The sequence below is a fragment of the Peribacillus aracenensis genome (genome assembly GCF_025175645.1).
GTDB lineage: Bacteria > Bacillota > Bacilli > Bacillales > DSM-1321 > Peribacillus > Peribacillus aracenensis.
In genome coordinates this window covers 1-57,671 of record NZ_JANZMJ010000024.1, presented here as the reverse complement: position 1 = coordinate 57,671, position 57,671 = coordinate 1, and the positions used below count along the sequence as shown (strand labels likewise).

Here is a 57,671-nt window from a genome sequence, read left to right as displayed (position 1 = left end):
TGATGTCATTCTTACCAGTAAATCAGAGCAACCACATGAACACAGCCACAGTCATGGACATAAGCACAGCCATAATGGTGATCACAGCCACAGTCATGAACATGAACACAGCCATAACGATGAACACAACCATAGCCATGCACTTCACAATCATCATGGTAGCCGCACCTACAAACAAATTGTAGAAGCTATCAATGAGGCGAACCTTAATGAATCGGTAACAAACATGTCAATCGCCATATTTAAGAAGATTGGTGAAGCGGAAGGGCACATACACGGGCTTCCGCTTGATAAAGTTCACTTTCATGAGGTAGGAGCTGTAGATTCGATAATAGATATAATCGGGGCTGCAATTTTAATCGAACAGCTAGGTATTGAATCAGTTCAGTCATCAGCCATTCCAACGGGATCTGGACATATACATATTGATCACGGAATATACCCGGTTCCAGCACCTGCCACACTTGAAATATTAAAGGGGGTACCGATTGCCTCAAACGCTATTCGTTCTGAATTAGCAACGCCAACCGGTGCTGCCATCGCTGCGGTTTTAGCTGAAAAATTTGGTTCGCTTCCAGCCATGACTGTCGAATCGATTGGCTATGGTGCGGGAACAAAAACATTTGAAAATCATCCGAACGTCCTTCGCATTATTATCGGGGAGATCCAATGAAGCACCCACCTGATCATGAGCATCTTGATGGACAAATGGTAAAAATGGAAGTGAATCTAGATGATATTTCCGGTGAATGGCTTGGTCATGTAATGGATTTGTTGTTTGAAGCAGGAGCAAATGATGTATTTTATACGCCTATCTTCATGAAAAAAAATCGACCGGGGGTGTTATTGCAACTTCTCTGTTCACAGCAGGTGATTTCGAAAATCAAGAAGATAATATTTGCTGAAACGACGACTCTCGGTATACGCTACTATCCTCTTACCGTGCACAGACTCGAACGATCTTTATTATATGTAGACACACAATGGGGGCAAGTGACGATAAAGAGAGGTTTCCATGAGGGCCAACCCATACAGCAGGCACCTGAATATGAAGATTGCCGTAAAATTGCCGTTCAGTACCATATACCCCTTAAAAGGGTTTATGAAGAAGTATGGAAGTGTCTCGGGGAAGTAATAGAGAAATGAGCTTGGTGTAGATTCTTACATTAGGGTTTCTATTGGGGATAAAGCATTCGTTAGAGCCTGATCATGTTATAGCCGTAGCAACCACGGCAGGAAAAACGAAAAATTATCGCGGTCCACTCTAACGGGGTGTATTGGGGGGAAAGGCCATACATGTACGCTGTTTTTACAGGTATGCTATTCATTTGGATGAAAGGGGAAATTCCAGAGTCGTTATGCATGACGCTGGAATTCGGCGTTGGTCATGCTTGTTATGCTAGGGGCGAAAAGTTTATTTAAAGCTTGCCCTAATATCACGAACGACCAAGATAGATTTCGCCCTTTTTTGGTGTCTGCTTTAATTGGGTTCGTCCATGGTCTCGCGGGCAGTGCCGCAATGGTCATTCTAACATGTCGACCGTAAGCGATATAGGCGAAGGATCCATCTATATCATTATATTTGGTGCAGGGACGATTATTGGCATGCTGTACTTTTCAACTTTACTAGGCTAACCGTTTGCTTTGAATGGTAAAGACATCGTTTTAAACCGAATCTTCATCAAAATGGCGGGAGCTTTAAGTTTTGCATTCGGACTTTATTATATATACAAATTGGGTGTAACCATGGCCCTTTTCTTTCTGAGATACCTCGTTGAAGACTTATTTTTTGTTGAATTAATACATATAAAAGAGGCTGTCTACGGATTACAGACAGCCTGAGATTCCAGTCATGCTTATAAAGTAAATCAATTAGCCTAGATTGCAAACAAGCCTTCTGTTAACAAAAAAGCTTGTCATAATGGGGATACTTCAATGGATATGTCCATGTGAATATAGGGGTATATTGTAACGGATATGAATCTCCAATTATTATACTGCAAGTATGTTTCAAGGGCTTATAATCATCTGTAGATGGAGAAGAGGATGGACAATATATAATAAGACCCTATGACACTGCTAAGCCATTGGGATGGTAGTGTCATAGGGTCTTTTATTCTGGTATGAAGAAAGGTACCTGAATCTAGGGGCTGCCGTTGCCGCTAGGCAGAAATACGTTTATTTTTCCTTTGAAGAATCCATATTTCAATTGCACCTGAGCCAAGCAATACCCCCGAAACAATGAAGATAAGTCCAATGAAATGTGCTGGTACAATGGCTTCATTAAGGAAAAATGCTGCCCCTAACAAAGAGAATAAGGTGTTTAAGTTAAGAAAAATGGATGATTCGGCTGCGCCTACCTTACCAATGGCATAATTATAGCTCATGTGCCCGAGGGCAGTGGCGAAAATGGCGGAGAAAATGAAAGCTCCCCAGATGGAGGACGGTGCAGTTGCCAGTGAAGATAAGCCCTCTGGTTCCTTCCATAAGCTGATGGCAAAAAGAATAAAAGATCCAATCAGCATCATGTAGCCGGTTAGTAATCGTGGGTCCATTGTTTTTGAGGCTTTATTGATAAGTATGAAACTTAATGCCTGTGAAAGTATGGAAAGTAAAATATCCACATCCCCCAGATTAATAGAATGAATTCCTCCACTTCCTGCCATAACGGTAAAACTCACACCCATGGCACCGCATATAAAGCCAAAAAGCCTGATTAAAGTGGGCTTTTTACGAAAGAATATCATGGTCAAGATGACTGTCAAAATTGGCCCCATGCCCAAAATCAGTCCAGCATTCGATGCAGAAGTCTTCGTCAATCCCTCAGCTAAAAAATAATGATGAAAAACGACACTCAAAAGTGCTCCTCCAAAAACGTAAAAAAATTCACTTTTTTTAGGAAGGCGTATCAGTCCAAAGAAGAAAAGGATAAGAATGACTATAAGAGAAGCAGTAAAAATTCTCAAAGAGGTTATTGTTACGGGCTGTGTATTCGCAACTAAAATTTTAATAACCGAGACATTTAACCCCCATGTAATCATTATTCCGGTAAGTAAGATGTATATTCTCAAAAGACTCATTCCAAACAACCTTTCAAACTTATTTAACAATTGATATATTATACAACTTTCTCCAAATTAATAGCAAAGAGTAAATTTGATGGAAAGCCCGAGGGTGAAAAACCAGAAACTCTTAATCATTAAAAAAGAGGGAAGGAATAATTCTTTCCACTTTACCGCAATAAGGCTTTTTATCATAAATTATACTGAAAAATAAAATGGAAAAACTACGAATAAAAATAAAATTAGAAATTATCAAACTTTTCTATTGTTTTTGATAGGGTTTTCATTTACAATTTCCTTATGATTTACCAAACCGGTTTAGTAATTTACTAAATCGATTTAGCTAAAGTGTTATGAAAGTGATATGATCAAATGTTTTTTGTTTTCATTTGTGATTGTTCGAAAGAAGGAGGTACTGTATTGTCATCAAAATATGGTGTTTTAACGCTTGGCGACGCCATGATTACGCTAAATCCGGAAGAGACAGGACCTTTAAGATTCGTAAACCGTTTTGAGCGAAAAGTAGGAGGCGCTGAACTGAATTTTGCGATTGGCTGTGCAAGGCTTGGAATGCGGGCAAAATGGATAAGCCGATTGGGCAAGGATGAGTTCGGTAAAGTTATCTATAATTTCGCTCGTGGGGAAGGCGTGGACATGAGTGATGTTGCCTATGTAAATGGATATCCAACATCTCTTAACTTTAAAGAAATCCGGGAAGATGGTTCCGGAAAGACATTTTATTACCGCTATCAATCTCCCATTTTAACTTTAAAGCCGGGAGATATAACAGAGAAGATGTTTGAAGAGATTGATATAGTCCACCTTACTGGCGTATTTTTGGCCATAGATCCCAAAAATGTGGATATTGCCATGAGGGTAATGGATATTGCAAAACAAAAAAATATACCTGTTTCTTTTGATCCGAATATCCGCTTAAAGCTATGGTCCATCGAGGAAGCAAGATCCGTATATAGTGATATTTTTCCATATGTTGATATTTTGCTTACAGGGTTGGATGAAATAAGATTGATCATCGGAACGGACTCTAAAGAATCTTTGGCTGAATTCGCAATGGTGAATGATATTGATCAGCTTGTCATTAAGGACGGGAAACATGGTTCAAAACTATATACCAAAAGTGAATGGCATGAAAAAGAAGCATTCCCGGTTATACCTGTTGATACTGTTGGTGCGGGAGATGGTTATGATGCAGGTTATATTTACGGATATCTTCATGGCTTACCAATTGATGAAAGGTTGACATTCGCAAATGGTGTAGGAGCTCTTGTCACCACTGTTGCAGGCGACAATGAAGGCTTACCATATTTGGATGAAGTAATGCCTTTCATACAGAATGAGGCTGTTATAGAAAGATAGCTGATTGAAAGAAATGAGGGGAGAAAATGGCAACAGTAACGATACAAGCGGAGGAAGCAAAACGATTGGTCATACAACAGCTGACCAAAGTGGGTTTAAATGAAGAAAATGCCGGGAAAATCGCGGAAGTATTGGTTCATGCCGATCTCAGAAACGTCAATTCCCATGGTGTTTTGCGAACAGAGCATTATGTGAACCGTTTACAGGCAGGAGGCATAAATCCGGATGCCCGGATTTCCTTCCAAAAGACAGGGCCAGTTACCGGTGTGGTTGATGGAGATGATGGTTTTGGGCATGTGATTAGCGACGTGGCCATGGACCATGCAATCGATATGGCTAGAGATAATGGGGTTGGCATGGTGACAGTTTTTAATAGCAGCCATTGCGGAGCACTAAGCTACTTCGTTCAAAAAGCCGCTGATGCAAAGTTGATTGGCATCGCGATGTCACATACCGATAAAATTGTGGTCCCATTCGGAGGAAAAACATCATTTCTTGGTACCAACCCAATCGCTTACGGAGTTCCTGCCAAAACGAAGAAACCCTTTATTCTTGATATGGCAACATCCAATGTTGCGCTGGGGAAAATCCTCCAGGCACGAGAAGAAGGAAAGGAAATCCCAGAAGGATGGGGAGTGGATGAAAATGGAGCTAATGTGACAGACCCGAATAAAGTCGTCTCCCTTTCCACTTTCGGAGGTCCGAAAGGCTATGGCCTATCCGTAATTGTCGATGTGTTTTCTGGATTATTGGCCGGTGCGGCATTTGGCCCGCACATTGGGAAAATGTATGACGACCTTGATAAGAAACGGAAGCTGGGACATTATTTTTGTGTAATTAATCCTTCGTTCTTTACGGATACTGATATATTTTTAGAGCAAATGGATCAAATGATCGAAGAGCTTCGACAGGTTGAACCTGCTCCAGGATTCGATCGCGTATATGTACCTGGTGAGATTGAACAAATCAATGAAGAAAAAAACCTGAAACAAGGTATTACGATAGCATCAAGTGTTTATGAATTTCTTACAAAGTAGGTGGGGAAATGAAAGCGGTTCAAGTACGGAAAGCTCATGAACTGATCATTCAAGAAGTGGAAAAACCTCGGATTTCAAACTCGACGGATGTCCTTGTGAAAGTAAAAAGAGTCGGGATTTGCGGATCGGATATGCATATTTATCATGGTACGAATCCACTTGCTACACTGCCGCGAGTCGTTGGACATGAAGTAGCGGGAGAAGTTGTGGAGATAGGTCAAGATGTCGCGGGCATAAAAGTGGGGGACCACGTTGTTATTGAGCCCATCAGTTATTGCGGGGAGTGTTATGCCTGCCGCAAAGGCCGCCAAAATGTTTGTGAAAAACTGTCCGTTTTTGGCGTGCATGAAGACGGTGGAATGAGGGAATGGTTCGTCCTTCCGGAGAAACAATTACATGTCGTGGATCCCGCTTTAGCTTGGGAAGAAATAGTATTGGCTGAGCCATACACTATCGGCGCACAGGCCGTATGGAGAGGCGAAGTGGAGGAAGGGGAAACAGTGCTTATCCAGGGGGCTGGGCCTATTGGCATTTGCATATTAAAGATGGCAAAGCTTCAAGGAGCATCAGTGATGATCACGGATTTAAGTGATGAGCGTTTGGAATTCGCTAAAGAAAGCGGCGCCGATATCACCGTCCATGCTGGTAAAGAAAATGTTCAAAAACGAGTGGAAGAATGGACGAATGGCGAAGGGGCCAACGTCGTCATTGATGCAGTATGCTTGCCGATGACATTTGAATTGTCCTTCGATGTCGTGTCAACGGCGGGACGGATTGTCGTACTCGGTTTTGATGAACGTCCTTCATCGGTTTCCCAGCTACCGATCACAAAAAAGGAAGTATCGGTGAAGGGGTCTAGGTTGCAAACCAATCAGTTCCCAAAAGTGGTAAAACTTTTGAATGAAGGAAAACTCAGACATGAAGGTTTAGTTACCCATACATTTTCGCTTGATGATATCCAGGAAGCATTTAATTTTGTTGAAAATCATCCCGAACAAGTTCGAAAAGCGATCATCGTTTTTAATTAAGGGGGTAGGAGCTATGGATAAACATTCAATCATACATCGAATAACGGAAACGAAAGTTGTAGCTGTTATCCGGGGACAGGATGCAAAGGAGGCGGCACAACTTTCTAAAGCAGCTGTGGAAGGCGGGATTCAGGCAATCGAATTGACTTATACAACACCGGGAATTGAAGAAGCTTTCAAAGAATTGCAAAATACGGATGCACTATTAGGAGCAGGCTCTGTACTTGATTCTGAAACGGCTCGGCATGCGATTTTAGCTGGCGCCAATTTTATCGTCAGCCCCTATTTTGTCAATGGCGTAGCCGAACTTTGTAATCGATACGGCATTCCCTATATGCCTGGATGCATGACAATTAGAGAAATGGCTACATCATTGGAAGCCGGTTGTGATGTTTTGAAGTTATTTCCGGCAAACCATTTTGAGCCTTCTTTCATCAAGTCGGTTAATGGTCCATTGCCCAATGTAAGGATCATGCCAACCGGCGGAATTAATTTGGATAACATGAAGGACTGGCTGAATGCAGGCGCGGTAGCAATCGGGATCGGCAGTGACTTGAACAAAGCCTATCAAAATGGCGGCTATGAAGCCGCAGTGGAATTAAGCCGAAAATACATGCAAAAAATTGCAGAATAATGGAGGTGCATGATGAACATTACATTTAGATGGTACGGGAAAGACAATGATACGGTTACGTTGGAGCACATTAAACAGATTCCTGGAGTGAAAGGGATTGTTTGGGCACTTCACCAAAAACCTGTTGGTGAGGTTTGGGAAAAGGAAGAAATTCAAGAAGAAATTGAGTATATCCAATCATTTGGTTTTCACACGGATGTCGTAGAAAGTGTAAATGTCCATGAATCGATTAAATTGGGTAACGAAGACCGCATGATTTATATAGAGAAATACAAAGAGACGATCCGGAATCTTTCGGAAGCTGGAGTGAAAGTCATTTGTTATAACTTCATGCCGATCTTTGATTGGACTCGGACGGAAATGTTCCATCCTTTGGAAGATGGCTCAACTGCCCTGTTTTATGAAAAGGCGAAAGTGGATACGTTAGCTCCGCAAGATTTAATTCGTACTGTAACGGAAGCTTCAGATTTAACTTTACCCGGTTGGGAACCAGAAAAGATGGATCGAATCTCTGAACTATTCGAAGCTTACAAAACTGTGGACGAAGAGCAGCTATGGGCGAATCTTGAAATATTCCTAAAAGAAATATTACCTGTTGCCGAGGCTTGCGGTATAAAAATGGCAATACACCCGGATGATCCGCCATGGTCCATTTTTGGCTTGCCAAGAATCATCACCGGAGAGTCGAGCTATGAAAAACTGATTTCGATTTCGGATTCACCATCGAATGCGTTTACCTTGTGTACAGGATCGATGGGGGCAAACCCTGAAAATGATATGGTCCAGGTGGCTAAAAAGTATGCAAACCGTTCGCCTTTCTCCCATATACGCAATGTGAAGATTCATGAAAACGGTGACTTTGTGGAAACATCCCATCATACCCAGGATGGATCGATCAATATACAGGGCGTCGTGGAAGAATTGAATAAGCAAAATTATACTGGTTATGTCAGACCGGATCATGGCCGCCATATATGGGGTGAAGTTTGCCGCCCAGGTTACGGATTATATGACCGAGCATTGGGAATCATGTATTTGCTCGGATTATGGGATGCATATGAAGCTACTAAATTAGGTGAAAAATCATGATTCCCATTCATGAAAACTTATCCAACAGGGTGGCAGTGATCACTGGAGGCAGCGGTGTTCTATGTTCCAAAATGGCGGTGGAATTGGCCCGCCATGGTGTCAAGATAGCTATATTGAACAGAACGGCGGAAAAAGGGCAAGAAGTGGTCGATCTCATTGAACGAACTGGGGGGACTGCGATATCCATCGCGGCAGACGTTTTGGATAGGGCCTCATTGGAAAATGCAAAAGGGAAAATAATAGAATTGTTCGGAAGAGTGGATCTATTAATAAATGGAGCGGGAGGCAATCATCCTGATGCCATTACCGCTCCAGAGAAATATGGGGAAGAAGCAGAAGGTAAATCCTTCTTTGATTTGGATGAAAATGGTTTCTCCCAGGTTTTTGCCAGTAATTTCACCGGTACATTTTTGGCGAGTCAGGTTTTTGGGAAAGAGTTATTGCAAGTGGAAGCACCTGTTATCGTAAATGTATCTTCCATGAGCTCCTACGCTCCAATGACTAAAGTACCAGCATATAGTGCTGCCAAAGCTTCGATAAATAATTTTACGATGTGGATGGCTGTTCATTTTGCCGAGGAAGGTTTACGGGTGAATGCCATTGCTCCAGGATTCTTTTTAACGAAGCAAAATCGGGATCTTCTGCTTAATGAAGATGGCAGCCTGACGGCAAGATCTAATAAAATCATTACATCAACACCCATGAAGCGCTTTGGGCAGCCCGAAGATTTACTTGGTACATTGCTTTGGCTCGTTGATGAATCCTATTCGGGCTTTGTCACAGGAATTACGGTACCAGTCGATGGCGGTTTCATGGCATACTCAGGTGTCTGAATCCAGGTCCAATAAAAAGGCAAACAAGTGACCGTGATTAAATTAGTTCCACTGTATGGGAAATTGACTTTTTTACTGCATCAGAAGGTGATTGTAAAGCGTTCCTTATTATAATAGAATGTTCCTTATATATCTAAGCCATTTTGGTATTAGAGATTTGAAACCATACGACAGGAATGAATGAAATGAAAACCATTACAATTACTGATGTCGCCAATCACGCTAAAGTATCAAAAAGCACAGTTTCCCAATACCTTAACAAACGTTACGAATATATGAGTGAAAAAACCAGGAAAAAGATTGAAGCAACAATAGAAGAGTTAAACTATCAGCCTAATATAATAGCACGCAGTTTAAAACAAAAATCCACTTTTACCGTCGGGGTAGTGGTTGCCAATATCCTTCATACGTTTTCAACGCAAGTTATTAGAGCTATTGAAAACTACTTTTACGAACAAGGGTTCCATATTATCGTATGCAATGCAGATGACAATCCTGAAAAGGAAAAAAATTATATTGAAATGCTAAGAGCTAAACAAGTGGATGGGATCATCATTTTCCCCACAGGGGACAATCTGGATTTATATCAACGTATGAAGAGTGATCATTTCCCGATTGTTTTCATGGATAGGACGATCGAAGAATTGGATATTGCAACTGTCATGCTCGATAATCACCTTGCTTCCAAGTTAGCGATCGACAGGTTTATTGAAAAGGGTTATGAAACCATTGCAATCATAACCACTTCAATCATACGCGATATCAGTCCTCGTATCGAACGGATCCAAGGGTACAAGGATTCCCTCGCGTCACATGGGATACCTTTCAATTCAGACTATATTAAAACAGTGAACGCAGATGAAATTCCGGTTGCACTTTCAGAATTTTTCGAATTGGAAAAGCCGCCTCAAGCCATATTGGCAGGAAATGATATCGTACTTAATGAAGTGTTGCGTTATATGAAACAGCACGAAATAAATATACCTGATGACATGGCGGTCATAGGGATTGATGATGTACCCTATGCCAGTTTCTATACACCGACCATCACTACGGTTAATCAGCCTGCCATTCAAATGGCCAACTTGGCAGCAGAGTTACTGCTTAGTCAAATCAATAAAACTGGAAAAGAGGATACAAGCGTACATCGCTTGAAACCGACTTTGCTTTCAAGGAATTCTTGCTAGAACCGGTTGTAAGAATTCCCGTGAAAAAGAAAACGCTTTTTTTACGGGGATTCTAAACCGATTTAGTTAAAAGTCATATAGGCTTTACTCTTGGTTATTAAATGGAAACGTTTCCAAAAATGCTGCTGCATTTATAGAAACGTATAGGGGGGTACTTTATGTTTTCAAATGGTAGAGGAATGGTTATTGTTTTCTTGTTCTTGGCAGGGGTGATAAATTATCTGGACCGATCTGCACTATCCATTGCAGCTCCGTTCATCCAAGATGATTTATCCTTAACAGCGACACAGATGGGGATTATTTTTAGTAGCTTTTCAGTTGGTTATGCCATATTTAATTTCCTTGGTGGAATGGCGTCCGATAAATGGGGTGCAAAGCTTACGCTTTTCGTGGCGATGATCGTTTGGTCTTTATTCAGTGGTGCTCTTGTACTGGCTGTAGGTTTTGCCAGTATGATCATCATCCGCATCTTGTTTGGAATGGGCGAAGGCCCTCTTTCGGCGACCATCAATAAGATGGTGAATAACTGGTTCCCAGCGAATCAACGGGCATCTGTCGTTGGTTTGACGAATAGCGGGACCCCGCTTGGTGGTGCCATAGCAGGTCCGATTGTTGGATTTATTGCCATCTCATATGGATGGAGAGTTTCTTTCATTGCCATAATGGTGATTGGTCTTATATGGGCGATTTGCTGGTGGAAATTCGTTAAAGAAAAACCAGAAGATTCAAAAGAACAGAAACATACGGGGAAATCTTATGTGGCGGCAACATCGGAAGGGAAGTTGAAATTCACCTTTTATTTAAAACAAAAAACGGTTTTATTTACTGCTCTCGCCTTTTTTTCTTACAACTATATTCTCTTCTTTTTCTTAACTTGGTTCCCAAGCTATTTGGTGGATGCACGCGGCCTAAGTGTAGAAAATATGAGCATCATCACTGTGATTCCTTGGATTTTTGGATTCATCGGACTTGCTTTGGGTGGTTTCGTGTCGGATTTCTTCTTTAAAAAATTCGCTAAAAAAGGTGTTTTATTCTCTCGTAAGCTCGTTCTTGTAACATGTTTGTTCTTATCGGCGGTATGTATCGGTTTTGCCGGACTGGTATCCACAACGGTAAGTGCGGTTACGCTTGTCGCACTTTCCGTCTTCTTCCTTTATTTGACTGGTGCCATTTACTGGGCAATCGTCAACGATGTTGTCGACCCTGGTAATGTTGGATCTGTTGGAGGTTTTATGCATTTCTTGGCAAATACAGCAGGTATCATCGGACCGACGTTAACAGGGTATATTGTCGATACCTCAGGCACCTACACAGTTGCATTCTTGCTTGCAGGTGGATTGGCCATCGTTGCATCGCTTGCAGTCATCCGTTTTGTAAGACCGATAGTAAAGCCTGTTTAATAGATTGTCAGAATGGAAGTGTCTCCCAAAGGAAATATCAAGGGATGACACTTCCATTTTTAAAGAATTAATATTTTTCATATTTACTAGGCATGCCTAGCGCATCCGATTTTCTTTTCGAAATGTTGCTGGCGTCTTTTCATTGTATTTTTTAAAGGTGCGAAAAAATTGGGGCATGCTTTCAAAACCACACATTTCAGCAATATGGGCAATGGTGTGATTCGTTTCTAGTAAAAGTTCCTTTGCCTTGATGATTCTTTTCGTATTTAAATATACTATTAAGCCAATTCCAGTCGTTTCCTTAAAAACTCTGCTGAAATGAGCGGGACTGACCAAAGCTTTTTGTGCAAGTGTCGTCAAGGTCAATGTTTCATCGATATGTTCATTAATATAGATTAAAATATCTTTGATCCATTCTGAACTATAGCTATTGCCCACTGGTAAATCTTCTTTGTCATTCATCCGGGTACGGTATAAATCAAGTATGATTTGATGAACGGTCAGCAAACAAGCATGCCTCGAGCCCATTGATTGGCTAGATGTTTCTTGCAGGATGAGTTGTAGCTGTTCCTCCATCTTTTCTTGTTTCTTTTGCGGCAATGATATTTTATAATTCTTACTCTTTTTTGTCAGGTCAAACAAATGTAAATATGAAAAAGAATCATCAACCATATCTTTATATATCAATGTGGGACTGAAAAAGATAATGGTGGAGGTAACGGGATCGTCCTTATTGGGTAAAGCCCTATGAATCGTATTATTAGGGATCAGGAATACATCCCCTTGCTGCATTTCATAAAACACATCACCGATAAAAAAAGTCCCCTTACCATTATAAACATAAACAATTTCATAATAATCATGCATATGATCGGACAATTCATTCTGGGGACTTTTCGTATCTTGATAGACAAAAGAAAATGGGAAGAGTAAATCATGATTTAATGCATTATGTATTTTTTTCATTTCGTTCATCTCCTGAAAGTATAATACAACAAAAATGAGTATATTTATAGCGAAATATGCAATTTATATTTCAAAAATTGATGTTAAAATTAAAAGGAATTTAAAAATTAAAAAAGTTCAAGCGGAAAATGAAAGGGCTTTCGGAATGGATTGACGTTTGGTTTTGAACGTCTTCACTCATGAAAAGGAGGGGACAAAATGAATAAATTTGTTCAATTGCATTCAAATGATGATGTTGTTATTTCCTTGGAGGGGATTCATAAAGGACATAGCCTCCAGATTCAATCGGAAGACAGGGGAATGATCAATATAAAGGCAAGTGATGACATTCCTAAAGGGCATAAAATGTTAGTGAAACCGGTAAAACGAGGGGAGGACGTAATCAAATTCGGTTACTCGATCGGAAAAGCAAAAGAAGATATTTCCATCGGCGATTGGGTTCACACCCATAATCTAGCATCCGGTTTGCAGGGTATATTGGATTATTCCTATCAACCTAGCAGTCAAAATACAAAAGAGCCTAGTCAAAGTCATACCTTCGAAGGATATATCCGTGAAAATGGGGAAGTGGGTATCCGGAATGAAATCTGGATCATCAACACGGTAGGTTGCATCAATAAAACATGTGAAGTTCTCGCTAAAATGGGAAATGAGCAGTTTAAAGATCGGCAAATCGATGGGATTCATCACTTTTCCCACCCATACGGCTGTTCTCAATTGGGTGATGATTTGACACATACACAGAAACTTTTAGCTGCCTTGGCTCAACATCCTAATGCAGCAGGGGTTTTAGTTGTAGGATTAGGATGTGAGAACAATCAAATCGAAGGATTTAAAGATGTCATAGGTGAAATTCCTCCCGATCGCATTAAATTTTTAAAAGCCCAGGAGGTTCAAGATGAATTGGAGAGCGGCTTGCGTTTAATAGGAGAATTAGTGGATTATGCCGAAGGGTTCGTACGCAAGCCAGTACCGGTTTCAAAGTTGAAAATAGGCTTGAAGTGCGGGGGTTCCGACGGTTTTTCAGGCATTACCGCTAATCCATTGGTTGGTGCTGTTTCCGACCTTATTGTAGCAAATGGAGGGACCACGATATTGACAGAGGTTCCTGAGATATTTGGAGCGGAAACGATATTGATGAACAGGGCAAGAGATGAAGAAACCTTTAATAAAATCGTTGGCCTTATTAATGATTTTAAACAGTATTTCATTCGCCATGATCAGGAAATTTATGAAAACCCTTCACCCGGAAACAAGGAAGGCGGCATAAGTACGCTGGAGGAAAAATCACTTGGGTGCACGCAAAAAGGCGGCCATGCCACTGTAGTGGATGTTAGTCCATATGGTGAACGGGTAGTGAAGCATGGTTTGAATTTAATCAATTCTCCTGGAAATGACCTGATTTCGGTGACGGCTTTGGCGGCAGCGGGTGCACATATCGTTCTGTTCACTACGGGAAGGGGAACACCATTTGGCGGACCGGTGCCAACTGTGAAAATAGCAACGAATTCAGATTTAGCCAATCGTAAAAAACACTGGATTGATTATAATGCAGGGCAGTTGATTGAAGGTAAAAAGATCGAGGAATTAGAGGACGATTTATTCCAATACATTCTTGAACTTTCATCAGGTAAAAAGAAAACGAATAATGAAAAATTTGGTTTTAGGGAGATAAGCATTTTTAAAGAAGGCGTCATTCTCTAACAGGTGTACATATCTATTAAGTTATTAAAAAGGAGTGTTATTCAGTGAAAAGCATGGTTTGTGAACGACCTTTTGAATTTAAGATGATCGAGTCGGAAAAACCGGTTCCAAACTCAGGAGAAGCTTTGATTCGTGTGCGCCGCATAGGAATATGCGGTACGGATATTCATGCCTATGGTGGTAATCAACCCTTTTTTAGCTATCCTCGAATACTTGGACATGAATTATCCGGTTATATTGAATCCATACCGGAGAATGAATCAGGGCTGAATGTCGGGGATCAAGTATCGATCATCCCCTATATGGAATGTGGAAAATGCCTGGCTTGCAGGAGTGGAAAAACGAACTGCTGTACGGATATGAAAGTTTTGGGTGTACATGCTGAAGGCGGCATGAGTGAGTGGATGACGGTGCCTTATAATCATTTGGTGAGAACTGAAGGTCTTACACTTGACCAATCCGCAATGATAGAGCCTTTAAGTATAGGGGCTCACGCAGTTAGGCGCGCCGCTATTCATAAAGGGGAATTTGCACTGGTAATTGGTGCTGGTCCAATTGGTTTGGGAGTCATGGCATTCGCTAAAGAACAGGGTGCGAAGGTGATCGCAATGGATGTAAATGATGAACGCCTTGCGTTTGCTGGCAAATGGGCAAATGTCGATTATACTTTGAACGTTTTGGAAAATCCAATGGAGAAATTAGCCCAATTGACGAATGGAGATATGCCAAGCGTGGTATTTGATGCGACAGGTAATGCTAAGTCAATGATGGATTCATTTAAATATCCTGCTCACGGCGGAAGGTTGGTTTATGTTGGGTTAGTTAAAGCGGATATTTCCTTTAATGATCCTGAATTCCACAGTAAAGAACTTACATTAATGGGAAGCCGCAATGCAACAAGGGATGACTTTAATTATGTCGTGAATACGCTGAAGAATGACAAGCTGGATATGGGCCAGTATATTACACACCGCACACATTTGGATGAATTGATCAATCAGTTTGAAGGGTGGTTAACTCCTGAAGCAAAAGTGATCAAGGCTATTGTCGAAATATAAGCATTAGGTATGCTTCGTAAGGGTGACCTCTTAAAACGCACTCTGAATTGGATATTTCAATGAGAAAAGGGGTTCTTTGATCATGGATATAAATAAAAGTCAACTAAACAGTCTGAGTAAAGAGACAAAAGCTGTCCAATATTCACATATGATGGATTTTCCCATAAAAGTATTGCAGATTGGGGAGGGGAATTTTCTTCGAGGCTTCTTTGATTGGATGATTCATGAATGTAATAAACAAGGGCATTTCATGGGAAGTATTGCAGTTACTCAGCCTCGCCTCGCCGGAAAAAGGAAAATAGAGGAGGTGAAGCGGCAAGATGGACTGTATACATTAATGTTACGTGGTTTTCACAAAGGGGTGAAAGTGGAGCGAACAGAGATCATTTCCGTTTTTTCGAAGGTAATCGATCCATATGAAGAATGGGAGGATTTTTTAGCATTATCAGAAAATCCTGAATTGGAATTTGTAGTTTCCAACACGACTGAAGCAGGGCTCAAATACCAGACGATTCCTTTGGAAGAAGGAAAGCCAATTGAATCTTTTCCAGGAAAACTGACTGCTTTTTTGCATCATCGTTATCTCCATTTCAACGGAGATGCGAAAAAAGGACTGATCATGCTGCCATGTGAGCTTTTAGAGAGAAATGGTGATTCATTGAAGCAATGCGTTCTTAAGCATAGCAGGGATTGGGATTTACCAAAGCCATTCATGGAGTGGGTGGACCGGGACAACCTATTCCTAAACTCGCTTGTAGACCGTATCGTTACAGGGTTCCCAGCCAATGAGTCGGAAAAACTATTTACGGAATGGGGATATAAGGATACGCTGCTAAATACGGCAGAACCATACCATTTATGGGCTATAGAAGGTGACCCTTGTATTGATCAACATCTTCCTTTACAACAAGCAGGCTTAAATGTGCGTTGGGTAAAAGATTTAACACCTTTTCAAATGAGGAAGGTACGGATTCTTAATGGTTCTCATACCTTGATGGCTCCTTTAGGCATTTTATCTGGAATGGAAGAAGTAAAACAGGCAATCGATCATCCGGAATTCAACCAATTTCTGAGCAATGCCATCGAAAAGGAAATAATTCCTTCATTACCTTTTGATCAAAATGAGATGTTGTTATATGGGGAAAGTGTTCTTGAGCGATTTAAGAATCCTTTTGTACATCACCTCCTGGCCGATATTTCGCTGAATAGCATTTCGAAGTTCAAGGTCCGTCTCCTGCCTACCTTAGAGGAATATCATAAGACGCAAGGCAGGCTGCCTCACTGTATCGTACGGGGTTTTTCAGGCTTGATCCGATTTTATAAGGTTCACGAAGTGAAGGGGCGTTATATTGGTAAAAGCTTTGCAGGTAAAGCCTATGTCGTTAAAGATGATATAAAGACCATTGAGTTTTTCAAGGAACAATGGCTTCGTTATGATAAGCAAGAAATCCCGCTTAGACAATTGATAGAGGCCACCTTAAGTAATAAATATCTATGGGGGAAGGATTTGAGCCATATCCCCAACCTAGGAAACGAAATATGCCAATATCTAGAAGGGATGATTGACTGAAATAATCCCTTGAAAGGATATGGGCAAGTTAAGTTTCAGGATTCTCCTGCCTATCTCTATTTTTTTCTTTATTTTATTTGTATTTTTGGTATACTGAATTAGTGATATTTTTTCTTGGTAGTTTCCTAATGGAAAGATAGTAAAAGAGTTACATATTCTTTATTCCCGTGAAGGGGAGTAGCGTCAGGGATAACCTGAAATAAAGTCGTCATTACGTGGGGAACCCACCGGCTTTATTGGCCTAATTCATTTAGTGCTTAGCGAGACCTTTGCCATTTATGGCAGAGGTCTCTTTATTTTTGTATAAAGGAGGAAATAGTGTTGGATTTTTTATCAGGTGAATTCATTTCAGGACTTTTAGCGATCATTATGATAGATTTGGTTCTAGCCGGTGATAATGCGATCCTTATTGGATTGGCTGCAAGAAAGCTTCCAAAAGATCAGCAAAAAAAGGTGATAATTTGGGGAGCGGTCGGGGCAATAGTGATAAGGATCATTGCAACGCTGCTGGTTGTCGTAATTTTAGAGGTGCCTGGTCTGCATTTAATAGGCGGATTACTTCTTGTATGGATCGCTTATAAGCTCCTTATTGATGAAGAAGAACATGATGTAAAGCCTGCAGACTCGATGTGGGCTGCCATAAAAACGATCATTATTGCAGATGCTTTGATGGGATTGGATAATGTCCTGGCAGTTGCAGGTGCATCACATGGTAACTTCACTTTAGTGGTGATCGGTCTACTTGTTTCCATCCCAGTAGTGATGTATGGAAGCACTTTAATCCTGAAGCTGATAGAACGTTTCCCATTCATCATTATAATTGGTGCGGGAATACTAGGCTGGACAGCTGCAAAAATGATTGTAGCTGAACCTTTCATGCTCGACTACTTTGCAAATCCCTTCATTAAATATGGATTTGAAGCGATAGTGGTGATTGGAATCCTGGTTGCCGGGACTTCAAGGCAGAAAACCATTGAAAAAGAAAAAGCAAACAGAGAAAAAATGCAAATCGAACGTAATGGATAATGGGTACAAAAAGACTTTTCGAAAATGAAAAGTCTCTTCTTTTTCTCTTTGCCTGAATGATATAAGTTAAATAACAAGATAAGGCTGTACCGAAGTCTACACTTTGGTACAGCCTTTTGCAAATATTAAAGGAAAAGATAACTGCATTTCAATCATGATATTTGAGCCGATTGATCATATGGAGCGTTCACTCTTTTATTTAGTTTAAGTTAATCCATACACTTTTGACTTCCGTATAATTTTCCAAAGCATAACTGCCCATTTCCCGACCAATTCCGCTTTGTTTATAACCGCCAAATGGAGAAGCGGCATCAAAGGCATTATAGCAGTTCACCCAAACTGTACCAGCTTTTAATTCATTGGCCACATAATGGGCTTTTTTTACGTCTTGTGTCCATAAACCTGCAGCCAATCCATATTCTGAGTTATTTGCACGGCTTATCACATCATCCAAATCATCAAAAGGCATTGCAGCTACAACAGGGCCGAAGATTTCTTCTTTAGCGATCGTCATTTCATCTTCAACGCCTGCAAATATCGTAGGTGTTACAAAATAGCCCTCTCCTTGCCCATAATTGCCCCCGGTAACCACTTCGGCTCCTTCAGACTTTCCTTTTTCAATATAACTTCCCACTCGTTCCAATTGTTCACTGGAAACCAATGGCCCTATCTGTGTAGAAGGATCAAGACCGGCCCCTTGTTTAATGTTTTTTGCATGAGACACTAAGTCGGCTACCACGTTGTCATAGGATTTCTTTTGAATGTACAGGCGGGAACCGGCACAGCAAACTTGTCCTTGATTAAACATGATGCCCATTAAAGCACCAGGAATGGCTTTACTCATATCTGCATCCGGAAGAATGATATTAGGTGATTTTCCGCCTAACTCCAACGAGATTTTTTTCACAGTTCCCGAAGCTTGGCGCATGATCATTTTCCCTACTGAGGTTGAACCGGTAAAGGCAATTTTATCGACATCTGGATGGTCTACAAGCGGTGACCCTGCTGTTTCCCCAAATCCAGGGATGACATTGAGGACGCCAGGAGGAAAACCTGCTTCAAGCGCTAATTGACCTAAATATAATGCTGAAAGCGGCGTTTGCTCCGCTGGTTTTAAAACGATCGTACATCCGGTTGCAAGGGCTGCGCCTAATTTCCATGCAGCCATAAGAAGAGGGAAATTCCAAGGGATGATTTGTCCTACCACTCCAACTGCTTCATGACGGGTATAATTGAAGTAATTCCCAGCAACAGGTATTGTTTGTCCTACTATCTTAGTTGCCCACCCAGCATAATAACGGAAGTGATCGATTGCAAGGGGGACATCGGCATTAGTGGTTTCACCAATTGGCTTGCCATTATCCAAGGTATCCAATTGTGCTAAAGCTTCTTTATGTTCTTCCATGAGGTCCGCTAATTTATAAATGAGGCGGCTGCGTTCCGATGCACTCATTTTTTTCCAAGGACCGTTGTCGAATGCCTTACGGGCTGCTTTGACTGCTTTATCTACATCTTCCGGACCTGCTTCACTCACAACCGCTAAAACCTTGCCGTTAGAAGGATCGAGAGTCTCAAAGGTTTTTCCTGAAGCAGCTTCCACCAATTCCCCATTAATCAAAAGCTTTTTAGTGCCCTTCAAGAATTCTTGCACTCGTGGATTAAGTTTAATAGTTTGTTCCATGTATAATACCCCTTTTCATTTGGATTTTAAGTTACATATTTGTTCGGACAATGGCTTTCCTCTAAGTAAAGGATCAAGCATGATCTTATGTGTTTGATACAATTCACTTTGGCTGCCATGCAGCAAGTCAGAATATTTTTAAAAACTGGATTACTGATTCTTTCCCCCCTTATCAATAGGAATCAATTTCTCGACATGTAATTATGCAAGACCTATGCCAAAACAAATAAACGATGAAACCAGTTAAAAGATGGTAGAGCGATATCGGAAGATGGCATCCTGTTCCATATTGGAACAGGAAGGTGTTCCAATATGGAACAAAAAAGTTTAGCAGTTCGCATAATGCCGTATTCATTTTGGTGAATATCTGAATTTTCTGTTATAATTAAACTGTATGAACGAATCCTGAATGCTCTGAAACAAAAAACAGTGGCCGATTTACTCGATTATACATACGGGAGGATTATTCAATGTCTGTTAATATAAGCGCGGATAAAGGAACCATACCGGCATTTATCCAAGAATCATGGCAGCGGTGCATTTCGAAGGGACTTCAGCCAAGCATGATGGATAAGGAAGATATGCTTGGTGCATTTGAGTTGGCCGAATACCACGATCGATATGCTGAGCTCCTGTACCATTCTTCCCCCATTTTAGAAGAAGTTTATCGCTCGATTAATGGTTTGGAGTCCATTTTATTACTTGCTGCTCCTGAAGGATATATCATCGAATCAGTTGGGGATCCAGCTTTCATTCGCCATGCAGATAATGTTTCCCTTAGGAAAGGGGCCAATTGGCTAGAAGAATCAAAAGGAACAAATGCAATAGGAACGGCCATAGTAGAGAAAAATCCTGTATTGATTCATGGCAGTCAACACTTTCATCAGGATAACCATTTCCTCACTTGTGCCGCATCGCCCATTTATCACCCTGATGGGCATCTGCTAGGTGTTTTGAACTTAAGCAGTCATCAACAGAATTATCATCCTTTTTCCGTTAGCTTAGTTCAAAGGGTGGCTGATAGCATCAAACAAGCACTCTTATTGTCCCATACACAAAAAAGGGAGAAAAACCTTTATTTTATATATGATTCATACCCTGATCCGTTAATTACCCTTGATAAAGAGGGGAAAGTTACAGATCTCAATTTAGCGGCGTCACAAGTTATCGGCACATTGAAAAAACCGGTATCGAATATAATATCAGGAACAGACCCACTTGTTTTGGAACAGAGGGTTTCAATTAAAGACCAGGAATTTATGGTGCAAACCCTTGGCAAAAATATGGAACATCAATCATCCGTGATCGTTCGGTTAAAAAAACAAAAATTGATTGATGGTTTAACAACTAATCGTTATCAATTTTCAGATATATTAAGTAACGATCCGCAAATGAATCAAACCATATCCATTGCTAAAAGAGCTGCAGTGCTTGATATCAGCTTGCTAATCACTGGAGAAAGCGGAACGGGAAAAGAACTATTCGCACAATCCATTCATGGGGTTAGTTTAAGAAGTGATAAACCATTCATCGCCATCAATTGCAGCGCAATTCCCGAAAATTTATTGGAAAGTGAGTTATTTGGATATGAAAAGGGTGCCTTTACTGGCGCAAAAAGCGGCGGGCATAAGGGGAAGTTCGAAGCTGCGGATGGCGGAACCCTTTTTTTGGATGAGATCGGGGACATGCCGCTTCAAGCTCAAGCTACCCTGCTTCGCGTGCTTCAGGAACGATGTGTGACGCGTGTCGGCGGACATGCTTCCATTCCAATCGATGTAAGGGTCATTGCCGCCACCAACAAAGACTTACAAAAAGAAATTGAAGCTGGAGAATTCCGTGCAGATCTATTTTTCCGCCTTTGTGGATTATCTTTGAAAATTCCAAATCTTAAAAGTCGGAAGGATTTATTGCTGTTAGCAGAATACATTTTAGCGGATTTACCTTATAAGAGTGAACATACCGAATTAACTGATGAAGCTAAAACATTCATATTGGAATATTCATGGCCAGGAAATTTCCGTGAATTGCAAAACGTACTGGGACAGTCTGCATTCCTAGCTGAAAATGGACCGATTACAAGGGACTCGCTTGTGGCGCTTTGTCCTGTTTCTTCCATTACACATGAGGAAGGGGCAAATGCCGATCAAGGACCAAGAAACTTTCAAGAACAAGAAACCCAGCTGATCAGAAATGCGTTGGAACGAACAAATGGAAATATCAGTAACGCCGCGAAGCAACTCGATATCGGCCGAAATACGCTTTATAGAAAAATGAAAAAATATGGAATCAAATTTCTAAAGTAAGAGTTTCTTAGTATATTTAAAAACATGAATGATGAGTTTCCATTTTAAAATCTCAGATTCCCGACCTGATTTGGTCGGTTCTTTGGTATCGCGAGTAAACATATGCGGACAAGCATACCTTTTCTCCATATAAGCTATATTTCACCTTAAAGACTATGAATATGAAGTGCAGGTAATCAAAATCTCATATAGAATGATGTTATTGATAGAGTATCTAAAATTCCGTAAGGGGATGTGTGGTCAATAGTATGGAGTTTTCATCTGAACATAAGAAGTATAAAAATGTATTGATTCAATATTTGGAAGAAAAAGAATCTGTGTTTTTAAATGAATGGAACGAGACTATTAAGATCAATGAAATTGACCCCTACAAAGATAAGATTAAAGAAAATGGTTATGGGATGTACTCATTGGTCATCCAAACGTTCAAGGATGTATTGTCTGAAGATATGCTGATAAAATTGGCTTACCAGGTTGCAAAAGAGCGACTTGAAGCAAATATCAACATTGGGGATTTTCTATATAATATCAACTTGGGGAGAAATATCATAATCAGAAATCTTTTTGGGGTCAATATCCCAATTAATTATATGCAGAAATTCATTAATGATATCAACTTGCACTTTGATACGTTCAGCTACCATGCAGTAACGAGATATACGAATCTTACAAATGAAGTGATAGAGGAGAAAAAGTCTTATATTAGTGAAAACCACAAAGATAAATTAGCGGTACTGGGTCAGATATCATCAAGCTTTGTACATGAATTCCGAAACCCTCTTACAGCTATCATGGGGTTCAATAAATTACTGAAAAGGGAGAACCCGGGCTTGAAATATTTAGATATCATTGATTATGAGTTAAATCAGTTGAATTTCAGGATAACCCAATTCCTCCATACCTCTAAATCAGATTTTAATGAGGAACAAAGAGAGGAAATTTCCGTGTTGAAGTTAATTGAAGAAATTCAAGAACTGACTTATGCAAATATTGTGGATGCCAGTGTTAATGTTGAAATAGATATTTATCCAAACTTCGTCATGACAGCGAGCAAGGATGGATTAAAACAAGTGTTCTTGAATCTTTTTATAAATTCCATTGACGCCTTAAAGGATAAGGAACATCCAAGAATTTTGAGGATAACCTCTTTAATTGAGGCGAATGAAAGGATAATTAGAATTTCAAATAATGGACCGGCCATTGACAATGAATTGATCGAATCTATTTTTGAGCCCTTTGTCACAACGAAAGAGTTAGGAACGGGAATTGGATTATACGTCTGTAAAAAGATCATTGAAAGCAATGATGGATACATGAATTGTGTCTCAAATGAAAGTTTAACTACATTCAGTATCCATTTCCCCGCAGTTAAGAACGAATTTATAAGGGTTTAATACATATCATATAGTGACATTACACAGAGCATTATATACTTAACGATATTTTTCGAGGCTGTACATAGATCTTTGATTAATAGCGGAAGGTCTGCCGGTATTAATCAAAATCATTCTGAGCGAAAATAAATCTATTTGGAAGATGCCAAGAAATAATAATTTGGATTTTGGCATCTTTTTTTCCTGTTATTTTTCAGGGGAAATGTGTGTCGAAATTTTAAAATAAAATAATAAAATTGTCATTTTGAATCGATTGTGGATCAAAAAGGATTAATAATTAATATATGAATCATAAATTAGGTTAACGATTCAATAATGAATCATTTTAAATTTATAATAGCGTTAAACCCCCATAAAATAACTATCCTTTTCTTGGCATGGATATTGCTATTATTTATATTATTACAAATTCTTAGTAAGAGAGGATGTTTTTATTTGGGAAAATAGTCAGATATAGATGAATTTGGTGGATTCAGATACATAACCAATTATTCCTTAATGTCAGCACTTTATAATACAGAAATGTCCATAAGTTCTTTACATATCAACCAAATGTTTTTTTATTATTATTTCTATCATTATTTCTTTGAAAAAGGTTCTCAAGTTTTTGTTTTGATCTACAGTCTTTCAAGAAAGGGATGGATTACCATTAAAGAAACTAAGAGTCTAAATAAAGTTCTTTCTAAGGTAGATATATTATTTTTGGCATTCGGGGCCATGATTGGTTGGGGTTGGGTAGTATTATCAGGTACATGGATTGATTCAGCAGGTACACTTGGTGCGATGATTGCATTTTTAATAGGTGGGGTATTGGTCACTTTTGTAGGTCTGACCTATGCAGAATTAGCTTCAGCTATGCCTGCTGCTGGAGGTGCTCTATCTTATGTATTAAGAGGCGTCGGGCCAAAAGCTGCATTTGTAGCATCATGGGCACTCGCATTAGGTTATATATCTGTGGTTGCTTTTGAAGCGGTTGCTTTGCCAACTGTCATTGAATATGTATTTCCTAATTATAAGGTAGGATTCATGTATTCTATTACTGGATATGATGTGTATTTAACATGGGTGCTTGTTGGGGTAATAGGTTCCATTTTAGTTACACTGATTAATTATTTTGGTGTGAAATCGGCAGCCATTCTCCAAATGGTTTTAACCATTGTAATAGGTCTCATTGGTTTGATGTTAATCTTTGGAGCCGGATTCACTAGTGATTTTGGAGATGCGAAACCACTATTTTTGGATGGCACAGTAGGAATCATAACTGTACTGATCATGACTCCGTTCATGTTTGTGGGCTTTGATGTAATACCTCAAACAGCTGAAGAAATGAATGTTGAGCCGAAATTAATTGGGAAAATTCTTATATTTTCAGTAAGCCTTGCCGTTATCTGGTATATTGCCATTATATACGCGGTAGGAGTATCTTTAGATGAAAATATAATAACAACTTCTGTATTACCAACGGCAGATGCAATGGCCAAAGTCTATGGATCGAGCATTTTTGCAACCATCTTGATAATAGGTGGTGTTGCAGGTATTTTGACGAGCTGGAATGCATTTATCATTGGCGGCAGCCGAGTTCTCTATTCAATGGCGGAAAAAAAGATGATTCCAGCTTGGTTTGGTAAATTACATCCGAAAACAAATACGCCTACAAATGCTGTATTGTTTATAGGTGCTTTATCCATGATTAGTCCATTATTAGGGAGACCTATGTTAGTTTGGCTGGTGGATGCTGGCGGACTGGCTATTGTATTGGCATATTTATTCGTTGCAATTGCATTTGTTCAATTGAGAAAAAATGCTCCTGAGATGGCAAGGCCTTTCCGTGCTGGAAAATCAAATATCGTGGGCTGGATCGCATTGGTTCTTAGCATAGGATTTATTGCCTTATACTTACCAGGTATGCCAGCGGCTTTAATTTGGCCTTATGAATGGCTGATTTTTGCAGGCTGGTGGGCTATTGGTTTTCTCCTCATGTTTAAAATGAGAAAAAATTATAGTTCTGGCGAAATGAAGTACAACGCAGACCAGTTGCCAATGGATGAGGTGAAAGAAGGGTAAAAGGAATGAATGAATCTGAGTCATTTTGCGAAACATATGCTACAAAGATTTATTATTATTGTTATTAAAGGGCTGCTCTTAGTGAGCAGCTTTTTTGCTAGGTCTAAAGGATGGTAATTATTTCGCAGAAAAACTCGTGGGAAATTTGTATATAAACGGTTTTCTATTACTCTCATGTCTGGCTGATTTTTAGTGCAGACTGTGATTATGATACTCATTCATTTGCAACTTTGAAATCCTTTGCTAGAATATAATCTATAGAAAAGATTAGGAGTGGTGACTGTGGCTGAAACTTCAGCTGAAGATTTGATTCATTATATTGCACCAAAAGGAGAGTATATCCCTTTTTTAGATGATACGGACTATATCGCAAAAGGATTGGAATGGAAATTATTCACTGCTCGTTCGGTAAAAAGAGAATTATTATATAAAAGCGGCAGTTTTCAAGCTAAAGTCAAATTGGCAGGTTATGAACAATATGGAAATGGCCTTGACACTGTAGTTGTTGAATTTGCAAATGGTAAGCTTAGTTGCATTCACCCTTCCTATTTAAAGGAAATGCAAAGCAACAGTTTCGGAAAAGAATTGTTGAGTGGGCCGGTTTCAGAAACATCCGCAGATTCAAGTGAAACTGAGCAGGTGATGGAAGCACCAATTACGGAAAACTCCGATCAGATAAGTGCAGAACCCAAAAAAGCAAAAACCAAAACTAAAAAGACGGCTGCAAAACCTAAATTGGACTTACCTGGGGAAAAAGTGCACTTCACCGCAACAGTCAAGGAGTTTACGGCGAAAATGAACCATTTCACTGGTGAAGAAGATGAAGTCATACTTTTGGAGAATGTCAAAGTGACAACGGAGCCTGCATTGACTATCGGCGATGCTTGGTGTGGATATAGCAAGACATTAAAAAAAGCTGAGCTAGAAGAAGGGGACGCAATCGAATTTGATGGAAAAGTGGTCGACAAAAAATACAATAAAGAAATACGATATAAAGTCAATAATCCATCTAAGTTAGTGAAACAAGAGATGTAAGCTTAACGCAGAAGTTCTTGCGAAAGGGAGTAAGCCGCCGCTTACTCCCTTTTTTGTTGCTTTAATCAGTTTTCAATAGAAATGAATGCATTCATGTGAACTTATTAGAATAGATGGGTCCGTTCCTGGAATATATTCGTTTTTGGGAGTTACAACTTATGGCCATTACCAATCGTATAGATAAGGGTTTGGCTTATGTGGTTTCATATTTTCCAGTGTTGGGGATAATACATTATGATAATGGATTTATAATAATATAAGGGGGGTTTTTATGTGAAAGAGTTATTTCGGTTATTAAAACAAGGTAATAAATCGGCATTCATTGCTGCCTGTGTGAATAGTATCATCGCTGTGCTAAAGGGGATCGCTTATTTCATGACAGGCAATGTAGCCATGTTTGCTGAAACTTTACATACTTTGGGCGATGCTGCGAATCAGTTTTTCGTATTTATTGGATCTGCACTAAGTAAAAAGTCACCAACTGATCGATTCCCTGATGGTTTTGGACGCTTGGTTAACCTCGTATTATTAGGGGCGGTGTTGGTTGTCGGGATCATGTCTTATGAAACGATTAAAGAAGGGTTCCATCACATTTTGCACCCTGTAGAATCAACGGGTATCCTTATTAACTTGTCTGTCCTTTCGTTAGCGGTTGTGTTGGAATCATATGTATTATTTAAAGCGATGAAAGAAGTGGTGCATGAGACTGGAATCGAAGCTAAAGGAGCAGCCGTCATATTTAAGAGCTTCGCTGGTTTAAAAAGAGCAAAACCGGCGACGAAATTAGTATTCATGGAAGATATGGTAGCAACCGGTGGTGGGGTACTAGCGATAATTGCCATTTTATTAGCAAACTTCACGCCCTTCATCCAAGCTGAAGGCGTTGCTTCCGTCATGATCGGTCTCGGGATGTTCTATGTGGTTGGTAGGGTATTTCTTGATAATGCTGCAGGTGCTCTTGGGGAAGCCGATATTGAGATGCGACAAAAAATTGGAACGATGGTCATGGATGACCCAGACGTAAGGGATATACAGAAACTTGCCGTAATAAAAGAAGGGGAAGACTTTCATGTTGAACTTGAAGTTGAACTTGATCCCCATATTTCAATCGCCCAAGCGGATGACATTAAAGATCGGTTGTTTAATGAGATATTCAAGGAAAGAGGAGTAACGGATGTCATTATAGAATTTGATGAAAATGATGGTATCCCAAAATGGGAAGGCCAGCTAAAAAAAGAATTGAATGAAATGAAAAAAGAAAGGGAGTAGAGGATGTTTAGAATGGCAGAATATAAAGTGGCCGGATAAAGATATTTGGATGATTATAAAAATCATGAAACGAATGGAATGCCTGTTCAAATATTCACGTACTTTCCTAACGAATGCATTATAAGCTATCATGGACTTAGTTACATAAAGAAGGATTTGGGAGGGTGAATAAGAATGAAGGAACAAGATATTAAACTGGTTGCACTTGATATGGATGGAACGCTTCTCAATAAGGATGGGGAGATATCAAAAGAAAATCGGAGAGCGATAAAAGAAGCAGAAAATCAAGGGATTTTTGTTGTATTGAGCACAGGGAGATCCTACGCGACATGCAGTGATTTTGCAAAGTCGATGGAACTCCAATCATACCTCATTACCGTAAACGGAAGCGAAATATACGATAATCAAGGAAAACTGGTGGAAAGGAATATCGTCGATAGTGAGTCCATACAATGGATGTGGGAATTAAGCCAAAAACACGGTACACATTTTTGGGCGATTAGTTGCGATAATATATACAGGGCTGAAATGCCTGAAAAAATCCATGATTCTCAATGGCTTAAATTCGGTTTTGATACAACTGATGATGACATCCGCCAAATCATCATGGATGAACTGGTATCAAAAGGAAACTTTGAAATAAGCAATTCCAGCCCAACGAATATCGAAGTGAATGCCATGGGCGTTAATAAAGCGAAAGCGATCAAGCTCGTATGTTCATTGCTCGATATTACGATGGATAATGTTATGGCTGTAGGTGACAGCCTTAACGACCTTGCAATGATTTCTGATGCAAAAGTGGGTGTGGCTATGGGAAACGCCCAAGAAATTGTGAAAGAAAAGGCAGATTGGGTTACAGCAACAAACGATGAAGATGGTGTGGCCAAGGCCATTCGTAAATGGGCGCTTTCAAATTGAATTGAAACTGTATATGGAAAGTATTCCATATACAGTTTTTTTATTGAGATGGCGTTTCATGACAAGTTAACTCAGCAGCTGAATTAATTTCTTGAAAATTGTGTATATTAGAAGTATGATAATCTTGTAGTGTTATATTTTGGTAATATACTAAAATGGGGGGTTTCATAGATGACAAGAAGTTTGCCTGAACAGTGGTGGAATCAATTATCTTTACCAGTTATCTCAGCACCTATGTTTTTAATATCCGGTCCTGAGTTAGTGAAAGAATGCTGCTTGAATGGGGTGATCGGCTCATTTCCAGCACCGAATGCGCGGCCGATTGAGGTGTTGGATCAATGGATGAGTGATATAAACGATACATTGATTGCAGCAAAGGATAAAGTACCTGGCTCAAAGATTGCTCCATGGGCAATGAATATGGTTGTCCACCGTACATATAGCCGTCTTGAAGAAGAGTTGGAATTGGTCAAAAAGCATCAGCCTCCCATCGTCATTACATCATTAGGTTCACCAAAACATGTGGTGGATGTCGTACATAGCTATGGCGGGTTGGTCTTTTCGGATGTCAGCTCCGTGGATTTTGCAAAAAAAGCTGCGGAGTCAGGTGTGGACGGATTGATCTTGGTTGCTGCGGGAGCCGGTGGTCATGCTGGTGAAATAAATAGCTTTGCTTTCGTGGACAGCGTAAGAACATTCTGGGACGGAATCATTTTACTTGCTGGATCCATCAGTACTGGCCACAGTATCTTGGCAGCTCAGGCTGCAGGAGCGGATCTTGCATATATGGGTACTCGTTTTATCGTGGCGAAAGAGAGCAGGGCCAATGATGATTATCGTGAAATGCTTGTAGATTCTGATCATGATGACATCATCTTGACTGATGCATTTTCAGGAGTTAATTGTAATATGCTGAAACCGAGCATCAGAAAGGAAGGATTGGACCCAGAACAATTAGCCAAAAAAGAAAAAGTCGATTTTGACAGCATGTCCAAATCATCTGAATCTAAAGCGTGGCGTGATATTTGGTCAGCGGGTCATGGTGTGGGGGCGATTAAAAAAATAGATACCGCCGCAGGCATCATAAAACAATTAGAAAAAGAATATCAGCAATCCTTAGAGAAACTGAACGGACAGGCGGAAAAATTAAAAGGCATTATTTCAAAATGATTTGTAAGCGTTTCATTTAATTATGTTTATATACCTTATTAAAAGGGTATCCAAAATGGATGCCCTTTTTTGCCATGAAAAATAGAGGGGATTTTATCAGCCGATGCTAAGGTCTTAATCAGTTAAGAGGCAATTTAAACAGGATATAAAGTTATAAATAGTAGATATAGGATGTAAGACTGTGAAAAAATATTGATAAAAGAATGGAAAAATGTTATATTATTTTCGTGATAATGACCGAATGAACAATATAGTCATTAGTTATTGTTTGCGTGAAGTAAATATATATTAAAGATTAAGATAGTGAATTTTAAATATATATTGCAGAAGCAAATGAGTTAAATATGTATTTTTCAATCCGTTTTTCACCGAGATAGATAAATAAACGGCATATTCGTCGTAGAGGAGGGCTTGGTAGGCGTGTTAAAATCTTTAAAGGGTGAATTTTTAGCCATAATAAAACATCCTATGATACTCATTTCCATAATAGGGATCATACTGATTCCCTTATTATACAGCGGCACTTTCCTGTGGGCATTTTGGGATCCATATGGGAAGGTGGACCAATTGCCTGTTGCCATTGTCAACATGGATGAGGGTGCGGAGTTCAATGAATCGGAACTTACAATAGGAAAAGATTTAGTCAAGGAGTTAAAGGAAAAGAAGGATTTCGATTGGCATTTTGTCAGTCAAAAAGAAGCAAATGAAGGCCTGAAAAAACAAGATTATTACATGAAAATAGAAATCCCGAAGAACTTCTCCAAAAATGCAACGACCTTACAGGAGGACAATCCGGAAAAACTTGATTTAATTTATACGTCCAATGAAGGGTTCAACTATATTTCCACAAAAATAGGTGACGCAGCTTCGGAGAGAATTAAAGGGGAGGTTTCGTCAGCCGTTACGAAAACCTATGCGGAGTCAATGTTCGATAATTTGAACGAAATGGCTGACGGACTCAAAAATGCCAGTGATGGAGCTGGAGAATTGAAAGATGGAACAGATACAGTGAAGAACGGATCAAATGAACTTGGTGAAGGAATTAACTCTGCTAAAGAAGGTTCCAAAAAAGTCGATGAAGGAATTGATTCCCTTCATTCTGGTTCTGTCGAAATCCATAAAAACCTGGAAAAATTAGCTGAAAAATCATTGACCTTTTCGAATGGGGTCGGTTCGGCAGCTGCAGGATCAAAAGAACTCAATCAAGGGTTACAACAGTTTAGCTCTGGTGTTGGACAAATGAAAGATGGGCAATCCGAGCTTTTGAAAGGAGCCAAGAAATCTGAAGCGGGTACTGGTGAATTGGCCTCTGGCCTGCAACAGTCTTTAGAGGGCTTCAATCAAATCGAAGAAAAGCTGCCCGCTTTGACAGAGGGAGCAAATGGTGTAGCTGCTGGAGCTTCCCAACTTTCAGGTTCATTATCTGAATGGAGTGCAGCATCGAACGAAGCAAAAGCTGGGGCATCTGAAGTTTCAGCAGGTTTGGATGAGGTTATTTCCGGATTGAAACAACAATCTGAAGCTACGGATGATCCTGCAGAGAAAGCGCGTTTGGAGGGAGTGATCACTTCTCTAACCCGGATCAGTGAAGGTAGTAAAGGAGTATCTGAAGGAGTAGGTAAACTATCGGCAAGTGCAACTGAAATTGCTAAGGGCTCAAATAGTCTTAGTGCTGGAGCTAATCAGTTAGGTGAAGGCACAAGTGCAATAAGCGGCGGTTTCACTCAATTGAAGCAAGCTCAGGATAAACTCGCCAATGGGGCGAATGAACTGAAAAATGGTCAAGGTCAATTGGTATCTGGCTTGACAACATTTGGTGATAGTATAGATTCTGCACAAAGTGGGCTTGGACAGTTAACCGAAGGCAGCAATAACTTGGTAAGCGGGCTTGATCAGCTTGAAGATGGCTCCAAGCAATTATCAACTGGAACCTCACAGCTTTCCGAAGGTTCGAAAGGTCTGGTTACAGGAACGGATAAGTTGAAGGAAGGTTCATCAAGCCTTACTAGCGGAATGGGAGAACTGGCGAATGGAGCCATTAAGTTACAAGATGGAATCGCCAAACTTTCAGATGGATCTGCAGAATTACATGACGAATTAAGTGATGGGGCAGACGAAGCAGGCAAGATAAAGTCCAATGATGAAGTATATGACATGTTTGCAAGCCCAGTTAAAGTGGATAAATTACCAATTAATGATGTCCCGAACTATGGCACTAGTTTTGCACCATATTTAATTTCATTAAGTTTATTTATCGGGGCTATCGTTCTGACGATCATTTTCCCGTTAAAAGATCCTGCTGTAAAACCCGCGAGTGGATTTAGCTGGTTTATTAGTAAATACAGTGTCATGGCTCTCATAGGAATCTGTCAAGCCATAATGGTGGACTCGATTTTAATTTTAGGTCTTGGAATCAATGTTACGAGCCTGCCGCTATTTTTTGCAGTAAGCATTCTTGCTAGCTGTACATTCATGGCAATCATTCAGTTCCTGGGTTCGGCCTTTGACAATCCTGGCCGGTTCATAGCATTATTGATCTTGATTCTTCAACTGACCAGCAGTGGCGGAACATTCCCGAATGAATTAGTTCCTGGCTTCCTGCAAGGATTCACACCGTTCTTACCGATGACATATTCTATTAATGCTTTCCGTGCAGTCATCTCAACAGGAGATTATAGCTTCATGTGGCATAATCTTGGCATATTGTCCATATTCCTCGTTGTGGCATTAATATTATCACTTCTTTACTTTATTTATCGGTATAAGAAATTGAACGGCGCATTAAATGAAAAACAGGAAGAAGCAACTGTATAATGATCAAAAAAACAGCGACCCGTCATGGGTCGCTGTTTTTTGATAAATATCAGGTAATAAGTGAAATGCAGGGAAATAAAAGTGCCCCTATAATAACACCCATCGTAAAGAAATGCATTCCTGTTCTCGTGGAATGGGCAATTTGCAATAAAAACATTTTTTTGTTTGGTGTAGCCTGTACAATGAAGTAATTATGCAATCAGCTATACCCTTGTCTTTTGAGAAGCAGGTGCATATTTCTTCATTGGATTTTTTGCAATAACTTCCTTTAAATAAGGATGGCCAGAAGGTCCTGGTTTTCTCATGAGTTCCATTAGGTAAGATATATCGTCCATAGCCCTGTGTGTTTGGAAATTTGTGATATTATGTGCCTGCAATAATGTTAAGAGTTTACCATTCTCAAATCCGTATTGCTTCCAAGGTACATTCCGCATCGTACAGAACCATTTCTGATCATTGATTTCCGGATACATTTGGTAAAGAAAACTTCTATCGAAAGAAGCATTATGTGCGAAAATCGAATCGGTACGGGAAATGAAGGATTTAACTTTTTCATCATGAAAACTTTTTCCTTCTACGGAACTGTACGGAATTCCATGAATTCTATACGCTTGATCATAATTCCTTCTTGCTCCATAGGAGAGGGGCTCCCTTAAAAATGATTCCTGATCAATAAGATTAATAATTTCCCCTGTTTCACTGCTGTATGTAAAGAGTATAAGAGCAAGCTCGATAATTTCATCTGAAGAGGGACGTAAACCAGTTGTTTCTACGTCAAGCACTAAACCTAATCTATTAGACATTTTTTTTCCTCCAGTTGGGTTACATTCTTTTATTATAGCTGAAATAGGATAGCTATTGAAAGTGTAATGAATGTTTTAAAGTAGCATTTTTAACTTGAAAAAGATCAATCATTCCTGCAAATTGGTAGAGTAAGTGAGGACGAATAATGCTAAAAAAAAAGATAGAGTATTGCTTTTTTCAAAGCAATCTCTATCTTTTTTTATCCATAGAAGTTCATAAGCATTGCAAAATGCTTTCCATTTCATGTTCGGCAATTCGTATGAATTCTTCGTTTTTTTGAAGACTGAAAAGGTTCTTGGATTGTTCTATATAGTGCAGTCCTTTTTCAGGTTGTTGAAGATGAACAAGATTCTTACCAGTTAAAAGATGGAGTTCCGCATATAAATATAATGATTCAATCGAATTACAAATGTTGATCCCTTTAAGGGTATAATTTAATGATTCCTGATAATAATGAAGTTCAGTCAATGTTTGTGCCAATCCATGAATGATCTTCAAGATAATGGTGCCTTCCTGATTCACATGGGGAATATTTTCGATAAACTCCAGTGCTTCATTGAAGATGTTGATGGCCTCTTCATAATTCTTCGTTTTAAAATGGATAATTCCGATACTATTTAAAACTTCTATCTCCTGTTGATGAAGAATGACCCGTTTACCCATGGTAATCTGAATGGCCTCATTCAATAATTCTATAGCCCTTTGTTTGTCATTGTACAGATAAAAAAAAGAGATACCTTCATGCCATTTCAAGAATTGATAAAACGATATCGATTTTTCCGGTGCAGTTGCCATTTCTTTTTGGACGATTTCATAAATTGCTTCATAATTACGTGTGCGTTTGTATTTGTTAATCAAAAGTTTAATGGTTTCTATGTAATTATAAATCGGTTCATTTTTGGTGGTGAAGAAATACGGCAGGTCAACTTTAAGTTTAACCGCAAAAAGTGCCAATTCATCAATGGTTGGAGAAGTGATGCTTCTTTCATAATCTGACAGGGCATTAGGTTCACATATATCCTTAGCCAGTTCTTCTCTTGTAAGATTTTGTTTTATTCGTAATTCGTTGATAACAGAGCCAACCTCTATTTTCATTACAATTGCCCCTTTGTACCTATGTCTGAATTCTATTTTAACATAATTTTATTTTTATAAGTACGATAATTGAAAGATAGTATGATATAACTACTTTACATATGTTCTGGAATGACATTTTTTTGAAGTGAAAACTGCAAGACTTCTTTTCTAAATAAAGTGAAAGGTTCCCGTATATTTTGCTAGTTTCTAATAAAGGATAATAGCAAGCTTTAGATTTGGAAAATAAGGATAAAAAAAGGAGGCGGCAATCTGCCGCCTCCAACGTTTTTAATTTCCAATGAATTGCTGGGTCCAATAGTGGGTGTATTTCCCTCCTGTCACATGCCCAATACCAATATGTGTATAGTTCTTGTTCAGAATATTGGCCTTATGTCCAGGGCTGTTCATCCATGATTTCATGACAGCATCCGCACTAGGTTGACCTGCTGCTATATTTTCCCCTGCGTACTTGTAGCTGATCCCAAAGGATTTCATCATTTCGAAAGGCGATCCATAACTGGGGCTTGTATGATTGAAATAATTACTATCTCGCATATCCTCGGATTTCAGAATTGCTACGTGAGAAATGGATGTATCCATTTTAAGGGAAGGGAGGCCCCGTTTTGACCGTTCTTCGTTCACTAAACTAAGGACCTGCTGTTCAACTGATTGACTTTCTTCGCGATTAACTGTGGTGTTGGTAGCGGGAAGATTTATGATTTGTCCGATTCGAATTTGGTTTGCATCGTTTATAGCAGAGTTCGTTTTAAGTAATTCGTCAATGCTGACATCATATTCAGTAGCGATTTTCGTTAAGGTATCTCCTTTTGCCACCTCGTAAGTATTGGCTCCCAGAGCAACTTTTGGAGCTAATAGGGATAGCGACAGTGCTGATAAAAGGATGATTTTCTTCATTTTGATTCCTCCTAGTAGAATATCTGGATTGGAAGTATAGTATGCTATAAAAATAGTTTTGTGTAAAATTAGCTCATTAACATTCCTTACTGGAATGGGAAAAAGGTATCGAATGGGAAGCTGATGTTAAGGGTCCATATAACCCGGAAGTGTGTTAAGAGTAACCAAAATCATAGGGCTTTTTGATAAATTGGAAGAATTATTTCATGTAGAAAAAGAATCATTTTACGTTTGCAGGCCATGTTTGTTAGGGTAAATAATAATAGCTAAAAACGATATAGTTATATGGAACTAATAAATTATCTTAAGGGTGGAGCTTGTATGGATTTAAAGGCAGGGAAAATGTTTTGGAAAGATACATTTGAAGCTAGAAAATATCCAATTTTGGAAGAGGATCTTTCATGTGATGTTTGTATAGTAGGGAGTGGTTCATCGGGGGCGCACTGTGCCTATTTTTTGGCAGAGACGGGTCTGAATGTCGTCCTTATCGATAAACGGGATATAAGTGAAGGAAGTACGCTTGCGAATACTGGACTTTTACAGTATTCAAATGATAAAACATTAACTTCCCTCATCCATAGTTTTGGAGAAGAAGCGGGGACACGACATGTTCAGCTTTGTTTGGACGCCATTCGGACCCTTGAGAAAGAGGTTGTTCCAAGTTTAAAGGAAAATCCGGATTTTAAAATTAGAAAAAGCTTGTACTATGCATCCAATCCAGAGGATGTTTCCAAGGTTAAAGAAGAATATAGTAATCTTAAATCCCGTAATTTTCCTGTTGAATATTATACTAAAAAAGAACTTGGCCGAAAATTTTCGTTTTCAAAAGAAGGAGCGCTGGTTACAGGTAATGATGCCGAAATCAATCCTTATAAACATGCACATTTATTGATTGAAAAGGCATTTTCGAAAGGCGTACGTGTCTATTCAAAAACGAAAATCAATGGGAAGATATTAAAAGAGAATCAAACCCAGTTATTTACCGAAACCGGACACACGATACATGCACAGGCGGTCATCTTCGCAACTGGGTATGAAGCCCAAGAAGAAGTGAAGGATAAAAATGCAGTGATCCTCAGTTCATATGCCATCACAACAAATCAAATAGCCGATCAAGCTAAATGGGATGATAATATGATGATCTGGGAAACGGCACGGCCTTATTTATATGCAAGAAAAACTCTTGACAACCGAATTATCATTGGTGGTCTTGACGAATCTATCGATTATCTGGAGAAGAGGGATTCAATGATTTTGAACAAAAGAGATAAATTATTGAAGCAGCTTATCAATTTGTTTCCAGAATTAGAGAATCGGGTCAGGGCTGATTATTATTGGGGAGCTTTTTTTGGTGAGACCCATGATGGTTTACCGACAATAGGAATATATCCTAACCATCCTAATTGTTATTTCTTATTAGGTTATGGCGGTAATGGGACGGTTTATAGTGTCATCCTCTCACAAATCATCAGGGATTTGATTACAAAGGGAGGGCATGAGGACTCGGCATTGTATGTTAAGGAAAGGAATTTTTCAAAAAGTATTGTCCACTAAGACAGGTATCTCTTCTTCAAGAATAGAATAAAGTAGACAGCTGAATATACCGGGGGGATACTTCGATGTGGTTAAAGGAATTGGAAACAGAAAGGCTGCGTTTAATCGAAATAGGTCACCATCATGCTGAAAGTCTGTTTGAAATTCTCTCTAAAGATGAAGTGACCAAATATGATGGAATAGAAAGTTTAATCCGAGTTGAAGATGCCCGCCGCTTAATCGACTCGTTTAAAAGTGCTTATATAAACAAACGTGGGCTGCGGTGGGGAGTCATTTTAAAGGATTCAGGCAAATTCATCGGAACTGTTGGCCTGAACCAATTGAGCCTTGCGAACAAACGGGCCGAAATAGGATATGAAATCCATCCCGAATATTGGAGGAATCAGTTTACGTCTGAAGCCGTCAACGAAGTATTGGGTTATTGCTTTGAAGAATTGGGCCTAAAAAGAATTGCGGCATTAACTTTCAAGGATAATATTGCATCCAGAAACCTATTGAAGAAATTTGGATTTAAAGAGGAAGGCACCCTTCGAAGTTATTTATTTCTTCGGGATCAATCCCATGATGCACTGGTATTTTCCTTGTTAAGCTCAGAGTTTTTCCAGTTAAGACAACAAATTATTCAGGAATCAAATAGATTATAGTTTAGTATTAGAACATTGCAGCTGGCCAATAAGGCCAGTTTTTATTTGTGGGATTTCTCTCCCATTAGGATCAATTTATATCACTAAAGGACAATATACATATTTTTCATGTTAAAATTAGAATAAGGATTCATTAATCAGTCCGGATGGACATAAAAAGGAGCAAAATCATTGTGAAGATATTATTTCCGTTGCTTGCGGTCCTAGGCGGAATCACCATTGCCATACAAGGTCAAATCAATGGTGGGCTAGGGAAAAAAGTGGGAGTCATTGAAGCCTCTTTCATATCTTTTGGAATCGGGACACTCGCTTTATTATTTATTGTTTTGTTCGCGGGAAATGGAAACATATCTGCCATCGCGTCTGTTCCAAAATGGCAATTGATAGGCGGACTCTTAGGGGCTATTTATGTCATTGTGATGGTATTGGTCGTCCCTCAGATTGGAGTGGCACCAGCATTGGCAGGGGTAATCGCAGGGCAGATACTGATTGGGGCAGTCATTGACCATTTCGGTTTATTTGGAGGCGTACGGATCCCATTGGATGTGAAAAAGGTGACAGGCATTTGTTTGCTTTTCGTGTCATTATATTTATTTAATCATAAATGAAGAAGGGGCATTATCATTGGATTTGACGCGTACTTATAGGTGAGGAACTGAAGGAATATCTCTATTCCCACATAGTTATTATCCATTATTTGGGGTATGGTTGAAAAGACCTGAATATTATATGGAGAAAAAATGTTATTCTGATAAAGTTTAATGTTTGTTAGTAAATGGTTTGCTAGGAACGTGGCCTTAGCAACCGACCCGGCTCAAATTATTAGAATATTTAGAAAAAAACTGACGGGCGAACTTATATGAATACTGGTATAAATGTGTTTGAAAAAACAACTGCAAGTCGGCAGTCTTTTTACTTATCATTCCTATTTACCTAGTATCTAGATCGAATTGATTAGCAAATAAATACTATCTTGTGAAAAAGTACTCATCGGTTTATTGATTTTTTGATTTATTCGTAATATACTTAAAATTCAACATCTTTAATTCGAGGTATAGTACCCTTAGCGAGGTTGAAAAGAGGCTGATTTTTTCACTAGTAAACTGCATTAATGCTTTTTTAGGGAGAAATATGCATTTATGCAAACGGTTCGCTAGTTGTTTTTGGTGGATTCCTGTCATGAATGGTTCTAACTTTCCTCGCTGACATTATTATGTACTATACGGAAGATTAATAGGTGCTAGAAGGATAATCTCTTAAATGGGAATATTCTAAGAAAGAATAAAGATAGGGGGAATATTTTTTGAAAAAGTCTAAATTTTCAGTGCTTGCTCTTCTTATGGCCATCATGCTAATGCTTGCGGCATGCAACGGCGGTTCGAAGGAAACTTCGAATGAAAAGGAAGGCGGCTCGGGTGACTCATCCGGATCAAAAGTATTAAACGTAAACAACTCAAGTGAACCTGGTTCGCTTCACCCTGCCAATGCGCAAGGTACTCATGAATCATGGATCCTTGAACATACGTTTGAGGGACTGACGAAGAAAACGGAAGAGGGCAAAATCGTACCTGGTTCTGCGGAATCATGGGAAATCAGTGAAGATGGATTAACTTGGACATTCAAATTGAAAGATGGTTTGAAATGGTCAAATGGAGATCCGCTTACAGCGACTGACTTCGAATATGCTTGGAAATACGCTTTGAAACCGGAAACAGCTGCTGATTATGCCTACCAACTTTATTATCTTAAAGGCGGGGAAGCATACAACAGTAAGAAAGGGAAGGAAGAGGACGTAGGAGTTAAAGCGACAGACGAACATACGTTAGTGGTCACTTTGGAACAGCCTACACCATACTTCCTTGACTTGACTTCTTTCTATACTTTCTATCCAATCAATAAAAAGGTGCAGGAAGAAAACCCAAAATGGGCTTTGGATGCAAAGACACACGTTTCGAACGGTCCGTTCAAATTAACGGAATGGAAACATAAAGAAAGCCTGAAAATCGAAAAGAATGAAAATTACTACGATAAAGATAAAATCAAATTGGATGCGGTTAACTTTGCTCTAATTGAAGATGAAAATACAGCATGGCAAATGTATCAGAGTGGTGAATTGGATATTGCTTATCCACTGCCAGTGGACGTGCAAGGTCAATTGGTTAACTCTGGCGACAAAGAATTCAAAAACGGCGCAGAACTTGCTGTTTACTATTACAACTTCAATACGAAAGTAAAACCTTTCAACAATGCGAAGGTCAGGAAAGCGCTTTCGATGGCTATCGAACGTAAAAAAATTACCGAAAATGTTGCTCAAGGCGGTCAAAAGCCTGCATTTGGTGTAATCCCTCCGGGAATTCCTGACGCAACTGGTGATTTCCAGGAAAATACAGGCGACCTATTTAAGGAAAACGTAGCTGAAGCAAAGAAATTGTTAAAAGAAGGTCTTGCTGAAGAAGGCATGAAAGAATTACCTGAGTTTTCAATTTTGTATAACACATTAGATTCCCATAAGAAAATTGCTGAAGCCGTTCAAGGGATGTGGCGTGATAACCTAGGTGTTGAAGTGACACTTGAAAATGCAGAATTCCAAGTTAAGCTAGATCGTGAAAAAGCCGGCGACTTTGAAATTTCCCGTGCAGGATGGGTTGGTGACTATGTTGACCCGATGACCTTCATGCTTTGGGAAACTGACGGAGCATATAATGATGCAGGTTGGTCCAACAAAGAATATGATAGTTTATTAAAAAAGGCAAAATCTACAATGGAACCAAAAGAGCGTATGGCTGCTTTACATAAAGCAGAGGAAGTTCTGATTGAAGAAATGCCGATCCTTCCGGTTTACTTCTATACAAAACCATATATGGTTAAATCGAATGTTACTGGAGTCTATGCTCCGATTAACGCTTATCCGAACTTTATTTACGCGGATAAAAAGTAAGAGAGTGATAAAAGTGAAATGGGAGGTATGTCCGATTAAGGACATACCCCATTTTTCAATTGCGAATTTGAATATTTCATGAATTCATTTCCGTTTTCAACTCCTTAGAAAATCGATGATTGGGGTGATTACCATGTTGAGATATACATTAAATCGTTTTAAATGGGCGATTATTACTTTGTGGGCAGTTATTACATTAACGTTCATCATAATGCATACGATTCCGGGAAATCCATTTGCGAAAGAAGGAGCTATGCCTCCTGCTGTTTATGAAAACCTTCAAGTCCACTATGGATTGGACAAGCCGTTGTTGACCCAATATGGGAATTATTTATTGGAAGTCGTTCAATTTGATTTTGGTCCTTCATTGAAATCCTCATCCATTTCTGTGAATGATTACATTTTGAAGGGATTTCCAGTGTCCTTGCACTTAGGGGCACAGGCATTGGTGATTGCCATCTTCTTTGGGCTAATTTTGGGTGTAGTGGCTTCACTGAAAAGAAATAAATGGCCCGACTATTTATCAATGGTCATTGCCATCGTAGGAATCTCAGTTCCTAACTTTATCCTGGCGACTATTTTAATCAATTATTTCGCGATAAAGTGGAATATATTCCCTGTAGCTACATGGGCGACATGGCAGCATACCATTTTACCTTCCATTGCCCTTTCGATGATGCCGCTTGCTTTCATCGCGAGATTGATGCGGACAAGCATGCTTGAAGTAATGGGGCAGGATTACATTTTGACAGCTAAGGCCAAAGGATTGAAACGGAGCGGCGTCATAATCAAACATGCGATTCGGAATGCATTATTGCCGATTATAACGATTCTGGGCATCCTTACGGCTAATATCGTGACAGGAAGCTTCATCATTGAACGTATTTTTGGTATTCCGGGCATGGGAGATATGTTCGTAAAGGGAATATCCAACAGAGACTACCCGGTCATTCTTGGTTCCACAATTGTGTATAGTGCGGTGCTTATCCTATTGATATTCATTGTTGATATAGCCTATACGTTGATTGATCCTAGAATTAAAGTGACGGGGGAGAAGAAATAATGGCAGATAAAGTGCATTTAACCGAAGATATGTTCCAACCCGCAGAAGACAACTTTAAGGAAGCTGAAAAAATAGCCAGACCTACAGTTTCATATTGGTCTGACGTCTGGCGTCGGTTTAAAGAAAATAAGCTGGCGATGACGGGACTTGTTCTTATAGTCCTCTTAGTCTTGATGGCGATTTTTGGTCCGTATATTAACGGATATACCTATTATGGTCAAGATTTCGAGAAAAAGAATCTTAGCCCAAATAGCGAGCATTGGTTTGGAACGGATTCATCAGGTAGGGATCTATTTACGCGAGCTTGGTATGGTGCGAGGATATCCTTGTTCATTGGATTGATGGCAGCGCTGATCGACTTTTTAATTGGTGTCCTATATGGCGGGATTTCAGCCATTCGCGGTGGGCGCACAGATAATATCATGATGCGGTTTGCCGAGGTGATCTATGCGATCCCATACTTATTGATGGTTATCTTAATGATGGTCGTATTAAAACCTGGTATTCTGCCGATCATCATTGCGATGTCGATTACGGGGTGGATTCCGATGGCTCGACTTGTACGCGGACAGGTATTACAACTTAAAGAGAATGAATATATCCATGCTGCAACAATCTCTGGAGCCAACACGAGCTGGACTTTAAGAAAACATATGATTCCAAATACAATGGGACCGATCCTTGTCAATTTAACGTTGACTGTACCTACTGCTATTTTTGCCGAAGCTACACTTAGCTTTTTGGGATTGGGAGTGCCAGCACCTCAGGCAAGCTGGGGAACATTGACAAGTGATGCCCTGGGAAGCATTCTGGTAGGAAATTTCTATCAACTTTTAATTCCTGCAATATTGATTTCCTTAACCATGTTCGCGTTCAATGTGGCTGGTGACGGATTGCAGGATGCCCTGGATCCAAAACTTCGGAAATAAATGAGTCCTAACATAAAGATTTGATATTACTAGAATAGGAGGGACGATGATGGAGAACCTATTAGAAGTCAATGATTTACACATCACCTTCCATACTTATGCAGGAAAAGTGCAAGCGGTTCGCGGCGTGAACTTTGATATAAAAAAAGGGGAAGCCGTTGCCATTGTTGGGGAGTCCGGATGCGGCAAAAGTGTTACAGCGAAATCTATCATGAGATTATTGGAAACACCTCCAACAGAGTATGGAAAAGGGTCGATTAACTTTGGCGGTAAGGACCTGCTGAAAATAAGTGAAAAGGACATGCAGAAGATTCGCGGAAATGAAATCAGCATGATTTTCCAGGATCCGATGACTTCACTCAATCCAACGACAAAAATCGGCAGCCAGATCATGGAAGGTATTTTAAAGCATAATAAAAACATGCCCCGAAATGATGCATATGAACGGGCGTTGGAAACGCTCAAACTGGTAGGTATACCTCAGCCGGAAAAAAGGATGCAGCAATATCCGCATGAGTTTTCAGGTGGTATGCGCCAAAGGGCGATGATCGCAATGGCCCTTGCTTGTGAACCGAAATTGCTGATTGCCGATGAACCTACAACAGCATTGGATGTAACGATACAAGCACAAATTTTGGAACTGATGAAAGATATCCAACGAAGAATGGATACTTCCATCATTTTAATCACTCATGATTTAGGTGTGGTTGCGGAAACATGTGAACGGGTAGTCGTCATGTATGCAGGCAAGGTCGTGGAGACGGGGGCGGTAGAAGCTATATTTTCAAGCCCGCAGCATCCATATACAAGAGGGCTGCTTAAAACGGTGCCAAGGCTAGATATGGAAAAAACGGCTCCGTTGGTTCCGATTATCGGATCACCACCGGATTTATTGGATCCGCCAAAAGGGTGCCCGTTTTATCCAAGATGTGAATCAGCAATGAAAGTGTGCAAAGACCATGATCCGGAGCTTGAAGTAGTGAAAGAAGGTCAGACAGCCGCATGCTGGCTGCACCACCCAATGGCAAAGGCGGCACAGGTACAAGCACGGACTAATGTATAAAGGAGGAGAACCAATGGTTTCACTGAAAAATAAGGTCGTAAAAGAAATGACGGACAACGAAAATTCTCCTCTTGTTGAAATAAAGAATCTGAAAAAGTACTTTCCTATTGGTTCTCAATCGCTGAAAGCGGTGGATGGTTTGGATCTCAAAATCTATCCAGGGGAAACTGTCGGTCTTGTCGGGGAAAGCGGCTGCGGAAAATCGACAGCAGGCCGTACAATCACTCGTCTTTATGAACCGACAGATGGAGAAGTTCTTTTTCAGGGGAAAAATGTTTTCGATTACAAACCTGGGGAAATGTCACATATCCGCCGTGAAATACAAATGATTTTCCAAGATCCCTATGCATCCTTGAACCCAAGGATGAAGGTGGAGGAATTGATTGGGGAGCCACTTGCCATTCATGGGATATCAAAAGGTAAAGAGCGAAGAAAACGGGTGGAAGACTTGTTAAAGCTGGTTGGATTAAGTCCGGAACATATCACTCGTTTTCCCCATGAATTCAGTGGGGGACAACGCCAGCGTATTGGAATTGCAAGGGCTTTGGCTTTAAATCCTAAATTCATCGTTTGTGATGAACCAATTTCTGCCTTGGATGTTTCAATACAGGCTCAAGTGGTCAACTTATTAAAAGAGCTTCAAAAAGAAATGGGATTGACTTATTTATTCATCGCGCATGATTTATCAATGGTCAAGTATATTTCAGATCGAATTTTAGTCATGTACCTTGGAAGAATGATGGAACTTTCGGATAGTGATTCTTTAACGAAAGATCCGCTTCACCCATACACACAGGCTTTGCTTTCTGCGGTGCCGATACCAGACCCGACTATTAAACGGGAAAGAATCGTACTTAAAGGTGATGTACCAAGTCCCATCAATCCGCCGAGCGGCTGTGTATTTCGAACTCGCTGCCCTAAAGCGATGGAGATATGCTCCAGTGCTGTACCTGAATGGAAAGAACAAAAACCAGGGCATTTCGTTGCTTGTCATTTATATTGGTAAACAAAAAAACCAGTTGCATTTGCAACTGGTCTTTTTTACACACTTATGTAAAATGTTATTTGAATAGGAGCGATTATCCTGAAGATTTGAATTATTTATCAGGATGTCAAAATAAATTACTAGGAATCTGAAAATAAAACATATAATATGTAATTATATGTAAAAATTAACTTCTATAGAATTTTTTCGATTTGTGAGAGAAGGAGGGATTGTTAGTGTATTCCACGATAACTAGTGAAATCGTCGATCGTGTCATGATTGTTACTCTTAATCGTCCTGAGAAAATGAATGCTTTCAATGAAAAAATGTGTGAAGAGATGATTCACGCTTTTAATGAAGCGGACGAAAATGATGACGTACGAGCCGTCATTTTAACTGGCGCTGGAGATGCTTTTTGTGCGGGGATGGATTTGGAAAAAGGTGCAGAAACCTTTATGGATCACACTCCTTTGGTTGAATATCGCGATGCAGGGGGAATGCTGTCATTACGGATTTTTGAGATGAAAAAACCTATGATAGCCGCCATTAATGGAGCGGCAGTCGGGATAGGGATAACAATGACTTTGCCCATGGACATTAGAATTGCTTCATCAAATGCAAAAATGGGCTTTGTATTTGCGAGGCGGGGGATAACCATGGAGGCATGCAGCGGCTGGTTCTTACCTAGGCTCGTCGGAATGGGTAAAGCTTCCGAATGGATTTTTACCGGCAGGATGATTTCGGCCAGTGAAGCAATTGAGGGAAGGTTGGTAAATAAGATCGTTGAGCCAGACGAATTGATGTCGGCTGCAATGGAAATTGCAACCGACATTGCGGAAAATACATCTTCCGTCTCTGTGACGCTATCCCGGCAGTTAATGTGGACGATGCTCGGTGCGAACCATCCTGTTGAATCACACAAAATAGAATCGAAAATGATTCATTGGACCGGAAAACAAGCGGATGCACTCGAAGGGATTGAAGCTTTCCTTAAAAAAAGGAAAGCCGAATTCAAAATGAAAAGCAGCACTGATATGCCACCGTTTTATCCATGGGGAACGGACCGAACCTATGAAGTGGAGAAGAAATGAATGGGGTAATATCAGGGAATCCAGGGCTTCGGAAGTGCGTGATAATTTTTACTTTTCGGATAAATTAGGGTTTCTATTCCTAGTGTGTTATACTGAGTTTACCATTTACTAAACTTGTTTCATGTTCCCTATTCCATGTGAATAGGGTTTTTTTATGATTGCTTTTTCAATAAAAAAACAGACCCTACAAGTAGGGTCCGTTATATTGTATTTAAAATTACGCTTTTTGAACGTTAGTAGCTTGGGGTCCACGTTGACCTTGCTCAACTTCAAAAGTAACTTCTTGACCTTCGTCTAATGATTTGAATCCTTCGCTTTGGATAGCTGAGAAATGTACGAATACATCGTCTCCGTTTTCGCGTTCGATGAAGCCAAATCCTTTTTCTGCGTTAAACCATTTTACTTTACCTTGTTCCATTGTTGTTGCCTCCTAGTGTGAATCCACACATTGTGTTACTACCCTTGCTCAATCATTAGACGAAAAGTTTTTCACTTATCAATCTTCCCGAACAAAAATAATTCTTTTTAAATATAACAGATAATGTCGGAGTCTGCAAGCTAACAAAGGAAGATTATTTATGTGCACAGGCAATGAATAATTCTTGATACCCATGATTTTCCTCCTGGGTGTGCTTGCCGTGACATTAAATTGACCCCAGAAACACGGAATATGTTCGAAAAAAAGAATTCAAGTTAATCAATCGCAAATTGTTGTTGTGGACATCTCATCTACAAATTTTTCCGGTTTATGACGCATTCCTAATACGGTCATCCCAAAAGACTTGGCAATTTTTGAAGTTTCCTGTCCAATTTTTCCAGAAAAGAACTCATTCAAATTTTGGCTTATTATGAGTTTTTACCCCCTGCATCATTCTTTTCCGAATCATTCGTAAGTTTCGATAATATTTTAAATGGGACAGCGAGTGCTTAACAATCTTGCTATAATACTAGTAATCAATGGAATGGGGTGTATTCATGAACGTGAAAGACATATAGGGACAGCTGCCTACTATGGAATCAAAACGCTTGGTAATGAGGAAAGTCACCATGAATGATGCCGAAGACATGTTCGCTTATGCATCCAACAGTGAAGTTTCCCGTTATGTCACATGGGAAGCTCATCGTTCCCTAAGTGATACAAAAGATTTTATCCGATTTATCCTACAAAATTATGAGGATAAGAAAATTGCTCCATGGGGCATAGAACACAAGCAAAGTGGTAAGTTGATTGGTACGATTGATTTTGTTACATGGCAGGTTGATCATCATAGTGCAGAAATCGGATATGTGCTTGCACCCGAATATTGGGGGAGTGGCTTGATGACGGAGGCAGCTCAAAAGATAATCGCTTTTGGCTTTGAAAATATGAACCTAGTTCGAATACAAGCACGGTGCTTCGTTGAAAATTTGGGTTCAGAGCGAGTCATGCAAAAGTCTGGCATGTCTTTCGAGGGAATCATCAGAAAAGGAATGTTTGTTAAGGGAAAACATCAAGACCTAAAGCTATATTCCATCATAAAATGATGGCTGTGAAGTCAGCTGATCAAAGAGATAATAATAAGGAAATATACATCGGCTTTGAAAGCCTGAATTTCTGTTCATGATTATTATGAATATGGAAAAATGAAAAACAAACAATATGTGCAAATATTGAATAAAAAACTATACAAAACGTCTAATGAAAAAAGTCGATTTGAAAAATATAATGAAACTATGAAATCGTGTTGAAATGGAGGGTATAATAATGGCAGTTATCAATGATGTAGAAACGTTGAAAAATTATATCGGTGGCAAATGGGTGGAATCCACAACTTCGAAACATGAACAAGTGCCTAATCCGGCAACAGGGGAAGCATTGGCAATCGTTCCCCTTTCGACAAAGGAAGATGTAAACCAAGCTGTGCACGTTGCTAAAAAGGCTTTTAAAGAATGGAAAAAGGTGGCCGTTCCAAAAAGAGCCCGCTTCTTATTCCGTTACCAGCAATTATTGATAGAACATTGGGATGAGCTTGCAAAGCTGGTCACTATCGAAAACGGAAAAAGCTATACAGAAGCATATGGTGAGGTTCAGCGTGGGATTGAATGCGTAGAGTTCGCAGCAGGTGCGCCTACATTGATGATGGGCAGTCAGCTACCTGATATTTCCCCAGGCATTGAATCTGGCATGTATCGGTATCCAATGGGTGTCGTTGCCGGGATTACACCGTTTAATTTCCCGATGATGGTGCCATGTTGGATGTTCCCGCTGGCAATAGCTTGTGGAAATACGTTTATCTTAAAACCTTCAGAACGGACACCGCTTTTAGCCAACCGTCTTGTGGAATTATTGACAGAAGCCGGAGTTCCGGATGGGGTTGTCAATATTGTCCATGGAGCCCACGATGTCGTGAATGGGATTTTGGAACATGAAGACATTAAAGCGGTATCATTTGTGGGATCCCAGCCTGTCGCAGAGTATGTATACAAAACGGCAGCTGCCAATAAAAAACGTGTCCAGGCTTTATCAGGAGCGAAAAATCATTCAATCGTCATGCCTGATGCGAATTTGGATAATGCGGTAACGAACATAACGAATGCCGCTTTCGGTTCTGCAGGCGAGCGCTGCATGGCTGCATCAGTGGTTGTTGCGGTGGGGGAAGTGGGAGATTCGCTCGTTGAAAGATTAAAGGCTGCAGCGGATGATATCAAGATTGGAAATGGAATGGATAAGGACGTTTTCCTGGGACCAGTGATCCGTGATACTCATAAAAAGAGAACTGAACAATATATTGAAATCGGGGAAAAAGAAGGTGCCGTCCTCCTTCGTGATGGCAGGCATGAAGGCGATCAGGAAAATGGCTATTACGTTGGACCGACCTTATTTGATCATGTGAAAACAAATATGAAAATTTGGAAGGATGAAATTTTTGCCCCTGTCTTATCCATAGTACGGGTTAATACCCTTGAAGAAGCAATCGAATTGACCAATCAATCCGAATTTGCCAATGGTGCCTGCCTCTATACGGATAGTGCAAAAGCCATCCGGGAATTTCGCGAAGAAATTGATGCAGGTATGCTTGGTATTAACCTTGGGGTACCCGCGCCAATGGCATTCTTTCCATTTTCCGGATATAAAAGTTCATTTTATGGGGATCTTCATGCCAATGGGAAAGACGGCGTTGAATTTTACACTAGAAAGAAAATGTTAACGGCAAGATACTGATAGGAAATTGGGGGTCGACACAAATTGTGGTCGGCCTTCATTTATAAATTATTTTAGGAGGAGTGTACCTTATGCAAGTTGAAAAACAGGGTCAGGATCTTAAAGCGATGGATGGTAAATATGTATGGCATCATATGAAAGGGGCTGAATCCAGCCCTGGAGCAATGGTGATCAAAAACGGGCAAGGAGCATGGATAACGGATGTTGATGGGAATCGTTTCCTGGATGGGATGTCAGGTTTATGGTGTGTCAACGTTGGGTATGGCCGCACGGAATTGGCTGATGCGGCTTACGAGCAGCTGAAGGAACTTCCTTATGCCCCTTTAACGAATAGCCACATCCCTGCCATTAAGCTAGCAGAGAAATTAAATGAATGGCTTGGTGGGGATTATGTGATTTTCTTCTCTAACAGCGGTTCGGAAGCGAATGAGACTGCTTTTAAAATTGCGCGGCAGTATCATCAGCAAAAAGGTGAACATGGACGTTATAAATTCATTTCCCGTTATCGCGGCTATCATGGAAATTCAATGGGCGCCCTGTCAGCCACCGGGCAGGCACAGCGAAAATATAAATATGAACCACTCGCCCCAGGATTTCTTCATGTATCACCGCCAGATTCTTACCGAAATCCAGAGGATGAAAGCGGAGAAAAAAGTGCAGCGGAAATTGAACGGACCATTACATGGGAGTTGAGCGAAACGGTGGCTGCGGTCATCATGGAACCAATCATCACTGGGGGCGGAATTTTGATGCCGCCTGATGGTTATATGAAACGTGTCAAGGAAATTTGTGAGAAAAATGGTGTCCTTCTCATTTCGGATGAGGTCATTTGCGGGTTTGGCCGTACCGGTAAGAAGTTCGGATTTATGAACTATGATGTAAAACCAGACATCGTAACAATGGCTAAAGGAATCACGAGCGCTTACCTGCCATTATCCGCTACAGCAGTCAAACGTGAAATTTATGAAGCGTATATTGGCTCAGACGTTTATGACCGCTTTCGACATGTAAATACATTTGGCGGCAATCCGGCTGCCTGTGCCCTTGCTTTGAAGAATATTGAAATATATGAAAATGAAAAACTTATAGAACGGTCTAAGGAGCTAGGTCTACGCTTTCTGCAAGAGTTTGAAGAAATCAAATCTCACCCGAATGTTGGGGATGTACGTGGCAAAGGTTTGTTGGTAGGCATTGAACTAGTGGAAGATAAACTGACAAAACAACCGATCGAACTTACCAAAATCAATAAAGTGATTGCTTCATGCAAAGAAAAGGGTCTGATCATAGGTAAAAATGGTGATACAGTAGCAGGTTTCAATAATGTCCTGACCCTTGCTCCCCCACTTAGTATAACTGAAGAGGATTTTTCATTCATCATAACGACTGTAAAGCGAACGCTAGCTGAACTATAAAAATAAAGTGGTGGAAAAAACTGAAAATTCAGCATTTGAACGAATTTCTGTATGTATTAGTTGATATTCATTATTTATTTAAGAAGATTGCATCCATACTTTGCTTATTAAATGAGACTGCTGTTTAATTTTAGCACCGTTCAGAACTTGGACGGTGCTTTTGGCAATGATCTAGGAAAAAGGAGCGGGAAAGGATTCTATTGCGACCTTAGGGGACATTTTGGAATCGTTTTCCTTGCTAAGTTAAAGCGGATGTTCGAAAATGGAATGATAAGGAGTTGCAGAAGATCAATACTATCCGGCAGAAGAGGTGAGGGAAATGAATAATGAAGATATAACAAAAAAACTGACATTACATATCCCTGAAATTTTAGGGAGTGGGAATTTTTCAAAGTATGCTGTATTGGTACCGCTTATAGAGAAAGAAGATGGAATTCATGTTCTTTTCGAAGAGCGTTCACACAAACTGAGAAGGCAGCCGGGGGATATATGTTTTCCGGGCGGGAAAATAGACAAGCTGGACCGTGATGAACAGGATGCTGCCTTAAGGGAAACATATGAGGAACTTAATTTGAGAAAAGAAGATATCGAAAATGTCTTTCCAATCGATTATTTGGTATCTCCATTTGGGATGATTGTCTATCCATATGCAGGATTTGTTCGTAACCATCAACGGATCATACCTAATCCAGCTGAGGTAGAAACCGTTTTTACGGTCCCCCTATCCTTTTTCATGGAAAAACCTCCAGAGATTTATCATGTCAAATATAAGGTGGAACCGCATGACAACTTTCCTCATGATTTAGTAGTTGGCGGGGAGAATTATAAATGGCAGCCAAAACAGATGGAAGAATATTTTTACATATATAATGAACGTGTAATCTGGGGGATGACGGCGAAAATCCTTACCCATTTTATTGAAATTCTTCGTTAGACCCTTCTAAAGCACCTTTTTTTCTAGATGGATTTCTATTAAACTTAAATTATGGTAAAAGTTAGGTTTTAATAGAAGCGGGGGGATGAGTGGATGAAGTATAGTTTTGAAGTACTTGAAAAAGAACGGGAAATGGCAATGGCTGCACTTGTGAACTTCAATGAAAACCGCGAATACTATGATGAAACCAAGGATCAGGAACTTAAGCTGGCATACTATAAAGATGGTTCTTTGGACCGGGAAGGATTGAAGGACCTACTTGTGGCAACCCATAAAAACCAGCTGAACTACTCACCACATCGTCATGTTTACCCTTGGGTGGACTTACAGGAAAATGGCCAGTTGAAAAGCCTGTATTCCGGTAAAGGGATGGACCCTGTACGAGTCATTGAGGAAGATATCCGTATACTGGAAGTGGTATCAAGAGGCATAGAATCAACAAATACGGAGAACATTCTCGTTAATTGTGAACATGTCGTACCTCAATCATGGTTCGATAAAAAAGAACCGATGAGGGGGGATTTGCATCATCTGTTCGCCTGCGAACCAACATGTAACAGTAGCCGGAGTAACTATCCATACCATGATTTTAAGGATTATATCCCTGAAAAATCGGCGGCCGGTATAAAAGCGGGCTGCGGGAAATCAGAGGAGGGTAAATTCGAGCCTGAATACGGAAAAGGCATCGTGGCGAGGGCTACTTTATACTTTTTACTCAGATATGAGGGCATCATCGATAGCGGCAATATTGACTTGGAGCTGCTTATGGAATGGCATCGGCTTTTTCCGGTCAGCACTTATGAAAAACATAGAAACCAGGCTATACATGAAATGCAGGGTAATCGTAATCCATATATAGATTTTCCCGAAATGGCGGAGAAATGGAATTAAAGAAGGATAACAAAAAAAGGATTGAAGCTGCTGTGATACAAGCTTCAATCCTTTTTATTATCGATTATAAGAATTTTACGCAAACAGGGAAGGGAACTTGAACATCTTTTTGCAGTAATGTTAACTTTCCATCATGTTCATTTCGGGCATATAGTGTCAGGTTTCCTGATTGTTCATTAGAAGCAATCAGGAATTTTCCGCTAGGATCCAATGAAAAATCACGTGGCCAATTTCCTTCGGTAGAAACCAGTTCCACGAATGCCAGTTTGCCTGTTTCTTGATTGATTTGGTAAACGGCAATACTATCATGTCCGCGGTTTGCAGCATATATGAATTGCCCGTCATCTGAAATGTGAATGGCGCTTCCTTGGTTATTTTCCTTGAAATCTTCCGGGACGGATCGAACCGTTTGTAATTCAGAAAAGCTTCCGGTTTGACTATCGAAGCTCAAAGCAATGATTTCTGGTACAAGTTCTGCCATAACATACGCAAATTTGCCGTTTGGGTGGAAAGTCAAGTGCCGTGGTCCGCTGCCGGAAGAAACAGATAAGCTGCTTACTTCTTCCAAAACCCCATTATCTATTTTATAGGTTATTACTTTATCTATTCCGAGGTCTACAACAGCAATGAACCTTTCATCCGGTGTGAACCCGGCGAAGTGAGTGTGCGCTTTTTCCTGACGTTCTTCGTTCGGTCCTTTACCCTCATGATGAACAGTGGATGATACGGGCAAAGGGGTCGCATCGTCATGAAGAGGATATGATTCAATCACACCTTCTCCATAACTGGAAGTGATCAAGACCTGTTTCTTGCTGTCTACACTTATATGGCAGGAAGAACCATTTGGTGTCAGTTGTTTGCCCAAGAAGGTAAGCTCACCTGATTCTTCATTGATCGAATAGGCTGAAACTCCACCGCTGCCCGCTTCTTTTAAAATGGCGTAGAGATTCTTCTTGTCCTGGCTGATGACGACATAAGTCGGATCGGTTAATTCTGCTGCAAGAACCGGTGTACTGAGTTTTCCTTCTGCTGTATCTAAAGTAAAGCGGTAAATACCTTTACTGTTTTCTTTTGTGTAAGTGCCTATGTATCCAATTATGGTTCGTTTATCATGTTTTGCCATATTTATCTCCTCCAAGAAAGATTTGTGTTTAATTTTATTTTAACATAGATGATACCCATTATATCCTTTTCCCGGTTTAAGTCGAGTTGGAACCTGATTCATTTAGAAATTACTGGGGTAAGAAGAAAAAAACCCCGACTAGGGGGTCAAATTTTATCGACTGGTTTTGATGCTTCAATAGGAATATGCCTAAACTCGGAAACTGAAAATAAACCCTGATCCGTCAGTTTAATTTCAGGGATGACAGGCAACGCCAAGAATGCAAGTGTAAGGAAAGGGTTGAAATGCCTGTTGGCACCCAGTTTCAATAGGGCTCCATCGATTTTTTTCAACGAAAGGACTACATCCATATAATTCCATTCACTCATCAATCCGGCTATCGGAAGGGGAAGTGAAGCGAGTATTTCCCCATTTTGGATTACGGCCAATCCGCCCTGCATTTTTTTTATTTCATTTGCTGCCAAAAGCATATCTTGATCATTCGTCCCCGCAATGATCAAATTATGTGAATCATGGGCTACTGTCGTGGCAATTGCGCCTGAATTCAAACCGAGCCCTTTGACGATTCCTAGACCTACTTGTTTGGTCAAATGATGCCGTTCAATTACAGCAAGTTTTATATGATCAACATGTTCGGAGAACCGGAATAGTCCATCCTGATTAAGTGTAACCGGTTCAATCGAATGCTTTGTAATCAAGCTGTTTGGAGTTATCTCAATAATATTAGCGAACTTATTTTTAAAAGGTATCGCCAAATCAACTTCCGTTATTTCATGAAATTGAACGGAGTGCTTCAACCCGTCGTCAATGGCAAGTTCCTTATCAGGTGGAAAGTTAAGTAAACGATTATTTTGAACGATAAGCTTTCCCTCTTTAAAGACCGAGTGAATGATGAGTGAATCAAGGTCATCCAATATAAGGAAGTCCGCCTTGTATCCAGGTGCTATCGCACCAGTTTCCTTTAAGCCAAAACATTCTGCTGCATTAATGGTCCCCATTTGAATGGCGGTAATTGGCGGGACACCTGTTTTTATGGAAAGTCGAACGTTGTGATCAATACTCCCTTCAGATACAATATCGTCAAGGTGCCGGTCATCGGTGACGAATAAACAACGTCGGGAGTTCCTCTCATTTATAACTGGAATCAGGTTTTTTAAGTCTTTGGCAACGGTGCCTTCCCTGATCATAAGATACATTCCTTTGCGCAGTCTTTCTTTTGCCTCTTCCGCTGTAGTGCATTCATGATCCGTTTTAATGCCTGCACACATATAAACATCGAGCTGTTGTTCGGATAATCCTGCTGCATGGCCATCGATGCTTTTGCCTAGTTTATTAGCATCGTATATTTTTTGCAGCATATCCTCCTCAGTAAGTGAAACGGCCGGGAAATTCATGACTTCAGCTAAACCGAGCACTCTCGGGTTTTGATAAAACGGAATTAAATCTTCACTTTTTAGGGCAGCACCAGAGTGTTCAAACTCCGTAGCAGGTACACAAGAAGGCATCATGAAGTAAAAGTCAAAAGGGAGTTGAGCGGATTGATCAATCATATATTCCATGCCCATTTTGCCAGAAACATTGGCAATTTCATGAGGGTCTGCAATGATGCTCGTCACACCATGTAAAAGGAGGATTTTTGCGAGTTCCGATGGCCTTACCATCGAAGATTCAATATGGACATGGCCATCGATGAATGTAGGGCATACGAATTTTCCTGCTGCATCGATTTCTGAAATACCCTCATAACGCCCAATTCCAGCAAAAAAACCATCGACGACAGCAATGTCACCTTTATAGATATCACCATTGAAAACATCTATGATTTGCCCGTTCTTTATGACGCAATCCGCAGGCGTTCTCCCAGCAGCAACGTCTATTCTCCTTTTAAGCAAGTTTTTTTTCATATGCGTAACCCCTTTGACAAAAATATAACCGGTTAATATTTCACTTTTTCAGTATTGGTTTCCCATGTTCGAAATGGTAATTCGTGGTCATTAAAAGTAAGTTGTTCCATTTTTATCGTCCGTTTTTCCATTGGCAGGGCAAGTTCCTTATATATAAAGTGATCATCAAAACCAATAAGTGCAGCGTCTTCTTTAGTACATGCGTAATAAATGGCTTTAGGACGTGCCCAATAAATAGCACCGATGCACATGGGGCAAGGTTCGCAGCTAGTGTAAATTTCACAATCTGTAAGCTGGAAGGTGTCGAGATTCCTGCATGCATCACGAATCGCCTGTACTTCGGCGTGAGCTGTAGGATCGTTGGTCGTTGTCACATTATTACATCCTCTGCCTACGACTTTGCCATCTTTAACGATTATTGCACCAAAAGGTCCCCCGTTCTTTGCCATAACATTTTCATATGCAAGCCGAACTGCCATCTCCATGTATTTTACATCCACTAAAAAAACACCCCTTCATATATTAATAACCAAAAAGTGTTGATGTTACGTTTATGAACGTAAATATAATAAACAATATACCATACGCATTGGGAAATGGATTATTTTTTTCTGAAAATAAAGAAAATTCATTTTGCGGTAATATATAAGAGGTGCAATCAAAAGTGGTTTAAAAGAATTTTTACAAATAATTATAAAACTGATATGGTTAGAAGAAAATCATTAGAATTATGAAGGTGATATGCATGGGGTTTTTGGGAGTTCTTTTACCGATATTCGGTATATTTGTTTTAGGTTTCATCGGTCAGAAAAAGTTTAAACTTGATACAAAATCGATTTCAACGATGGCATTATATTTAATGTCACCTTTTCTTGTATTCCGAACTTTTTATTCCGCAGAATTTACGATTAATTATGTTTACTTGTTCTTATTCACGATAGTACTTTGTCTTTCTCTCATTCTGGTAGTCTACATCATATCTTTTTTTCGCAATTATACAGTCACTGAAACAAGCGGCATGATATTGGCATCAGCCTTCATGAATAACGGGAATTACGGAACACCTGTCATTTTCCTGTTATTCGGAGCCGCAGGACTCGATTATGCAATCATCCTTATGGTGGGACAGCAGTTAGTGATGTGCACGATAGGCATTTATTTCGCAGCAAAGGGCAGCCCGGAAGGTAACGGAGTTCAAACAGCGATTAAAGCAGTATGTCGGATGCCAATTGTTTATGGAGCCATTGCGGGTACAGTATTTCAGTTCGGGAACATACCTTTAAGCAATTCGGTTATGGAAGCTATTAACCTTGTAGCAAATGCAGCAATCCCAACAATCATGATTACACTGGGAATGCAGCTGGCCAACATTTCCTTGAAAAAGATTGCCTATCGAAAACTATCAGTTTCGCTGTTACTTAAACTTGCCGTTTCACCAGCCATTGCCTTCCTGCTATCACTTGCCTTACCAGTGGGTGAAATGGTCAGGCATATTATGATCATCGTAGCTGCCATGCCAACGGCGGCCAACACTACGATGTATGCGCTCCAATTCAACACAGAGCCTGAATTCGTATCAAGTGCTACTTTCATAAGTACTTCATTAAGCCTGATTACGCTTCCAATCATCTTTTTCTTTGTATTATAGAAGATTATGATTCTAATTATGTGGGCAAACTTATTATATGCACGAAGTGGAGGATTCCTATCTAATTCAAAAACGGTATCTTAGAGATTGCATGTATTGCCCTTGATGACCAAGTCTTGGGATAGGTTCCCATGGCTGTTAATAAACGAACTTAGGGACTTTGATTTATGTGATGATTGAGAATGATCTTCAACAATTTCCTATTTAAAGGTGAGCTTGATTAACTGGCGTTTACTTTTTTAAATGCTTTATTTGATTGGAGGGGTTTTGTGTTCCAGACTAAAATTAAACTTATTAATACTGGAAAGATTGATGCCATTTTAAAGGAAATCGTCCTGAAAACCTATGAAGAAGCACTAGAAGAAAAACTCTTGCTATGCATGGAGTGCGGAGATGTCGATTTTTATATCGCGTATTCAAATAATGAGGAACTTCAAGATGCGATTAATGAAAACTTTGAAATTGATGAATGTGGCGAAATCATCAAAATAGATGAACATCAAGAACTTATGGATGATTTATTCGATTATTTCTTGATCATACATAAGGAAAGTGAAATGTTTGATTATTTTCCAGCAGGTCCATATACCCTCGGTGGGGAAATCCGTGAATCGGATACCGATATGCTGGCGCCAAGAGGATTATATTCAGCGCCATTTGAAGATGCGTTAAAGGAATGATGAAAAAGACAGCAATTGCTGTCTTTTTTTCGTGCTGATTTATAAAAGCTCGTTGTGCTGACGGGAAATAAATGATTTTTTTTACAAGGAGAGGGAATGATTCGGGGGGTTAACAGTTTATATTTATCCGTTTTATGAAATATAGCAATAATATCATGAAATATGGTATCTTTTTTAACAAATTAAAGTTTATAT

Annotated in this window: 48 protein-coding genes and 1 pseudogene (1 of these 49 running past the window's edge); 39 read left to right on the top strand and 10 right to left on the bottom strand. The window is 39.9% G+C overall.

The features are described from left to right. The 3 genes and pseudogenes from N0M92_RS20485 to N0M92_RS29605 form a co-directional block, all read left to right on the top strand. Nucleotides 1-673, top strand: partial view of a LarC family nickel insertion protein gene (locus tag N0M92_RS20485; protein ID WP_260287562.1) — the 3' portion only. 182 nt of this gene lie to the left of the window's left edge; 673 of the gene's 855 nt are visible here — the last part of the coding sequence; its start codon lies beyond the left edge, outside the window; it ends in the stop codon at nucleotides 671-673. Further along, complete coding sequence (locus N0M92_RS20480; protein WP_260287561.1) at nucleotides 670-1,146, top strand: LarC family nickel insertion protein; 477 nt, start codon at nucleotides 670-672, stop codon at nucleotides 1,144-1,146. The genes N0M92_RS20485 and N0M92_RS20480 overlap by 4 nt, the downstream gene beginning before the upstream one ends. Before the next feature lie 11 nt (nucleotides 1,147-1,157). Next, nucleotides 1,158-1,842, top strand: a pseudogene (locus N0M92_RS29605) (urease accessory protein UreH). Between the two features lie 320 nt (nucleotides 1,843-2,162). On the opposite strand, the gene N0M92_RS20470 reads toward N0M92_RS29605, so the two are convergent. Beyond that, a complete protein-coding gene (locus tag N0M92_RS20470) occupies nucleotides 2,163-3,080 on the bottom strand; it encodes a DMT family transporter (protein WP_260287560.1) in 918 nt (305 codons plus the stop codon). A gap of 402 nt (nucleotides 3,081-3,482) precedes the next feature. Between N0M92_RS20470 and N0M92_RS20465 the strand changes: the two genes are divergently transcribed. The 8 genes from N0M92_RS20465 (at nucleotide 3,483) to N0M92_RS20430 (ending at nucleotide 11,647) form a co-directional block, all read left to right on the top strand. Further along, nucleotides 3,483-4,439: a sugar kinase gene (locus N0M92_RS20465; protein WP_260287559.1), complete on the top strand. Its 957-nt coding sequence runs from the start codon at nucleotides 3,483-3,485 to the stop codon at nucleotides 4,437-4,439. A gap of 26 nt (nucleotides 4,440-4,465) precedes the next feature. Further along, complete coding sequence (gene allD / locus N0M92_RS20460) at nucleotides 4,466-5,476, top strand: ureidoglycolate dehydrogenase (RefSeq protein ID WP_260287558.1); 1,011 nt, start codon at nucleotides 4,466-4,468, stop codon at nucleotides 5,474-5,476. Nucleotides 5,477-5,484: 8 nt separating this feature from the next. Continuing rightward, the gene (locus tag N0M92_RS20455; RefSeq protein WP_260287557.1) at nucleotides 5,485-6,504 is read left to right on the top strand and encodes a zinc-binding alcohol dehydrogenase family protein; all 1,020 of its coding nucleotides are present in this window, start codon (nucleotides 5,485-5,487) and stop codon (nucleotides 6,502-6,504) included. A gap of 13 nt (nucleotides 6,505-6,517) precedes the next feature. After that, nucleotides 6,518-7,138, top strand: a complete 621-nt coding sequence (locus N0M92_RS20450) for a bifunctional 2-keto-4-hydroxyglutarate aldolase/2-keto-3-deoxy-6-phosphogluconate aldolase (protein ID WP_260287556.1) — start codon at nucleotides 6,518-6,520, stop codon at nucleotides 7,136-7,138. A 12-nt stretch (nucleotides 7,139-7,150) separates the two neighbouring features. Further along, nucleotides 7,151-8,227 (top strand): mannonate dehydratase, encoded by a 1,077-nt coding sequence (uxuA, locus tag N0M92_RS20445; RefSeq protein WP_260287555.1) that lies wholly within the window; start codon nucleotides 7,151-7,153, stop codon nucleotides 8,225-8,227. Continuing rightward, a complete protein-coding gene (locus N0M92_RS20440) occupies nucleotides 8,224-9,060 on the top strand; it encodes an SDR family oxidoreductase (RefSeq protein ID WP_260287554.1) in 837 nt (278 codons plus the stop codon). Before uxuA ends, N0M92_RS20440 begins: the two co-directional genes overlap by 4 nt. Nucleotides 9,061-9,245: 185 nt before the next feature. After that, complete coding sequence (locus tag N0M92_RS20435) at nucleotides 9,246-10,247, top strand: LacI family DNA-binding transcriptional regulator (RefSeq protein WP_260287553.1); 1,002 nt, start codon at nucleotides 9,246-9,248, stop codon at nucleotides 10,245-10,247. A 158-nt stretch (nucleotides 10,248-10,405) separates the two neighbouring features. After that, on the top strand, nucleotides 10,406-11,647 hold the full coding sequence (locus tag N0M92_RS20430; protein WP_260287552.1) for an MFS transporter: 1,242 nt from the start codon (nucleotides 10,406-10,408) through the stop codon (nucleotides 11,645-11,647). Between the two features lie 96 nt (nucleotides 11,648-11,743). Here the strand turns inward: N0M92_RS20430 and N0M92_RS20425 are convergent, their stop codons facing one another. Next, nucleotides 11,744-12,613: an AraC family transcriptional regulator gene (locus N0M92_RS20425; protein ID WP_260287551.1), complete on the bottom strand. Its 870-nt coding sequence runs from the start codon at nucleotides 12,611-12,613 to the stop codon at nucleotides 11,744-11,746. A 198-nt stretch (nucleotides 12,614-12,811) separates the two neighbouring features. On the opposite strand from N0M92_RS20425, the gene N0M92_RS20420 reads away from it, so the two are divergent. The 4 genes from N0M92_RS20420 (at nucleotide 12,812) to N0M92_RS20405 (ending at nucleotide 17,971) form a co-directional block, all read left to right on the top strand. Continuing rightward, nucleotides 12,812-14,317: a UxaA family hydrolase gene (locus N0M92_RS20420; RefSeq protein WP_260287550.1), complete on the top strand. Its 1,506-nt coding sequence runs from the start codon at nucleotides 12,812-12,814 to the stop codon at nucleotides 14,315-14,317. A gap of 44 nt (nucleotides 14,318-14,361) precedes the next feature. After that, nucleotides 14,362-15,375, top strand: a complete 1,014-nt coding sequence (locus tag N0M92_RS20415; protein ID WP_260287549.1) for a zinc-binding alcohol dehydrogenase family protein — start codon at nucleotides 14,362-14,364, stop codon at nucleotides 15,373-15,375. A gap of 82 nt (nucleotides 15,376-15,457) precedes the next feature. Next, nucleotides 15,458-16,945, top strand: coding sequence for a tagaturonate reductase (locus tag N0M92_RS20410; protein WP_260287548.1), 1,488 nt, complete (start codon nucleotides 15,458-15,460; stop codon nucleotides 16,943-16,945). A 321-nt stretch (nucleotides 16,946-17,266) separates the two neighbouring features. Further along, on the top strand, nucleotides 17,267-17,971 hold the full coding sequence (locus tag N0M92_RS20405) for a TerC family protein (RefSeq protein ID WP_260287547.1): 705 nt from the start codon (nucleotides 17,267-17,269) through the stop codon (nucleotides 17,969-17,971). Between the two features lie 199 nt (nucleotides 17,972-18,170). Here N0M92_RS20405 and N0M92_RS20400 read toward each other — a convergent pair whose 3' ends face one another. Then, the gene (locus N0M92_RS20400; protein WP_192204991.1) at nucleotides 18,171-19,652 is read right to left on the bottom strand and encodes an aldehyde dehydrogenase family protein; all 1,482 of its coding nucleotides are present in this window, start codon (nucleotides 19,650-19,652) and stop codon (nucleotides 18,171-18,173) included. Nucleotides 19,653-20,122: 470 nt separating this feature from the next. Here N0M92_RS20400 and N0M92_RS20395 point away from each other — a divergent pair, with 470 nt between their 5' ends. From N0M92_RS20395 to N0M92_RS20360, 8 genes are all read left to right on the top strand, one after another. After that, complete coding sequence (locus tag N0M92_RS20395; protein WP_260287546.1) at nucleotides 20,123-21,955, top strand: sigma-54-dependent Fis family transcriptional regulator; 1,833 nt, start codon at nucleotides 20,123-20,125, stop codon at nucleotides 21,953-21,955. 248 nt (nucleotides 21,956-22,203) lie between these two features. Further along, on the top strand, nucleotides 22,204-23,349 hold the full coding sequence (locus N0M92_RS20390) for a histidine kinase N-terminal domain-containing protein (protein WP_260287545.1): 1,146 nt from the start codon (nucleotides 22,204-22,206) through the stop codon (nucleotides 23,347-23,349). 642 nt (nucleotides 23,350-23,991) lie between these two features. Next, nucleotides 23,992-25,413, top strand: a complete 1,422-nt coding sequence (locus N0M92_RS20385; protein ID WP_397443889.1) for an APC family permease — start codon at nucleotides 23,992-23,994, stop codon at nucleotides 25,411-25,413. A gap of 282 nt (nucleotides 25,414-25,695) precedes the next feature. After that, a complete protein-coding gene (locus N0M92_RS20380; protein WP_260287544.1) occupies nucleotides 25,696-26,448 on the top strand; it encodes a hypothetical protein in 753 nt (250 codons plus the stop codon). Nucleotides 26,449-26,721: 273 nt separating this feature from the next. Further along, nucleotides 26,722-27,717 (top strand): cation diffusion facilitator family transporter, encoded by a 996-nt coding sequence (locus N0M92_RS20375; protein WP_260287543.1) that lies wholly within the window; start codon nucleotides 26,722-26,724, stop codon nucleotides 27,715-27,717. 174 nt (nucleotides 27,718-27,891) lie between these two features. Beyond that, nucleotides 27,892-28,635, top strand: a complete 744-nt coding sequence (locus N0M92_RS20370; RefSeq protein WP_311202584.1) for a Cof-type HAD-IIB family hydrolase — start codon at nucleotides 27,892-27,894, stop codon at nucleotides 28,633-28,635. 171 nt (nucleotides 28,636-28,806) lie between these two features. Beyond that, nucleotides 28,807-29,805 carry an NAD(P)H-dependent flavin oxidoreductase gene (locus tag N0M92_RS20365; RefSeq protein ID WP_260287542.1) on the top strand — a complete coding sequence of 333 codons (999 nt, stop codon included), beginning with the start codon at nucleotides 28,807-28,809 and terminating at the stop codon, nucleotides 29,803-29,805. A gap of 420 nt (nucleotides 29,806-30,225) precedes the next feature. Next, nucleotides 30,226-32,619, top strand: coding sequence for a YhgE/Pip domain-containing protein (locus tag N0M92_RS20360; RefSeq protein WP_260287541.1), 2,394 nt, complete (start codon nucleotides 30,226-30,228; stop codon nucleotides 32,617-32,619). Between the two features lie 203 nt (nucleotides 32,620-32,822). Here the strand turns inward: N0M92_RS20360 and N0M92_RS20355 are convergent, their stop codons facing one another. The 3 genes from N0M92_RS20355 to N0M92_RS20345 all read right to left on the bottom strand — a co-directional run bounded on the left by N0M92_RS20355 (nucleotide 32,823) and on the right by N0M92_RS20345 (nucleotide 35,415). Then, nucleotides 32,823-33,422, bottom strand: a complete 600-nt coding sequence (locus N0M92_RS20355) for an exonuclease domain-containing protein (RefSeq protein ID WP_192204980.1) — start codon at nucleotides 33,420-33,422, stop codon at nucleotides 32,823-32,825. Between the two features lie 214 nt (nucleotides 33,423-33,636). Beyond that, nucleotides 33,637-34,518, bottom strand: a complete 882-nt coding sequence (locus N0M92_RS20350; RefSeq protein ID WP_260287540.1) for a helix-turn-helix domain-containing protein — start codon at nucleotides 34,516-34,518, stop codon at nucleotides 33,637-33,639. A gap of 270 nt (nucleotides 34,519-34,788) precedes the next feature. Then, nucleotides 34,789-35,415, bottom strand: coding sequence for a CAP domain-containing protein (locus N0M92_RS20345; protein ID WP_260287539.1), 627 nt, complete (start codon nucleotides 35,413-35,415; stop codon nucleotides 34,789-34,791). Nucleotides 35,416-35,736: 321 nt separating this feature from the next. On the opposite strand from N0M92_RS20345, the gene N0M92_RS20340 reads away from it, so the two are divergent. The 9 genes from N0M92_RS20340 to N0M92_RS20300 all read left to right on the top strand — a co-directional run bounded on the left by N0M92_RS20340 (nucleotide 35,737) and on the right by N0M92_RS20300 (nucleotide 45,682). Continuing rightward, complete coding sequence (locus N0M92_RS20340) at nucleotides 35,737-36,969, top strand: NAD(P)/FAD-dependent oxidoreductase (protein WP_260287538.1); 1,233 nt, start codon at nucleotides 35,737-35,739, stop codon at nucleotides 36,967-36,969. 65 nt (nucleotides 36,970-37,034) lie between these two features. Beyond that, nucleotides 37,035-37,613 (top strand): GNAT family N-acetyltransferase, encoded by a 579-nt coding sequence (locus N0M92_RS20335; RefSeq protein WP_260287537.1) that lies wholly within the window; start codon nucleotides 37,035-37,037, stop codon nucleotides 37,611-37,613. Nucleotides 37,614-37,786: 173 nt separating this feature from the next. Continuing rightward, nucleotides 37,787-38,221 carry a DMT family transporter gene (locus N0M92_RS20330; protein WP_192204975.1) on the top strand — a complete coding sequence of 145 codons (435 nt, stop codon included), beginning with the start codon at nucleotides 37,787-37,789 and terminating at the stop codon, nucleotides 38,219-38,221. Between the two features lie 695 nt (nucleotides 38,222-38,916). After that, the gene (locus N0M92_RS20325) at nucleotides 38,917-40,551 is read left to right on the top strand and encodes a peptide ABC transporter substrate-binding protein (protein ID WP_260287536.1); all 1,635 of its coding nucleotides are present in this window, start codon (nucleotides 38,917-38,919) and stop codon (nucleotides 40,549-40,551) included. Nucleotides 40,552-40,684: 133 nt separating this feature from the next. Beyond that, the gene (locus N0M92_RS20320; protein WP_141994689.1) at nucleotides 40,685-41,614 is read left to right on the top strand and encodes an ABC transporter permease; all 930 of its coding nucleotides are present in this window, start codon (nucleotides 40,685-40,687) and stop codon (nucleotides 41,612-41,614) included. Then, nucleotides 41,614-42,543 (top strand): ABC transporter permease, encoded by a 930-nt coding sequence (locus tag N0M92_RS20315; RefSeq protein ID WP_260287535.1) that lies wholly within the window; start codon nucleotides 41,614-41,616, stop codon nucleotides 42,541-42,543. Before N0M92_RS20320 ends, N0M92_RS20315 begins: the two co-directional genes overlap by 1 nt. Nucleotides 42,544-42,592: 49 nt before the next feature. Beyond that, entirely contained in the window at nucleotides 42,593-43,606 is a 1,014-nt protein-coding gene (locus N0M92_RS20310) for an ABC transporter ATP-binding protein (RefSeq protein WP_260287534.1), read from the top strand. Between the two features lie 13 nt (nucleotides 43,607-43,619). After that, entirely contained in the window at nucleotides 43,620-44,612 is a 993-nt protein-coding gene (locus N0M92_RS20305; RefSeq protein ID WP_387599002.1) for an ABC transporter ATP-binding protein, read from the top strand. Nucleotides 44,613-44,827: 215 nt separating this feature from the next. After that, the gene (locus N0M92_RS20300; protein ID WP_260287533.1) at nucleotides 44,828-45,682 is read left to right on the top strand and encodes a crotonase/enoyl-CoA hydratase family protein; all 855 of its coding nucleotides are present in this window, start codon (nucleotides 44,828-44,830) and stop codon (nucleotides 45,680-45,682) included. Between the two features lie 217 nt (nucleotides 45,683-45,899). On the opposite strand, the gene N0M92_RS20295 is transcribed toward N0M92_RS20300, so the two are convergent. Beyond that, entirely contained in the window at nucleotides 45,900-46,100 is a 201-nt protein-coding gene (locus tag N0M92_RS20295; protein WP_029714163.1) for a cold-shock protein, read from the bottom strand. 593 nt (nucleotides 46,101-46,693) lie between these two features. Here N0M92_RS20295 and N0M92_RS20285 point away from each other — a divergent pair. From N0M92_RS20285 to N0M92_RS20265, 5 genes are all read left to right on the top strand, one after another. Further along, entirely contained in the window at nucleotides 46,694-47,206 is a 513-nt protein-coding gene (locus tag N0M92_RS20285; protein ID WP_260287532.1) for a GNAT family N-acetyltransferase, read from the top strand. A gap of 220 nt (nucleotides 47,207-47,426) precedes the next feature. Then, nucleotides 47,427-48,884, top strand: a complete 1,458-nt coding sequence (locus N0M92_RS20280) for a CoA-acylating methylmalonate-semialdehyde dehydrogenase (RefSeq protein WP_311202583.1) — start codon at nucleotides 47,427-47,429, stop codon at nucleotides 48,882-48,884. A 71-nt stretch (nucleotides 48,885-48,955) separates the two neighbouring features. Further along, nucleotides 48,956-50,296, top strand: a complete 1,341-nt coding sequence (locus tag N0M92_RS20275) for an aspartate aminotransferase family protein (protein WP_260287531.1) — start codon at nucleotides 48,956-48,958, stop codon at nucleotides 50,294-50,296. A 319-nt stretch (nucleotides 50,297-50,615) separates the two neighbouring features. Then, entirely contained in the window at nucleotides 50,616-51,230 is a 615-nt protein-coding gene (locus N0M92_RS20270) for an NUDIX hydrolase (RefSeq protein ID WP_192204969.1), read from the top strand. A 93-nt stretch (nucleotides 51,231-51,323) separates the two neighbouring features. Continuing rightward, on the top strand, nucleotides 51,324-52,121 hold the full coding sequence (locus tag N0M92_RS20265; protein ID WP_260287530.1) for an endonuclease I family protein: 798 nt from the start codon (nucleotides 51,324-51,326) through the stop codon (nucleotides 52,119-52,121). A gap of 64 nt (nucleotides 52,122-52,185) precedes the next feature. Here the strand turns inward: N0M92_RS20265 and N0M92_RS20260 are convergent, their stop codons facing one another. The 3 genes from N0M92_RS20260 to N0M92_RS20250 form a co-directional block, all read right to left on the bottom strand. Continuing rightward, nucleotides 52,186-53,244 carry a lactonase family protein gene (locus N0M92_RS20260; RefSeq protein WP_260287529.1) on the bottom strand — a complete coding sequence of 353 codons (1,059 nt, stop codon included), beginning with the start codon at nucleotides 53,242-53,244 and terminating at the stop codon, nucleotides 52,186-52,188. Between the two features lie 146 nt (nucleotides 53,245-53,390). Then, nucleotides 53,391-55,148, bottom strand: a complete 1,758-nt coding sequence (ade, locus tag N0M92_RS20255) for an adenine deaminase (protein ID WP_260287527.1) — start codon at nucleotides 55,146-55,148, stop codon at nucleotides 53,391-53,393. Nucleotides 55,149-55,180: 32 nt separating this feature from the next. Next, complete coding sequence (locus tag N0M92_RS20250) at nucleotides 55,181-55,633, bottom strand: nucleoside deaminase (protein WP_260287589.1); 453 nt, start codon at nucleotides 55,631-55,633, stop codon at nucleotides 55,181-55,183. A gap of 260 nt (nucleotides 55,634-55,893) precedes the next feature. Between N0M92_RS20250 and N0M92_RS20245 the strand changes: the two genes are divergently transcribed. After that, nucleotides 55,894-56,796: an AEC family transporter gene (locus tag N0M92_RS20245; RefSeq protein ID WP_260287526.1), complete on the top strand. Its 903-nt coding sequence runs from the start codon at nucleotides 55,894-55,896 to the stop codon at nucleotides 56,794-56,796. A 269-nt stretch (nucleotides 56,797-57,065) separates the two neighbouring features. Continuing rightward, nucleotides 57,066-57,476 (top strand): hypothetical protein, encoded by a 411-nt coding sequence (locus tag N0M92_RS20240; protein ID WP_260287525.1) that lies wholly within the window; start codon nucleotides 57,066-57,068, stop codon nucleotides 57,474-57,476. The last annotated feature ends 195 nt before the right edge of the window (nucleotides 57,477-57,671 follow it).

What these genes read in the sequence shown, in the direction of transcription:
- N0M92_RS20395 (WP_260287546.1), top strand. Translation starts at nt 20,123, where the DNA reads ATGTCTGTTAATATAAGCGCGGATAAAGGAACCATACCGGCATTTATC.
- N0M92_RS20440 (WP_260287554.1), top strand. Translation starts at nt 8,224, where the DNA reads ATGATTCCCATTCATGAAAACTTATCCAACAGGGTGGCAGTGATCACT.
- N0M92_RS20450 (WP_260287556.1), top strand. Translation starts at nt 6,518, where the DNA reads ATGGATAAACATTCAATCATACATCGAATAACGGAAACGAAAGTTGTA.
- ade (WP_260287527.1), bottom strand. Translation starts at nt 55,148, where the DNA reads ATGAAAAAAAACTTGCTTAAAAGGAGAATAGACGTTGCTGCTGGGAGA.
- N0M92_RS20280 (WP_311202583.1), top strand. Translation starts at nt 47,427, where the DNA reads ATGGCAGTTATCAATGATGTAGAAACGTTGAAAAATTATATCGGTGGC.
- N0M92_RS20410 (WP_260287548.1), top strand. Translation starts at nt 15,458, where the DNA reads ATGGATATAAATAAAAGTCAACTAAACAGTCTGAGTAAAGAGACAAAA.
- N0M92_RS20245 (WP_260287526.1), top strand. Translation starts at nt 55,894, where the DNA reads ATGGGGTTTTTGGGAGTTCTTTTACCGATATTCGGTATATTTGTTTTA.
- N0M92_RS20320 (WP_141994689.1), top strand. Translation starts at nt 40,685, where the DNA reads ATGTTGAGATATACATTAAATCGTTTTAAATGGGCGATTATTACTTTG.
- N0M92_RS20310 (WP_260287534.1), top strand. Translation starts at nt 42,593, where the DNA reads ATGGAGAACCTATTAGAAGTCAATGATTTACACATCACCTTCCATACT.
- N0M92_RS20275 (WP_260287531.1), top strand. Translation starts at nt 48,956, where the DNA reads ATGCAAGTTGAAAAACAGGGTCAGGATCTTAAAGCGATGGATGGTAAA.
- N0M92_RS20470 (WP_260287560.1), bottom strand. Translation starts at nt 3,080, where the DNA reads ATGAGTCTTTTGAGAATATACATCTTACTTACCGGAATAATGATTACA.
- N0M92_RS20430 (WP_260287552.1), top strand. Translation starts at nt 10,406, where the DNA reads ATGTTTTCAAATGGTAGAGGAATGGTTATTGTTTTCTTGTTCTTGGCA.
- N0M92_RS20285 (WP_260287532.1), top strand. Translation starts at nt 46,694, where the DNA reads ATGGAATCAAAACGCTTGGTAATGAGGAAAGTCACCATGAATGATGCC.
- N0M92_RS20295 (WP_029714163.1), bottom strand. Translation starts at nt 46,100, where the DNA reads ATGGAACAAGGTAAAGTAAAATGGTTTAACGCAGAAAAAGGATTTGGC.
- N0M92_RS20265 (WP_260287530.1), top strand. Translation starts at nt 51,324, where the DNA reads ATGAAGTATAGTTTTGAAGTACTTGAAAAAGAACGGGAAATGGCAATG.
- N0M92_RS20315 (WP_260287535.1), top strand. Translation starts at nt 41,614, where the DNA reads ATGGCAGATAAAGTGCATTTAACCGAAGATATGTTCCAACCCGCAGAA.
- N0M92_RS20455 (WP_260287557.1), top strand. Translation starts at nt 5,485, where the DNA reads ATGAAAGCGGTTCAAGTACGGAAAGCTCATGAACTGATCATTCAAGAA.
- N0M92_RS20345 (WP_260287539.1), bottom strand. Translation starts at nt 35,415, where the DNA reads ATGAAGAAAATCATCCTTTTATCAGCACTGTCGCTATCCCTATTAGCT.
- N0M92_RS20400 (WP_192204991.1), bottom strand. Translation starts at nt 19,652, where the DNA reads ATGGAACAAACTATTAAACTTAATCCACGAGTGCAAGAATTCTTGAAG.
- N0M92_RS20420 (WP_260287550.1), top strand. Translation starts at nt 12,812, where the DNA reads ATGAATAAATTTGTTCAATTGCATTCAAATGATGATGTTGTTATTTCC.
- uxuA (WP_260287555.1), top strand. Translation starts at nt 7,151, where the DNA reads ATGAACATTACATTTAGATGGTACGGGAAAGACAATGATACGGTTACG.
- N0M92_RS20260 (WP_260287529.1), bottom strand. Translation starts at nt 53,244, where the DNA reads ATGGCAAAACATGATAAACGAACCATAATTGGATACATAGGCACTTAC.
- N0M92_RS20370 (WP_311202584.1), top strand. Translation starts at nt 27,892, where the DNA reads ATGAAGGAACAAGATATTAAACTGGTTGCACTTGATATGGATGGAACG.
- N0M92_RS20335 (WP_260287537.1), top strand. Translation starts at nt 37,035, where the DNA reads ATGTGGTTAAAGGAATTGGAAACAGAAAGGCTGCGTTTAATCGAAATA.
- N0M92_RS20270 (WP_192204969.1), top strand. Translation starts at nt 50,616, where the DNA reads ATGAATAATGAAGATATAACAAAAAAACTGACATTACATATCCCTGAA.
- N0M92_RS20365 (WP_260287542.1), top strand. Translation starts at nt 28,807, where the DNA reads ATGACAAGAAGTTTGCCTGAACAGTGGTGGAATCAATTATCTTTACCA.
- N0M92_RS20350 (WP_260287540.1), bottom strand. Translation starts at nt 34,518, where the DNA reads ATGAAAATAGAGGTTGGCTCTGTTATCAACGAATTACGAATAAAACAA.
- N0M92_RS20305 (WP_387599002.1), top strand. Translation starts at nt 43,620, where the DNA reads ATGGTTTCACTGAAAAATAAGGTCGTAAAAGAAATGACGGACAACGAA.
- N0M92_RS20355 (WP_192204980.1), bottom strand. Translation starts at nt 33,422, where the DNA reads ATGTCTAATAGATTAGGTTTAGTGCTTGACGTAGAAACAACTGGTTTA.
- N0M92_RS20250 (WP_260287589.1), bottom strand. Translation starts at nt 55,633, where the DNA reads ATGGAGATGGCAGTTCGGCTTGCATATGAAAATGTTATGGCAAAGAAC.
- N0M92_RS20480 (WP_260287561.1), top strand. Translation starts at nt 670, where the DNA reads ATGAAGCACCCACCTGATCATGAGCATCTTGATGGACAAATGGTAAAA.
- allD (WP_260287558.1), top strand. Translation starts at nt 4,466, where the DNA reads ATGGCAACAGTAACGATACAAGCGGAGGAAGCAAAACGATTGGTCATA.
- N0M92_RS20435 (WP_260287553.1), top strand. Translation starts at nt 9,246, where the DNA reads ATGAAAACCATTACAATTACTGATGTCGCCAATCACGCTAAAGTATCA.
- N0M92_RS20425 (WP_260287551.1), bottom strand. Translation starts at nt 12,613, where the DNA reads ATGAAAAAAATACATAATGCATTAAATCATGATTTACTCTTCCCATTT.
- N0M92_RS20340 (WP_260287538.1), top strand. Translation starts at nt 35,737, where the DNA reads ATGGATTTAAAGGCAGGGAAAATGTTTTGGAAAGATACATTTGAAGCT.
- N0M92_RS20390 (WP_260287545.1), top strand. Translation starts at nt 22,204, where the DNA reads ATGGAGTTTTCATCTGAACATAAGAAGTATAAAAATGTATTGATTCAA.